The sequence below is a fragment of the Lentzea sp. NPDC059081 genome (genome assembly GCF_042738015.1).
Lineage (GTDB): Bacteria > Actinomycetota > Actinomycetes > Mycobacteriales > Pseudonocardiaceae > Lentzea.
Map to the genome: position 1 here is coordinate 109484 of NZ_JBHYGW010000002.1, position 55015 is coordinate 164498.

56 protein-coding genes, 1 pseudogene and 1 riboswitch (1 of these 58 only partly in view) are annotated in these 55015 nt (G+C 69.8%); of the genes and pseudogenes, 38 read left to right on the plus strand and 19 right to left on the minus strand.

Annotated features, from left to right (window positions below; genetic code table 11):
• Positions 1-1124: the 5' portion of a PLP-dependent aminotransferase family protein gene (locus tag ACFWV3_RS04980; protein WP_382408383.1), read on the minus strand. The gene continues 271 nt to the left of window position 1, outside the view; the window shows 1124 of its 1395 coding nt (coding positions 1-1124); it begins with the start codon at positions 1122-1124; the stop codon falls past the left edge of the window.
• Between ACFWV3_RS04980 and ACFWV3_RS04985 the strand changes: the two genes are divergently transcribed.
• From ACFWV3_RS04985 to ACFWV3_RS04995, 3 genes are read left to right on the plus strand one after another with little or no spacing between them, the layout of a single operon-like run.
• Positions 1123-2028 carry a DMT family transporter gene (locus tag ACFWV3_RS04985; protein ID WP_382408385.1) on the plus strand — a complete coding sequence of 302 codons (906 nt, stop codon included), beginning with the start codon at positions 1123-1125 and terminating at the stop codon, positions 2026-2028. The two genes, ACFWV3_RS04980 and ACFWV3_RS04985, sit on opposite strands and share 2 nt — an antisense overlap.
• A 39-nt stretch (positions 2029-2067) precedes the next feature.
• On the plus strand, positions 2068-2604 hold the full coding sequence (locus tag ACFWV3_RS04990; protein ID WP_382408387.1) for a DUF6939 family protein: 537 nt from the start codon (positions 2068-2070) through the stop codon (positions 2602-2604).
• Positions 2605-2643: 39 nt separating this feature from the next.
• A complete protein-coding gene (locus ACFWV3_RS04995) occupies positions 2644-2988 on the plus strand; it encodes an MmcQ/YjbR family DNA-binding protein (protein WP_382408389.1) in 345 nt (114 codons plus the stop codon).
• Between the two features lie 314 nt (positions 2989-3302).
• Here the strand turns inward: ACFWV3_RS04995 and ACFWV3_RS05000 are convergent, their stop codons facing one another.
• From ACFWV3_RS05000 to ACFWV3_RS05010, 3 genes are read right to left on the minus strand one after another with little or no spacing between them, the layout of a single operon-like run.
• Complete coding sequence (locus ACFWV3_RS05000) at positions 3303-4457, minus strand: hypothetical protein (RefSeq protein WP_382408391.1); 1155 nt, start codon at positions 4455-4457, stop codon at positions 3303-3305.
• Positions 4454-5926 (minus strand): WXG100 family type VII secretion target, encoded by a 1473-nt coding sequence (locus ACFWV3_RS05005; RefSeq protein WP_382408393.1) that lies wholly within the window; start codon positions 5924-5926, stop codon positions 4454-4456. Before ACFWV3_RS05005 ends, ACFWV3_RS05000 begins: the two co-directional genes overlap by 4 nt.
• Before the next feature lie 7 nt (positions 5927-5933).
• Positions 5934-6455, minus strand: coding sequence for a YbaB/EbfC family nucleoid-associated protein (locus ACFWV3_RS05010; protein ID WP_382408395.1), 522 nt, complete (start codon positions 6453-6455; stop codon positions 5934-5936).
• A gap of 87 nt (positions 6456-6542) precedes the next feature.
• Between ACFWV3_RS05010 and ACFWV3_RS05015 the strand changes: the two genes are divergently transcribed.
• Positions 6543-7211 carry an SDR family oxidoreductase gene (locus ACFWV3_RS05015; protein WP_382408397.1) on the plus strand — a complete coding sequence of 223 codons (669 nt, stop codon included), beginning with the start codon at positions 6543-6545 and terminating at the stop codon, positions 7209-7211.
• Here ACFWV3_RS05015 and ACFWV3_RS05020 read toward each other — a convergent pair.
• Positions 7208-8011 carry a tat pathway signal sequence gene (locus ACFWV3_RS05020; RefSeq protein WP_382408399.1) on the minus strand — a complete coding sequence of 268 codons (804 nt, stop codon included), beginning with the start codon at positions 8009-8011 and terminating at the stop codon, positions 7208-7210. The two genes, ACFWV3_RS05015 and ACFWV3_RS05020, sit on opposite strands and share 4 nt — an antisense overlap.
• Before the next feature lie 197 nt (positions 8012-8208).
• Here ACFWV3_RS05020 and ACFWV3_RS05025 point away from each other — a divergent pair, with 197 nt between their 5' ends.
• The 3 genes from ACFWV3_RS05025 to ACFWV3_RS05035 are packed head-to-tail and all read left to right on the plus strand — an operon-like array spanning position 8209 to position 9793.
• Positions 8209-8631 carry a hypothetical protein gene (locus ACFWV3_RS05025; RefSeq protein WP_382408401.1) on the plus strand — a complete coding sequence of 141 codons (423 nt, stop codon included), beginning with the start codon at positions 8209-8211 and terminating at the stop codon, positions 8629-8631.
• A 53-nt stretch (positions 8632-8684) separates the two neighbouring features.
• Positions 8685-8852, plus strand: a complete 168-nt coding sequence (locus ACFWV3_RS05030) for a helix-turn-helix transcriptional regulator (RefSeq protein WP_382409357.1) — start codon at positions 8685-8687, stop codon at positions 8850-8852.
• The gene (locus ACFWV3_RS05035; RefSeq protein ID WP_382408403.1) at positions 8849-9793 is read left to right on the plus strand and encodes an NAD(P)-dependent alcohol dehydrogenase; all 945 of its coding nucleotides are present in this window, start codon (positions 8849-8851) and stop codon (positions 9791-9793) included. Before ACFWV3_RS05030 ends, ACFWV3_RS05035 begins: the two co-directional genes overlap by 4 nt.
• Here the strand turns inward: ACFWV3_RS05035 and ACFWV3_RS05040 are convergent.
• Both ACFWV3_RS05040 and ribA read right to left on the minus strand, forming a co-directional pair.
• Entirely contained in the window at positions 9751-10932 is a 1182-nt protein-coding gene (locus ACFWV3_RS05040; RefSeq protein ID WP_382408405.1) for an amidohydrolase family protein, read from the minus strand. The genes ACFWV3_RS05035 and ACFWV3_RS05040 overlap by 43 nt on opposite strands.
• Positions 10933-10970: 38 nt before the next feature.
• Positions 10971-11603 carry a GTP cyclohydrolase II gene (gene ribA, locus ACFWV3_RS05045; protein WP_382408407.1) on the minus strand — a complete coding sequence of 211 codons (633 nt, stop codon included), beginning with the start codon at positions 11601-11603 and terminating at the stop codon, positions 10971-10973.
• 92 nt (positions 11604-11695) lie between these two features.
• Between ribA and ACFWV3_RS05050 the strand changes: the two genes are divergently transcribed.
• Genes ACFWV3_RS05050 through ACFWV3_RS05065 form a run of 4 tightly spaced genes read left to right on the plus strand, consistent with a single transcriptional unit; the run spans position 11696 to position 14793 of the window.
• A complete protein-coding gene (locus tag ACFWV3_RS05050) occupies positions 11696-12106 on the plus strand; it encodes a 6-pyruvoyl tetrahydropterin synthase family protein (protein WP_382409359.1) in 411 nt (136 codons plus the stop codon).
• Positions 12084-13055 (plus strand): glycosyltransferase family 4 protein, encoded by a 972-nt coding sequence (locus tag ACFWV3_RS05055; protein ID WP_382408409.1) that lies wholly within the window; start codon positions 12084-12086, stop codon positions 13053-13055. Before ACFWV3_RS05050 ends, ACFWV3_RS05055 begins: the two co-directional genes overlap by 23 nt.
• Positions 13052-13831 (plus strand): class I SAM-dependent methyltransferase, encoded by a 780-nt coding sequence (locus tag ACFWV3_RS05060; protein WP_382408411.1) that lies wholly within the window; start codon positions 13052-13054, stop codon positions 13829-13831. Before ACFWV3_RS05055 ends, ACFWV3_RS05060 begins: the two co-directional genes overlap by 4 nt.
• A complete protein-coding gene (locus ACFWV3_RS05065; RefSeq protein WP_382408413.1) occupies positions 13831-14793 on the plus strand; it encodes a YbhN family protein in 963 nt (320 codons plus the stop codon). Before ACFWV3_RS05060 ends, ACFWV3_RS05065 begins: the two co-directional genes overlap by 1 nt.
• Here the strand turns inward: ACFWV3_RS05065 and ACFWV3_RS05070 are convergent.
• Together ACFWV3_RS05070 and ACFWV3_RS05075 are read right to left on the minus strand one after the other, a co-directional pair.
• Positions 14707-15399, minus strand: a complete 693-nt coding sequence (locus tag ACFWV3_RS05070; protein ID WP_382408415.1) for a creatininase family protein — start codon at positions 15397-15399, stop codon at positions 14707-14709. The two genes, ACFWV3_RS05065 and ACFWV3_RS05070, sit on opposite strands and share 87 nt — an antisense overlap.
• A complete protein-coding gene (locus ACFWV3_RS05075) occupies positions 15386-16369 on the minus strand; it encodes a zinc-binding alcohol dehydrogenase (RefSeq protein ID WP_382408417.1) in 984 nt (327 codons plus the stop codon). The genes ACFWV3_RS05070 and ACFWV3_RS05075 overlap by 14 nt, the downstream gene beginning before the upstream one ends.
• A gap of 41 nt (positions 16370-16410) precedes the next feature.
• Between ACFWV3_RS05075 and ACFWV3_RS05080 the strand changes: the two genes are divergently transcribed.
• The gene (locus tag ACFWV3_RS05080; RefSeq protein ID WP_382408419.1) at positions 16411-17142 is read left to right on the plus strand and encodes a CDP-alcohol phosphatidyltransferase family protein; all 732 of its coding nucleotides are present in this window, start codon (positions 16411-16413) and stop codon (positions 17140-17142) included.
• Entirely contained in the window at positions 17135-17539 is a 405-nt protein-coding gene (locus ACFWV3_RS05085; protein WP_382408421.1) for a DoxX family protein, read from the plus strand. The genes ACFWV3_RS05080 and ACFWV3_RS05085 overlap by 8 nt, the downstream gene beginning before the upstream one ends.
• Here ACFWV3_RS05085 and ACFWV3_RS05090 read toward each other — a convergent pair.
• Positions 17517-18182 (minus strand): RibD family protein, encoded by a 666-nt coding sequence (locus ACFWV3_RS05090; RefSeq protein ID WP_382408423.1) that lies wholly within the window; start codon positions 18180-18182, stop codon positions 17517-17519. The two genes, ACFWV3_RS05085 and ACFWV3_RS05090, sit on opposite strands and share 23 nt — an antisense overlap.
• Before the next feature lie 77 nt (positions 18183-18259).
• Between ACFWV3_RS05090 and ACFWV3_RS05095 the strand changes: the two genes are divergently transcribed.
• The gene (locus tag ACFWV3_RS05095; protein WP_382408425.1) at positions 18260-19840 is read left to right on the plus strand and encodes a sulfatase; all 1581 of its coding nucleotides are present in this window, start codon (positions 18260-18262) and stop codon (positions 19838-19840) included.
• A 32-nt stretch (positions 19841-19872) separates the two neighbouring features.
• Here ACFWV3_RS05095 and ACFWV3_RS05100 read toward each other — a convergent pair whose 3' ends face one another.
• Together ACFWV3_RS05100 and ACFWV3_RS05105 are read right to left on the minus strand one after the other, a co-directional pair.
• On the minus strand, positions 19873-20391 hold the full coding sequence (locus ACFWV3_RS05100) for a DinB family protein (RefSeq protein ID WP_382408427.1): 519 nt from the start codon (positions 20389-20391) through the stop codon (positions 19873-19875).
• A 163-nt stretch (positions 20392-20554) separates the two neighbouring features.
• Positions 20555-20743, minus strand: a complete 189-nt coding sequence (locus ACFWV3_RS05105; RefSeq protein ID WP_382408429.1) for a hypothetical protein — start codon at positions 20741-20743, stop codon at positions 20555-20557.
• Between the two features lie 107 nt (positions 20744-20850).
• On the opposite strand from ACFWV3_RS05105, the gene ACFWV3_RS05110 reads away from it, so the two are divergent.
• The 5 genes from ACFWV3_RS05110 to ACFWV3_RS05130 all read left to right on the plus strand — a co-directional run bounded on the left by ACFWV3_RS05110 (position 20851) and on the right by ACFWV3_RS05130 (position 25050).
• Positions 20851-21564, plus strand: a complete 714-nt coding sequence (locus ACFWV3_RS05110; RefSeq protein WP_382408431.1) for a hypothetical protein — start codon at positions 20851-20853, stop codon at positions 21562-21564.
• A complete protein-coding gene (locus ACFWV3_RS05115) occupies positions 21561-22130 on the plus strand; it encodes a DinB family protein (RefSeq protein WP_382408433.1) in 570 nt (189 codons plus the stop codon). The genes ACFWV3_RS05110 and ACFWV3_RS05115 overlap by 4 nt, the downstream gene beginning before the upstream one ends.
• A 402-nt stretch (positions 22131-22532) precedes the next feature.
• Positions 22533-23018 carry a phosphatase PAP2 family protein gene (locus ACFWV3_RS05120; RefSeq protein WP_382408435.1) on the plus strand — a complete coding sequence of 162 codons (486 nt, stop codon included), beginning with the start codon at positions 22533-22535 and terminating at the stop codon, positions 23016-23018.
• Positions 23015-24406, plus strand: a complete 1392-nt coding sequence (locus ACFWV3_RS05125) for a sensor histidine kinase (RefSeq protein WP_382408437.1) — start codon at positions 23015-23017, stop codon at positions 24404-24406. Before ACFWV3_RS05120 ends, ACFWV3_RS05125 begins: the two co-directional genes overlap by 4 nt.
• Entirely contained in the window at positions 24403-25050 is a 648-nt protein-coding gene (locus tag ACFWV3_RS05130) for a response regulator (RefSeq protein ID WP_382408439.1), read from the plus strand. Before ACFWV3_RS05125 ends, ACFWV3_RS05130 begins: the two co-directional genes overlap by 4 nt.
• Before the next feature lie 400 nt (positions 25051-25450).
• Here the strand turns inward: ACFWV3_RS05130 and ACFWV3_RS05135 are convergent, their stop codons facing one another.
• Together ACFWV3_RS05135 and ACFWV3_RS05140 are read right to left on the minus strand one after the other, a co-directional pair.
• A complete protein-coding gene (locus ACFWV3_RS05135; protein WP_382408442.1) occupies positions 25451-27031 on the minus strand; it encodes a cation acetate symporter in 1581 nt (526 codons plus the stop codon).
• Between the two features lie 3 nt (positions 27032-27034).
• A complete protein-coding gene (locus ACFWV3_RS05140) occupies positions 27035-27451 on the minus strand; it encodes a DUF485 domain-containing protein (protein ID WP_382408444.1) in 417 nt (138 codons plus the stop codon).
• Positions 27452-27725: 274 nt separating this feature from the next.
• On the opposite strand from ACFWV3_RS05140, the pseudogene ACFWV3_RS05145 reads away from it, so the two are divergent.
• The 8 genes and pseudogenes from ACFWV3_RS05145 to ACFWV3_RS05180 form a co-directional block, all read left to right on the plus strand.
• Positions 27726-29063: pseudogene (locus ACFWV3_RS05145) on the plus strand (OFA family MFS transporter); the annotation flags it as partial.
• A 244-nt stretch (positions 29064-29307) separates the two neighbouring features.
• Positions 29308-31374: a nitrate- and nitrite sensing domain-containing protein gene (locus tag ACFWV3_RS05150; RefSeq protein WP_382408446.1), complete on the plus strand. Its 2067-nt coding sequence runs from the start codon at positions 29308-29310 to the stop codon at positions 31372-31374.
• Positions 31371-31769, plus strand: coding sequence for a roadblock/LC7 domain-containing protein (locus ACFWV3_RS05155; RefSeq protein WP_382408448.1), 399 nt, complete (start codon positions 31371-31373; stop codon positions 31767-31769). Before ACFWV3_RS05150 ends, ACFWV3_RS05155 begins: the two co-directional genes overlap by 4 nt.
• Positions 31766-32323 (plus strand): DUF742 domain-containing protein, encoded by a 558-nt coding sequence (locus tag ACFWV3_RS05160; protein ID WP_382408450.1) that lies wholly within the window; start codon positions 31766-31768, stop codon positions 32321-32323. The genes ACFWV3_RS05155 and ACFWV3_RS05160 overlap by 4 nt, the downstream gene beginning before the upstream one ends.
• A gap of 259 nt (positions 32324-32582) precedes the next feature.
• Positions 32583-33170 (plus strand): nitroreductase family protein, encoded by a 588-nt coding sequence (locus tag ACFWV3_RS05165; RefSeq protein WP_382408452.1) that lies wholly within the window; start codon positions 32583-32585, stop codon positions 33168-33170.
• Positions 33167-36118, plus strand: coding sequence for a BTAD domain-containing putative transcriptional regulator (locus ACFWV3_RS05170; RefSeq protein ID WP_382408454.1), 2952 nt, complete (start codon positions 33167-33169; stop codon positions 36116-36118). Before ACFWV3_RS05165 ends, ACFWV3_RS05170 begins: the two co-directional genes overlap by 4 nt.
• A 555-nt stretch (positions 36119-36673) precedes the next feature.
• The gene (locus ACFWV3_RS05175) at positions 36674-37222 is read left to right on the plus strand and encodes a Uma2 family endonuclease (RefSeq protein WP_382408456.1); all 549 of its coding nucleotides are present in this window, start codon (positions 36674-36676) and stop codon (positions 37220-37222) included.
• A gap of 139 nt (positions 37223-37361) precedes the next feature.
• Positions 37362-39473, plus strand: a complete 2112-nt coding sequence (locus ACFWV3_RS05180) for a germacradienol/geosmin synthase (RefSeq protein ID WP_382408458.1) — start codon at positions 37362-37364, stop codon at positions 39471-39473.
• Here ACFWV3_RS05180 and ACFWV3_RS05185 read toward each other — a convergent pair.
• Positions 39451-40437, minus strand: a complete 987-nt coding sequence (locus ACFWV3_RS05185) for an alpha/beta hydrolase (protein WP_382409361.1) — start codon at positions 40435-40437, stop codon at positions 39451-39453. The two genes, ACFWV3_RS05180 and ACFWV3_RS05185, sit on opposite strands and share 23 nt — an antisense overlap.
• Positions 40438-40653: 216 nt before the next feature.
• Here ACFWV3_RS05185 and ACFWV3_RS05190 point away from each other — a divergent pair, with 216 nt between their 5' ends.
• Both ACFWV3_RS05190 and ACFWV3_RS05195 read left to right on the plus strand, forming a co-directional pair.
• A complete protein-coding gene (locus ACFWV3_RS05190; protein ID WP_382408460.1) occupies positions 40654-41472 on the plus strand; it encodes an SAM-dependent methyltransferase in 819 nt (272 codons plus the stop codon).
• A gap of 72 nt (positions 41473-41544) precedes the next feature.
• Positions 41545-42633 carry an FAD-dependent monooxygenase gene (locus ACFWV3_RS05195; protein WP_382408462.1) on the plus strand — a complete coding sequence of 363 codons (1089 nt, stop codon included), beginning with the start codon at positions 41545-41547 and terminating at the stop codon, positions 42631-42633.
• Here the strand turns inward: ACFWV3_RS05195 and ACFWV3_RS05200 are convergent.
• Positions 42623-44185: a DUF6461 domain-containing protein gene (locus ACFWV3_RS05200; RefSeq protein WP_382408464.1), complete on the minus strand. Its 1563-nt coding sequence runs from the start codon at positions 44183-44185 to the stop codon at positions 42623-42625. The genes ACFWV3_RS05195 and ACFWV3_RS05200 overlap by 11 nt on opposite strands.
• A gap of 65 nt (positions 44186-44250) precedes the next feature.
• Positions 44251-44359, plus strand: a riboswitch (cobalamin riboswitch).
• Positions 44360-44392: 33 nt separating this feature from the next.
• Here ACFWV3_RS05200 and ACFWV3_RS05205 point away from each other — a divergent pair.
• The 9 genes from ACFWV3_RS05205 to surE all read left to right on the plus strand — a co-directional run bounded on the left by ACFWV3_RS05205 (position 44393) and on the right by surE (position 53627).
• Positions 44393-45589: an LPXTG cell wall anchor domain-containing protein gene (locus tag ACFWV3_RS05205; RefSeq protein ID WP_382408466.1), complete on the plus strand. Its 1197-nt coding sequence runs from the start codon at positions 44393-44395 to the stop codon at positions 45587-45589.
• On the plus strand, positions 45589-46002 hold the full coding sequence (locus tag ACFWV3_RS05210; RefSeq protein WP_382408469.1) for a hypothetical protein: 414 nt from the start codon (positions 45589-45591) through the stop codon (positions 46000-46002). Before ACFWV3_RS05205 ends, ACFWV3_RS05210 begins: the two co-directional genes overlap by 1 nt.
• Positions 45999-46751, plus strand: a complete 753-nt coding sequence (locus ACFWV3_RS05215; RefSeq protein WP_382408471.1) for a hypothetical protein — start codon at positions 45999-46001, stop codon at positions 46749-46751. Before ACFWV3_RS05210 ends, ACFWV3_RS05215 begins: the two co-directional genes overlap by 4 nt.
• Complete coding sequence (locus tag ACFWV3_RS05220; RefSeq protein WP_382408473.1) at positions 46748-47779, plus strand: CbiQ family ECF transporter T component; 1032 nt, start codon at positions 46748-46750, stop codon at positions 47777-47779. The genes ACFWV3_RS05215 and ACFWV3_RS05220 overlap by 4 nt, the downstream gene beginning before the upstream one ends.
• A complete protein-coding gene (locus ACFWV3_RS05225) occupies positions 47776-49332 on the plus strand; it encodes an ABC transporter ATP-binding protein (RefSeq protein ID WP_382408475.1) in 1557 nt (518 codons plus the stop codon). The genes ACFWV3_RS05220 and ACFWV3_RS05225 overlap by 4 nt, the downstream gene beginning before the upstream one ends.
• Complete coding sequence (locus ACFWV3_RS05230) at positions 49329-50108, plus strand: ECF transporter S component (RefSeq protein WP_382408477.1); 780 nt, start codon at positions 49329-49331, stop codon at positions 50106-50108. Before ACFWV3_RS05225 ends, ACFWV3_RS05230 begins: the two co-directional genes overlap by 4 nt.
• Before the next feature lie 8 nt (positions 50109-50116).
• Positions 50117-51895: a family 20 glycosylhydrolase gene (locus ACFWV3_RS05235; RefSeq protein ID WP_382408479.1), complete on the plus strand. Its 1779-nt coding sequence runs from the start codon at positions 50117-50119 to the stop codon at positions 51893-51895.
• Positions 51896-51960: 65 nt separating this feature from the next.
• A complete protein-coding gene (locus tag ACFWV3_RS05240; RefSeq protein ID WP_382408482.1) occupies positions 51961-52866 on the plus strand; it encodes a 1-phosphofructokinase family hexose kinase in 906 nt (301 codons plus the stop codon).
• Positions 52863-53627 carry a 5'/3'-nucleotidase SurE gene (gene surE / locus ACFWV3_RS05245; RefSeq protein ID WP_382408484.1) on the plus strand — a complete coding sequence of 255 codons (765 nt, stop codon included), beginning with the start codon at positions 52863-52865 and terminating at the stop codon, positions 53625-53627. Before ACFWV3_RS05240 ends, surE begins: the two co-directional genes overlap by 4 nt.
• Here the strand turns inward: surE and ACFWV3_RS05250 are convergent.
• The 3 genes from ACFWV3_RS05250 to ACFWV3_RS05260 are packed head-to-tail and all read right to left on the minus strand — an operon-like array spanning position 53578 to position 54769.
• Positions 53578-53910 (minus strand): hypothetical protein, encoded by a 333-nt coding sequence (locus ACFWV3_RS05250; protein WP_382408486.1) that lies wholly within the window; start codon positions 53908-53910, stop codon positions 53578-53580. The two genes, surE and ACFWV3_RS05250, sit on opposite strands and share 50 nt — an antisense overlap.
• Before the next feature lie 17 nt (positions 53911-53927).
• The gene (locus ACFWV3_RS05255; protein WP_382408488.1) at positions 53928-54323 is read right to left on the minus strand and encodes a DUF5313 family protein; all 396 of its coding nucleotides are present in this window, start codon (positions 54321-54323) and stop codon (positions 53928-53930) included.
• Entirely contained in the window at positions 54320-54769 is a 450-nt protein-coding gene (locus ACFWV3_RS05260; protein ID WP_382408491.1) for a MarR family winged helix-turn-helix transcriptional regulator, read from the minus strand. Before ACFWV3_RS05260 ends, ACFWV3_RS05255 begins: the two co-directional genes overlap by 4 nt.
• Positions 54770-55015: the final 246 nt, after the last annotated feature.

Genomic DNA, 55015 nt, shown 5'->3' on the forward strand with positions numbered 1-55015 from the left:
GCCAGAGCGTCGCGCCGCGACCTCAAGGACTGCTGGAGCGTGCGGAGGTGACGCCGCCAGACCGGGGACGTCACGAAGTCGATCGCCGCCTCCTGCAACGGCCCCGAGACGTACAGGTCCTGACGGGAACGGGTGTTCTTCAGCCGGGTGCCGGCCGGTCCACGCGCGCCGATCACGGCGACGCGCAGTCCCGGCGCGGCCACCTTGGTCAGCGAGCGGACGTAGACGACGTGGCCGTCGGTGTCCTGCGAGACGAGCGTCGGCGGTGCGGTGCCGTCGATCGTGAAGCCGCGCGCCCAGTCGTCCTCGACGAGGAACGCGCCGACGCTGCGGACGATACCCATGACCTCAATGCGGCGTTCGTCGGACAGCACGGCGCCGTGCGGGTTCGCGTGCAGCGGCTGGCAGTAGAAGAGCTTCGCGCCTGTGCGTTCGAACGCCGCCCGCAGCAAATCGGGCCGCACGCCGTCCTGGTCGGCGGGCACCGGGACGACCTTGAGCCCCGCGTCGCGCGCGGCGGCGATCGCGCCGAGGTAGGTGGGCGACTCGACGAGCACGGCGTCGCCGCGGTCACCGAGCCCGCGGAACACGGTCGCGAGCGCTTCCTGGGCGCCCGCGCAGACCGTCATGTCGCCGCCCCTGAGCTCGCCGCCCGCCTCCTTCGCGAACCAGGCGCGCAGCTCGTCCTTGCCCTCGACCGGCACGCGGCCCCACGACGCGGGCCGGCGCGCCGCCCTGGTGAGCGCGGCGCCGAGAGCCTCGGTCGGTTGCAGGTCGGGGTCGAGATAACCGCTGGTCAACGGAATGGTCTCGGGTTTCGGCACCGCGACCAGGTTCGCAACCAGGTCCTCGCCCGGCCGGCCTTCGCCGAGTGCGACGGCCTGCCACGACAGGTCGTGGGCGGTGGTCGTCGCGCGCGGGGCGACGAAGCTGCCTCGGCCGGGCCGCACCTCGACGAGCCCTTCGGCGGCGACGCGCTGGATCGCCTGCTGCACCGTCGCGGGCGAGGCGCGGTGCCGGGCCATCAGGTCGCGCACCGACGGCATGCGGTCGCCCGCCCGGCCCGAGCGTGCTGTCGCTCTCAGGTCCTCGATAACGCGGACGGCTGCGTTATCCTCATTCATGAGAGCAAAGAGTAACGTTATCGCGCCAGCGGGGGTAACACTTGGCGCGCTGGGTGTGCTGGGGTTCAGCTTCTCCCTCCCGGCAACTCGTTTGGCCGTAGCCGGACTCGACCCGTGGTTCGTCGCTTTCGGACGCGCGCTCGTCGCGGGAATCCTCGCGATCGGCTACTTGGCGTTATCGCGTGCGCCGCGCCCGTCGGCATCACAGGTGCGCCGCCTGGTCGTCGTCGCTCTGGGCATCGTGATCGGCTTCCCGCTCTTCACGTCCCTGGCTCTCACCACGCAGACCTCGGCCCACGGTGCCGTCGTGATCGCCGTGCTGCCGATGTCCACGGCGATCTGGGCGGTCCTGCGCGCTTCCGAACGTCCGCCGCTCGCGTTCTGGCTCTCCAGCGGTGCCGGCCTGCTCGCGGTGCTGGCGTTCGTCGCGACCGGCGGCGGTTTCTCCGGCTCGCTCGGCATCGCCGACGTCTACCTGCTGATCGCGGTCGTGTTGTGCGGCCTGGGATACGCCGAAGGCGGTGCGCTCTCACGTGAGCTCGGCGGCGCCAGGACCGTGTGCTGGGCGCTGGTCGTCTCGCTGCCCGTGACGCTCCCGATCTCCCTGTACACAGCGGACTTCTCCCGTGCCGACGGAATCGTATGGCTCAGTTTCGCTTACGTGGCACTGATTTCGATGTTCCTCGGCTTCTTCGCCTGGTACGCGGGCCTGGCCGCGGGCGGGGTGGCCAAGATCGGCCAGATCCAGCTGGCGCAACCGGTCCTGACCCTGATGTGGTCGGCACTCGTGCTGGGCGAACCGGTCGGCTGGCCCGCTCTCGCGACGGCGGCGGTCGTGCTCGTGTGCGTTGTCCTGACTCAACGCAACCGCACCACGGTGCCGACGGCCCAGCCGGTCCGCTGACCGTCGAAAATTGTCAGACCCTCCTGCCATCCTCGAACCATGCCGATCGAAGTGGCGAGCAAGCGCCGCAAGGTGCAGCGTCCTGGCGCGGTGGTCGTCGACGTGACGTCCCGCGGCCCCGAACCGTGGGTGCGGTTCAGCCCGTTCTACCCGCACGGCGAGATCCCGGTCCCGCTGTCGCCGGGCGTGACGAGCGCGTCCGTCGAGGGCGTCTGGCAGGCCCTGAAGGTCTTCGAGGGCGCCGACGTCGACCCGTCGAAGCTGCACGTGACGTCGATGAAGGGCCTCAAGCGCACCGTCCGGCGCTTCGGCCAGGTCCGCGGCCACCGCGCGGGCCTCACGGGCGAGCACCTGCTCGACTACCGCACAGCCCGGCAGGAGATCTACTTACCCACCTACCGCTGGGTCCTGGAGAACCGCCTCCAGGCCGAGGTCGCGCGCCTGCACGAGCTGGCGTCGTCGGCCGACGTGGTGCTGCTCGACTACACGACGAACGGCGACGCCGAAGACCTGAGCACACCGCTGTCCCACGCCGCGCTGATAGCCGAACACCTGAGGAGGCCGTCGAGGATTTGACCGATTTATACTGCGAGCCTTCGGTTGTGGGGGTCGGCAGTGGCGACGAACAAGCAGCTTTTCAAGATCGTGGACGCGCTCGCCGAGGCGAAGCGCTCCTCCGGCCAGCAGTACGACACGTTCCGCGTGCGGGGCAAGGTGTTCGGCTACTACTGGCCGCGCACGCAGACGGTTGGCCTGAAGCAGACGCTGTCCGAGCAGCTGGCACTGGTGGCGGAACGCCCCGACGTGTTCGAGGTGCAGTTCACGGCGGGCGGCTTCGGCTGGGTCGTCGTGCACCTGGAGGGCGTGCAGACCGACGAGCTGCGCGAGCTGGTGTTCGAGGCGTGGCGGCTGTCGGCGCCGGAGGACCTGGTGGCGCAGGTGCCGGACCTGGCGCGCTGACGCAGGGGCGAGCGAGGGGCCTGCGAGCGAACCGGGTGGGGGACGCGGCGCGCTGACGAGGGTGAGTGAGGGCTGCTGCTGCGAGTGAGCCGGGCGGGCTGGCCGTGGCTGTGAGCGGGCGGCAGCCGAACTCGGTCGGTCGCGAGTACCGGTCCAAGGCTGGCTGGCGGTGGCGCGCGGGTCGGTTTTCGGTGCGGTATCAGGCAGTCCGCGAGCCGGCTGAGCGCGCGCTTCCGGCCCGGTCGCGAGCACTGCCTGACGCTGGGACGGCTGTGGCGCGTGGGTGGGGCTGCTGAGCAGTGGCGGGGCCGAGGTCAGGGCCGGCGCAGCGTCAACGCCGACCCGTCCGCGAACGTCAGCCTGACCACCGGTCGTGCCGGCAGGCTGCACCCGGCGTACGTGTTCTCCACCGAGCGCACGGCGCCGCGCGGGATCTCCGCGAACGTCGTGAACACGCTGGAAGGCTTGGCCTCGAACAGGTGCGTCGGGTAGACGACGGCCACGCGCTGGTCGCTCACCGCGAGGCGGGCGTTGCCGAGGCTGAAGGCGAAGTGGTCGGCCAGCGAGACGGCGGCGCTCGACACCGAAGGCGCCTCCAGCCAGTAGCCGAGCGTCGGGTCGTCGATCCAGTCCGGCGGCGACGGCGGGGCGGGCAGGGGCCAGCGCGGCTTGTCCAGGTCCAGCGAGGGCATCGGCCCGGAGGCGGTCCAGGGCACGTGCAGTGCGCCGCCGACCACGCCGCCCACGTGGGCGACGATCGGGGGCAGGCCGAGCACCAGGTGTTCGCCGGGGCGCAGCCAGAACCTGGTCAGCTCGCGGACGACCACCTCGTCGGCGACGGGGGTGGGGGAGTCGAGCAGGAACTCGACTCCCGAGCCGTCGGTGAACGTCACGCGGCCCGGCTCGGCGTGCGCGATCTGGGCGCGCGGGAACTCGTGGACGACCTCGTAGGCGGGCGCGGTGACAGGCTCGCCCTCGACGTGGTCGCCGTACTTCCTGCGGTTGTCGGAGAGGATCTTGCCGACCTCCCTGCCGAACCCGATCGCCTTGCCCAGGAACGACTTCGCGGGCTCCTCGACCGGAGCAGCCGCCCGTTCGGCGACCACCAGCCGGTCCGAGGTCAACGCCCACAGGCGGTCGACGCGCGTCCCTGGCGAGAACCGCGACATCGCCGACGGCGCCAGCGAGCCGGACGAACGACCGAACACGAGGTGGTCGGCGGCGGGTGCGTTGTCGTCCGCCGTGTCACCGCCGCCGCCCAGCACGGTGAGCGCCAGGTCGCCGGCCCCTCTGCCCACCGCGGACAGGCCGCGGCCGAAGAGGGACCGGCCTGGTGCGCCGAGCTGGTCGAGGCCGTCGACGGCGTAGTGGAACGTCTGCCGGTACGTGGCCCACACCAACGACTCGCCCGCCCGGCAGAGCTGCTGCCGGGCGACGTGGCCGGGGCCCAGTGGCGCCGAGAAGATCACTCGTACTCGAATCCTCGGTTCATGGCGTCAGCGCGGTCCTCGTCCGACGACGGGTCCTGACCCTTGTTGTAGCCGTACTTGATGCCCTGCTCGACGGCGATGCCGGGAGCATTTTCCATGACGCCGTTGGTGATCGCGGTCGGCACGTGCGAGGTGCCGCTCAGGCCCGCCATGCGCAGACCGGCCTCGGTGAGGTTCGTGGTCAGCGAGTCGGAACCGGCGCCGTCGACGCCGAACCGGCCGGCGAAGCGGTTGCCCGTCTTGGACGCCATCGTCGCCGGGTCGGCCTTCGTGACGATCTTGGCCAGCGGGTTCGAGTCGAACTTGCGCATGAGCCACTTCTCGGCCATGTTGCCCTCGCGCAGGCCTTCGGCCTTCTCGACCAGCTTCTTCAACGGGCCCTTGCGCAGCGCCTGCAGCAGGTCCTCGAGCTTGTCGATCAACGGCTTGAGCTTGCCCAGCAGCATCTTGACCTTCATGCCCAGGCGCGCCATCGTGCCGCCGACCTGGGCGGTGGTGGTGACGCCCGCGGCGGCCATCGAGGCGCCCGCGGTGATCCACGAGGCGGCCAGCGCGGCCAGCCACTCGATGATCAGGCCCATGACCAGCTCTTGCAGGATGTCGATGCAGATCTCGACGAACGCGTCGAACAGGTCGGCGGCGAGCTCCAGCATCTGCTGCAGGCCGCGGATCTCGTTCGCGAACGCCTCGGCGCCCATGCCGAACTCGTCCATCTGCTTGCGGAACCGGTCGCCCGCCTCGCCGGTCCACGGCTGCGACGTCGCGCTCGCGCGGTTCTTCTCGTGCTCGCCTGCCTGCTGCACCCAGTCCGCGACCTTGCCCCAGCCGGTGCCGGTGCTGCGCATCTGCTCGGGGTCGCCGATCGCGGGTTCGAGCACGAGCTCCACGATCGGGCTGATGACGATGCCGATCAGGAAGCCGAGGCCGTTGTCGATGAACGACTGGCCAGGGCTCGTCAGGAACTGCAGCTGCTCCATGCGCGCGTTGACCGCCGCGATGGCGATGTCCGGCGGGCTGGAGGCCCGCGAGAGGTCGCCGCTCGCGCTCGCCCACGAGCTGCCGTACCCGGCGTTCTGCTCGAAGTCGCTCTTGCGGCCGGCGTCGCCCGCGCTGTTGAGGTCGCCGAACGAACCGGGACCGCCACCCGAGCTGAACTTCTGCAGTCCCTGGTGGATCGCGTCCTCGACGTCGCGGTAGGTCTGCGCCGTCTGCTCGGTCCGCTCCGCCACGCCCTCCAGGAAGCCCTTGGCCTTGGTGGCCATGTCCTGGCATTCCTTCAAGCCCTCGAAGTACTTGAACGCGAGCATCTCACCGAGCGGACCGAAGCAGTCGTCGCTCACCCGTGCCTGTTCGAGCAGGGTCGCGAGCTGTCCGAAGTGGCCTGCGGCCTCCGTCGAACCCGCGCCGTGCGCCGTGAGCGCACCGCCCTGCACCTGGAATCCCGTCATGCCCCCATCACCTCAGGATCGAGTTGCCACCGAAGTCGTCGTCGTCTGAGACCGGCGCGGGCCTCGGACGGTTCCCCGGTGCGGGCCTCGACACAGGAGGAGGCGGGGGAGGCATCGGCGGACGCACCTGCTGCGGTGGCATCGGCGCTGGTGGCGGGGCCTGCTGCGGCGGCGCGTCCGGCAGCACGACGCTCGAATGCGCGTTGAACGCGTCCTTGAAGCGCTCGGCCTGGTCGCCCAGTACCGGCGTCACGGTGTCCTGCAGCATCTGCGCGGCCTGCTGCGTCGCGGCGCGGATCGTCGCGAGGATCTCCTGCTGCAGCTGCGTGTGGCTGTACCTCATCGCGGTCGGGCTGAGCTGCAACCCCAGCACCGCGCCCGACGGCGCGACCGTGACGGTCACCGAGCCGTCGCCGCTGCGGGCCTGCCCGCGCAGCTCCGAGATCTTGTCCTTGAGCTGGCCTGCCTTCGCGGCCTGCTCCTGGAACGCGCGGATCTTCTCTTCCAGATGTGCCCTGCGGTCCGGCACGGCGACCCCTTCCCCAGTGTCAAGCAAGGTCGTCGACCACGCTAGCAACTTGACCTGCAGCTCGATGGAGGTTGCAGGATCTCGTGGATGAACGTGGTGATCACTGGTGGTGGCAGGGGTCTCGGACGCACGCTCGCGCGGCGGTTCGCCGCGCAAGGGGCGACGGTGGTGGTGACGGCACGCGATCTCGCCGCCGCACAACGCACCTGCGACCCGCTTGCCGACGCGCACGCGATGCGGTGCGACCTGACGGATCCGGCGTCGGTGCGCCGGTGCGCCGCCGAGGTCGAAGACCGGCTGGGACACGTGGACGTACTGGTCAACAACGGTGCGGCGTTCCTCGCGGCCGCGGAGGAGACGGACGACGCGATCGTGCGGACGGTTCTGTCCGGCACGGCGGGAACCGTGCTCATGACCGAGAGCTTCCTGCCGTTGCTGCGCCGGTCCGGACGGCCCGACATCGTGACGATCGTCTCGCTGGAGGCCGAGGCGCGCAGCGATCCCGCGCACATCGCGCACGCGGCGTTCCACGCGGCCAAGGCGGGTCAGGGGCGGTACGCGGAGATCATGTCGCAACGGCTGCGGCCCGAGGGGATCCGGATGATCGCGCTGTACCCGCCGGACTTCGACAACGACGACGATGCGGTGCGTGACGGCATGCTGACCGCGCAGTCCGTGGCCGACTGCGTGCTGTTCGCCGTGAACCAGCCGCGCGACTGCTTCATCCGCTCGTTCCGCTTCGAGCCCCCGGCCTAGCGGAAGAGGATGCGGGTGATCTCCGTGTCGGTCGCGCGCCCCTCGTCGTACCCGCCCTCGCCCTTGAGGTTGTTCATGATCGCGACCGTGTACCGCTCACCGGGACCGACGAACCCGACCGAGTTCATCACCCAGCCACCGTCCTCCTCGGACCAGCCGTTCTTCGTGCCGGAGTCGGGACCCCAGACGCCCCACTGCTGCTCGGGACCCACGTCGCGCATCTGGCCGACGATGTACGCGCGGTCCTCGGCCGGCACCTCGTCGAGGACGTAGTTGATCAGGTGGTCGAGGTCGTTCGCCGTGCACTTCTCGAAGCCCCAGTAGGGGAACGAGGACGAATATCCTCTTTGGGCGGTCAGCTCCGTCATGCCGTACTTGCCGAACGCCGCGTTGAACGTCGTGCCGTTGTAGCGCTTCCAGAGCGTGTCGGCCGCGTCGTCGTCGGAGCTGTGCAGCATCGCGGTCATCAGCCTGCGGTCGTCGGCCGTCAGCTTGATCTTGCCGGCGCGGTGGCGTTCGAGCAGGTTCACGACCATCGCGAGCTTGATCGTCGACGCGGTCCACGTCATGTCGGCCGCGTTGCCGTTGCGCCAGGTCGCGCCCGCCTTGCGGTCGCGCAGCACGATGCCGACGGTGCCCGGCCTGGTCTCCGCGTACGTCTGGGCCGCCTTGATGCGCTTCTGGAGGTCGCACTCGAACCCGCTGTCGGGCATCGGGCAGACCTCGGGCGTGGCGACGCGCGGTGCTGCGGCCGGGGTCGGCTGCTGCGTGCGGGCGTTGGCGGGTGGGTCCGCTGTCACGGCGTGACCGCACGCCGTGAGCGCAAGCGCGCACACAACAAGGATCGGACGGAGCATGCGCCGCACGCTAATGGGTGCGATCGGACGCCGTCGACCGCCATCCGGCCTCCACGCGATCATGTAAAAGATGTTTGACACGATGTCTGCTTCGTTTTACCTTGGTGATGTCAGGTTTCTTTGACATCAGGAGCAGGGCCATGGCGTTCGAAGAGAAGCAGGCGTGGGCGTTGGGCGTGATCGCCGTGGTCGGTTATGCCGTTTACGCGGTGTTGATCCTGAGTCGGACGGGCGGCAGACCCCTGGTCGAGGTGCCCTACGTCGGCGCGATGCTGTGGACGATGGGGCTCGGGATCGTCGCCGGCATCGTCGCGGGCATGTGGTTCGGCATCGCCGCGCGCCACGACGGGCTGCAGTCCGACGAACGGGACCGCGAGATCGGCCGGTTCGGCGACCACGTCGGCCAGTCGTTCGTCGTCATCGGCGGGGTGACCGCGATGGTGCTGGCGATGGTCGAGGCGCCGCACTTCTGGATCGCGAACGTGCTCTACCTGTGCTTCGTGCTGTCCGCCGTGCTCGGCTCGATGGCGAAGATCGCGGCCTACCGGCGGGGGATGCCGTGAAGCCCACGAAGGTCACGAACTCCATCCGCGCGCTGCGGTTCGCGCGCGGCGAGATGAAGCAGGCCGATCTCGCCGCCGCCATCGGCGTTACGCGCCAGACCCTGATCGCCATCGAACAGGGGAGGTACTCGCCGTCGCTCGAGGTGGCTTTCAAGATCGCCCGCGTGTTCCAGGTGTCGCTCGAAGAGGTGTTCCAGTACCCGGAGGAGGAAGTCGAGTGAAGGCTCTCGTGCAGCGAAGATACGGATCGGCGGTGTTCGGTGACCTGGACGTGCCTGTGCCAGGGCCGGGCGAGGTTCTGCTGGAGGTGCGGTCGGCGGGGGTCGACATGGGCACGTGGCACCTCCTCACCGGCAGGCCGTACCTGGTGCGGGTCCTCGGGTTCGGGTTCCGCGGACCCAAGTCCCCGGTCCCGGGACGCGACGTCGCGGGCGTCGTGAAGGAGACCGGTCCCGGCGTCACCGGGTTCTCGCCGGGCGACGAGGTGTTCGGCACGTGCGAGGGGTCGTTCGCCGAGTACGCCGTCGCTCCCGTCTCACGGCTGGCGCGCAAGCCGGCGAACGTGTCGTTCGCGGAGGCCGCCGCCGTGCCGATCTCGGGCGGAACAGCGCTTCAGGGGCTGCGTGGCGTGCGAGCGGGCCACCGGGTCCTGGTCATCGGCGCCGGCGGGGGAGTCGGCTCGTACGGGGTGCAGATCGCCAAGGCCCTCGGCGCGCACGTGACCGGTGTGTGCAGCACGAGCAAGGTTGAACTCGTGCGGTCGCTGGGCGCCGACGAGGTCGTCGACTACACGGTCGCGGACTTCACCGGCACGTACGACCTGATCCTGGACTGCGGCGGCAACCGGAAGCTGTCGAGGACGCGCAGGGCGTTGACCGAGCGCGGCACGCTGGTGCTGGTCGGTGCCGAGAACGGGGGCTCGCTGACGGGCGGGTTCGAACGGGCGCTGGGCGCGGGCCTGCTCAACCTGTTCGTGAAGCACACGCTCGTCCCGCTGATGTCCACCGAACGCTCCGACGTGTTCGAGGAGCTGCGCGTGCTGGTCGAGGCAGGAAAGGTGAAGCCGCCGGTGGACCGCGAGTTCCCGCTGTCCGAAGGCCTCGACGCGATCGACCACGTCTACTCCCGGCGGTCTCGCGGCAAGGTCGTCGTCACGATCTGACCGCCGATCACCACGGCGGTCACCTGCCGCAACGCCGTGATGTCCCGCATGGGATTTCCCGCCACGGCGATGACGTCGGCGTCCCAGCCGGGTCTCAGCATCCCCCTGGGGACACCCAGCGCCCGCGCCGCCTGACTGGTGGCGCTGGCGAGCACGACGGCGTTCGGGATGCCCGCGTCGACCATGTGACCGAGCGCGTCGACGGTGATCCCGTGCGGCTTGCCCGCCCCGATCCCGCCGTCGGTGCCCGAGATGGCACGTACTCCGCGGTCGTGCATGCGGCCGACGACACCGATCTTGGCGGCGATGCTCATGCCCGCCCGGTCGAACCGCTCCTGGATGAACGGCGGCGGGTCCTGCGTGTTGCCGAGCGTGTGGCACACGGCGATCCGTGCCTCCGCCAACGCGTCCATCAGCTCGACCGGCGCGTGCATGCCCCGGTCGGTGAGGCACGTGCAGTGCTCGATCCCGTTCACGCCCGCGGCCACCGCCCGTTGCACGGCGGCCAGGCTGTGCGCGTGGGCGGTCACCGGCAGACCGTGGGCGTGGGCCTCGTCCACGACCACGCGGAGATCCTGCTCGGTGAACTGGCAGTCGTCGACGGCGGTCCCCGGCGTCGCGAACCCGCCGCTGGCCATGATCTTCACGACGTCGGCCCCGCGTTCGGCCCGGTCCCGGACGGCCCGCCGCAGCGCGTCCTCCCCGCTCGCCTCCCCGCCCATCGACCAGCAGTGGCCGCGCGGGCAGGTGATGGGCGGTCCGGACGCGAGGATCCGCACGCGGTGCCGCGACCGCTGCTCCAGCACCGACCAGTCGCGGTCGCCCAGGTCGCGCACGGTGGTCACGCCCGCCCGCAGGTGGCGGCCGACGCCGTCCGCGATCACCGCGTCGAGGTGTTCGGGGGTGAACGAGGGCAGGCGGTCCAGTGCACCGTTCTCGCTGTCGGCGCCCAGGTGCACGTGCGTGTCGATCAGTCCGGGTAGGACGGTGGCGGTGCCGAGGTCGACGACCTCGGCACCCGGCACGTCGGGGTGGCCCTGCTCGACCGCCCTGATCGCGCCGTTCTCGGTGATGACCGTGACGGGTCCGGCGAGCGACCGCTCACCGTCGAATGCTCGCCCCGCCCGCAGCGCCAGCATCGAGCCAGTCTGAGCGCCACGTGCCGGGAAAGCAATGGTCAGCGTGCGTGCGGCAGGGTGAAGGAGTCGACCTGCGGCAGGTCGTGACCGAGCCGGTCGCGCTTCGCCGTGAGGTACGCGATGTTGTGCGTGTTGGGCGGCATCAGCAACGGCACGCGAGAGGCGACCGTGATGCCGTTGTCCTCCAGCGCCGCGATCTTGTCGGGGTTGTTGGACATCAGTCGCACGGACTGCACGCGCAGGTGCTTCAAAACCCGTGCCGCAGGCGTGTAGTCACGCACGTCCACGGGCAACCCGAGTGACGTGGCGGAGTCCAACGTGTCCATACCGGCGTCCTGCAACACGTGCGTGCGAACCTTTGCCACCAAACCGATTCCGCGTCCCTCGTGGCCGCGCAGGTAGATGAGGATCCCGTTGCCCTCGCGGACGATCGCGTTCAACGCCGCGTCGAGCTGCTCGCCGCACTCGCACCGCATCGCACCGAAGATGTCGCCGGTCATGCACTCGGAGTGGATGCGCACCAGCACGTTCTCGCGCAGCTTCGTCTTGCCGTACACGAGAGCCATGTGCTCGTGACCGTCCGCTCTGAACGCGACTGCGCGGAACGTGCCGCGACGGGTCACCAGGTCGGACTCCGCCACGTCTTCGTCGTTGAAGGTCTGTTCGAACATCACGGGTCCCCTCGTCACCAAGCGCCTTCCGAGCGTGCAGCTACGCTCGGACGGACTTCGCACCGTAACCCGACCGCACAGCGGAGGTCATCCTGTTCAGCATCACCGTCCGCGATCACGTGATGATCGCCCACAGTTTCCGCGGCGAGGTCTTCGGTCCGGCACAACGTCTGCATGGAGCAACGTTCCTGGTGGACGCAACGTTCAAACGTGCTGAGCTCGATTCGGACAACATCGTCGTCGACATCGGACTCGCGACGCAGGAGCTGAACGCGGTTCTCGCGGCGTTCAACTACCGCAACCTCGACGAGGAACCGCAGTTCGCGGGCATCAACACGTCCACGGAGTGGCTCGCGAAGCACATCGCCGACCAGCTCGCGGAGAAGATCTCCGAGGGCGCACTCGGCGAGGGCGCGCACGGCATCGATGGGATCACCGTCACACTCCACGAGTCCCACGTCGCGTGGGCGAGCTACGAACGTGCGCTTCGTCCTTCCGGCTGACGTCGCCGACCCGGCCGGTCCCAGCGGCGGCAACGTCTACGACCTGCGTGTGAGCGCGGGCATGGACCGGTTGCTCGTCGCTGGTGACTGGCCGCGTCCACACAACACCGCAGCGTTGGAGCAAACGCTTGCGGGCATCCCGGACGGCGAGGTCGTGCTGCTCGACGGCCTGGTCTGCTGCGGGGTGCCCGAGGTCGTCGTCCCGCACGCGCGCCGGCTGCGGCTCGCTGTGCTCGTGCACCTGCCGCTGGCCGACGAGACCGGGCTCGACCCGGCGACCGCCGCGTTCCTGGACGAGCGGGAACGCCAGGTCCTGCGGGCCGCGAGCGCCGTCATCGCGACCAGCCCCACGGCCGCGGCGGACCTCCGGGTCCGGCACGGTCTGGCGAACGTCCACGTCGTCGTCCCCGGCACCGACCCGGCGCCGGTGGCCACGGGCACCGACGGCGTGCACAACCTGCTGTGCGTCGCGTCCATCACACCCCGCAAAGGCCACGACGTGCTGGTCAGGGCGTTGCAGGGGATCGACGCCGACTGGCGGCTGACGTGCGTGGGCCCGCACGGGCCGTTCCTCGCGCAGCTTCCGCCGGACGACCGCGTGAGCTACCCCGGCCCGCTCGCCGGCGAGGCCCTGACCAGCGCATACGCCACCGCTGACCTGTTCGTGCTGGCCTCCCGCGCCGAGACCTGGGGCATGGTCGTCACCGAGGCGCTCGCCCACGGTCTGCCGGTCATCGCGAGCGCCGTTCCGGACGCTCTGGGCGACGGCGGGACGCTCGTTCCCATCGGCGACGAAAGTGCCTTCGCGGCCGCTTTGACGTGCTGGTTCCACGATCAGAAGTACCGGGACGGACTGAGGGTCAGAGCACGGGTCCGCAGGGCCGCTCTGTCCACTTGGGACGAATCCACAGAGGACCTGCGGAGGGTGCTGGCTACCCTGCGGCCATGACCTTCGCCCCGGAATGGCTGGCACTGCGGGAGATCGCCGACGCACAGGCGCGCTCGACCGAGCTCGTGGAGACCGTCCGCGAAACTCTGGTGAACCGAACCCCCCTGACGATCCGTGACCTCGGGTGTGGAACGGGATCGATGGGACGATGGCTCGCCGGGAGGCTCGGCGGCGTTCAGCACTGGGTGCTGCACGACCGCGACCCCCGGCTGCTCGAGCTCGCGGAGGCGAGCATGAGCACTCAGCCGAACGTCACCGCCGAGACGCGTGAGGGCGACCTCACGTCCCTGACCGCCGCCGACCTCGCGGGCGCCGACCTCGTCACGTGCTCCGCGTTGCTCGACCTGCTCACCGCCGAAGAGATGAACGCTCTGGCGGCCGCCTGCGTAGAAGCACATGTGCCCGCACTGTTCACGCTCTCGGTGGCAGGCCGGATCGAGATCGGCCCGGCCGAGCCGCTCGACGCCGCCTTCCAGGACGCGTTCAACGCTCACCAGCGCCGCGTCGTGGACGGGCGCCGTCTGCTCGGACCGGACGCGCCGGCCGCTGCCGAAGAGGCATTCGCGGCAGCGGGCGCTTCGGTTCGAACGGCGCGCAGCCCCTGGCACCTGGACGCCGACGCCCTGCTGGGCGAGTGGCTGAAGGGCTGGGTCGACGCCGCGGTGGAGCAGGAACCCGCACTCGCCGCAGAGGCTCCGGAGTACCTGCGCCGCAGGTCAACGGCATCCGCGGTGGTCCACCACGTCGACCTGCTGGCTATACCGGGAGCTGTGTGATGAAGAAGTTCTGGCCGTGGCTCCGCTTGCTGCTGGCGGTGGCGATCCTGGTGGGTCTGGGCGTGCGCCTGGGCACCGGGGCGTTCCTCGACGGACTGCGCGCGATCGACGCGTTCTCCGTCACCGCCGCGCTCGCGATCGGGCTCGCGACGACGGTTCTCAGCGCTGGTCGCTGGGTCGTCATCGCGCGCCGCCTCGGCCTGTCGCTGTCGCTCAGGACCGCGGTCAGCGACTACTACCGCGCCCAGCTCGTCAACGCCGTCCTGCCCGCGGGCGTGCTCGGCGACGTGCACCGCGCGGTCAACCACGGCCGCGAGTCGGGCGACGTCGGACGGGGCGTGCGCGCCGTGTTCTTCGAGCGCTTCGCCGGCCAGGTCGTGCTCGTCGGGATCGGTCTCGCGGTGCTGCTCACGCACCCCGCCGCCGGTCTCGACCTGGACCTCGACGCCACCACGGCGGGGCTGGTCCTCACCGGTCTGGCCCTGGCCGCGGTCGTCGGCTGGCAGATCAAGCCGGTGCGCCGGGTCCTCGTCGACACGCTCGCCGACGGCATCCGCCTGCTGTCGCTGAAGACCTGGCCCGCCGTCATCGGGCTGTCGGCGGGCGCGGTCGCCGGGTACGTGGCGATGTTCGTGGTCGCCGCCCGCGCCGCCGGGTCGCAGGCCACCATCGCCCAGCTCGCGCCGGTCGTGGTGCTGGCGCTGCTGATCATGGCGATCCCGGTCAACATCGGCGGTTTCGGCCCGCGCGAGGCGTTCCTCGCGGTCGCGTTCGGTGCCGCCGGGCTGGGCGCCCAGCAGGGCTTCACCACCGGAATCGTCTACGGCGTGCTGGCGCTGGTCGCCGCGCTGCCCGGCGCCGTCGTGCTCTTCCTGTCACGCCGTGCCAAGACCGAACAGGCCGAGGTAGTGGCCGAACGAGTCGGCGAGACCCGTGAGCAGGAGCTCGCCCTTGCGCGCTGACGCGAGCGAGGGACGCCCGATGACGCCGGAGGACGTGTACGGCGCCAGACCCAGGGTCAGCATGTGCCGCCGGTCCTCCGCCAGGTGGTCAGAGCTCTCGTAACCGGGACGGATGAGATCGGGGTGGGCGTGCAACAGGATCGAGGTCTCCAGCTCACCGGCGTGCATGTCGCTGTACGCGGAGGTCTCGATGCCGGCCTGCTCTCGCGCGAACGCCCAGTCGTCCCTGCCGGGGAAGAGCGCGAGCCCCTCACCTTCCTGCACGACGTTCTGCAGCACGTAGTTGCCGCCGTGCCCGTTCACCAGCACCAGTCCCGTGACACCGGTGCGCCGCAAGGACTTCGCGATGTCCGTGACCACTGAGGCCAGCGTGCGCGCGGAGATGCTGACGGTGCCCGGCCAGTCGGCGTGCTCCTGCGAGCACGAGAACTGGATCGGCGGCAGCTTCCGCACCGGGTACCGCGCCGCGATCTCCGACGCGATGGTCCACGCGATCACCGAGTCGGTGGCCAGCGGCAGGTGCGGGCCGTGCTGCTCGGTGCTGCCGACCGGGAGCACGGCCACTTTCGCGTCGCGTACGTCGATCGTCGTGTCAGTCGGGAACATGACCCTGACCGTAGTCAATCCGGTGGCACAGCGCCGGAATCGTGCCGTCGGCCAGCTTCGGCATCACGTCCGGCAGCTCCTCGAACGCGCTGTGCCCGGTGATCAGGGCGTCGAACCGGTCGTCGGCGAGCAGGTCCAGGGCGAGCGCCATGCGTTCGGCGTAGGAGCGGTCGGGACGGCCGACCACGCCGACCTGGCTGCTGCGGATCGTGAGCCGTTTGGAGTGGAAGAACTCGCCCAGCGGCACGGCGATCTTCCTGTCGCCGTACCAGCTCAGCTCGACGACCCGGCCCTCCGGCGCGAGCAGGTTCAGCGCCGTGGTGAGGCCGGGTTCCGTGGCACTGGCGTGGAAGACCAGATCGCAGCCGTCGAGAGCGTTGTCCGGCAAGGCGAAACCGACACCCAGCGCACGCGCGGTCTCCTCCCGCGCCGGGTCCGCGTCCACGAGCTCGACACGGGCACCGGGGAACGTCGCCAGCACCGCCGCGATGCTCGACCCGACCATGCCGCCGCCGACCACCGCGATCCGGTCGCCGATCAGCGGACGCGCGTCCCACACCGCGTTCACCGCGGTCTCGACGGTGCCCGCCAGCACCGCGCGAGCGGCCGGAACGGTGTCCGGCACCACCGTCACGGCGGTTTCCGGGACGACGTAACGGGTCTGGTGTGGATAGAGGCAGAACACCGTGCGGCCGCGCAGTCGTTCGGGTCCGTGTTCGACCACGCCGACGTTGAGGTACCCGTACTTCACCGGCCACGGGAAGCCGCCCTCCTGGAAGGGAGCCCGCATCACCGCGTACTGGTTCTCCGGCACACCACCGCGGTGCACGAGCGTCTCCGTGCCGCGGCTGACTCCCGAGTGGAGCGTGCGCACCACGACCTCGTCCGGACCCGGCTCCGCCGCCTCGACCTGACGAAGTTCTCCTTTTCCGGATTCATTGAGCCAAAAGGCACTCGCCGTACGTGTCACTCACAACACCTCCGCCGCACGAAGTTCGTTAGGGGCACCTGATGATCACACTTCAGCACACCGAGACGCCCGTCGTACGGGAGCCTGCCGTCTGGGCCGTCGCCCAGGTACTCCTGCTGGGTGTGGTGGGTGCCACGACCGGCCTCGGGCTGCTCGGCTGGGCCGCGGGTCTCGCCTACGGGTTCGCCACGTGGGCGTTCCTCGGCTACGGCATGCAACGGCATCGCACCAGGTCACTGGGCCCCGCTGACCGCGTCACGCTGGCGCGCGGCCTGATGGTCGGCGCCGTGACCGCGCTCGTCGCCGACCGCGCGGGCCAGGACGTTCCGGTGGCGCTGGTCGTGACGCTCGCCGCGGTCGCGTTATCGCTCGACTGGGTGGACGGTCAGGTCGCCCGCCGCACGGGCACCTCGACGGCGTTGGGCGCGCGGTTCGACATGGAGGTCGACGCGTTCCTGATCCTGGTGCTCAGCGCGTACGTCGCCATCCACCTCGGACCGTGGGTGCTCGCGATCGGCCTGATGCGGTACGTGTTCGTCGCCGCCTCGTGGCGCTTGCGCTGGATGACCGCGCCGCTGCCCGCCAGCTACGCGCGCAAGGTCGTGGCCGCGGTGCAGGGGATCTTCCTCGTCGTCGCCGCCTCGGGTCTGCTTCCGTTCGCCGGCGTCCTCGTCGGTCTCGCGCTGGCATCGCTGGTGTGGTCGTTCGGTCGCGATGTGCTGTGGCTGTGGACCAACTCCGCTGTCGCGGTGGGAGAATCCCGCCATGCCTGAGCAGACCTCCACCGCGGCCAAGGTCCTCGAGATCGTCGTCTGGATCCTGCAGATCGTGCTCGCCGTGCAGTTCTTCCTGAACGGCTACGCGCTGTTCACCGACCAGTTCGTCGCGAAGTTCGACGACATCGGTTTCGGCCAGTGGTTCCGGTACTTCACCGGCGTGCTGGAGATCGCCGCGGCGGTGGGCCTGCTCATCCCGCGCATCTGCGGCCTCGCGGCATTGGCGCTGGCCGGCATCATGGCCGGCGCGGCCGTCACCGAGATCTTCCTGGTGACCAACGGCGGCTTCAAGGGCGCCCAGCTGCCGCTGCTGTTCGTGGTGTGGGCGCTGGTGATCGCGGTCTACCGCCGCGAGCAGATCCTCGGCGCGCTCAGCCTCGTGAAGAAGAAGTGACTTTCGGGAAGTAGCGGAGCACCGCGACGTCCCCGACTTTCGTGACGTCCTCCAGGTGGAACCGGCGTGCCGGTCCACCGGGGAACTCGGCGGGATTCACGAAACGCGGGGCCGTCGCCTGTCCGATCAGCATCGGCGCGACCGCGATCCTGATCTCGTCCGCGAGGCCTGCTTCGAGGAACGCCGTGTGAATGCTCGTGCCGCCCTCGACCATGAGCTTTTCCACGCCGCGTGCGCCGAGATCGTCCAGAATCTCCGAGAATTCGCTGAACGTCCTCGTCTCGGCGAGGTGGTCGACCGTCGTGCCCGCGCTGCGCGTGTAGACGAGCCGGTCGCCGCCGCAGTGCCAGAACCGCAGGTCGGGGTCGAGGTCGCCACTCCTGGTGACGGTGACCCGCAGCGGGAACTCAGGTTTTCCGTCGGCTTTCCGCTGCGCGCGCCGCTCTTCGCTGTAGACGAGCAGACGCGCGTTGTCACGGCGCAACGTCTCGGCCCCCGCCAGAATCGCGTCCGACTCCGCGCGCATCCGGTCGACGTGGTCGAAGTCCTCGGCGTTGGAAAGCGGGAACCTCTCGGTGCCGCGGTCGTCGATGTGGCCGTCGAGACTGACGGCGACGCTGAGCAGCACGTGCGGGCGGGTCACGAACTCGATCGTAGAGCAGTTGAACCGGCCGCGTGCCGCGCCGCGTTTACCTCAGGGGACCAGGAAAGGGGAGCTCGGTGAGGACGTTGCTGCGGCGGACTGCCACGGTGCTGGCGGGGCTGTTCGTGTTGTTCGTGCTCATCGCGCCGAGCGACCTGGAGAAGTTCACACCCGAGGCGTTCCTGCGCGTGCCCCTCGAAGGGCTCGTCGGCGTGCTGGTGCTGGTGCTGCTGCCGGACCGGTTCCGCAAGCCGGCCGCCATCGCCGGTGGTGTCGCGCTCGGGTTGTTCACGGTCGTGAAGATCATGGACATCGGGTTCGACGTGGTGCTGTACCGGCCGTTCGACCTCGTGCTGGACTGGCCGTTGCTGGTGCCCGCCATCGACTTCGTGGACGTGACGTTCGGCCGGTTCGCCTCCGTGCTGGCCGTCGGGCTGGCGGTCGCGCTCGTCGTCGGGATCGTGTGGCTCGCTTCGCTCTCGGTGCTGCGGCTCGGTTCTGTCGCCGCCGCACGGCGTCCGGTCGCGATCCGAGCGGTGGCGTTGACCGCAGTGGCGTGTGTTTCCCTTGCCGTGCCTGGGATCCCGGTCTACTCCGACGCCGCCGCGACGGCGCTGGTCGACCACGCCCGGCGCGTCAAGGTCGGGCTGCACGACCAGGAGGCGTTCGCCGCGGAGGCGTCGGTCGACCTGTTCCGCGGTCACCAGGGGCTGCTGTCCTCGTTGCAGGGCAAGGACGTCGTCTTCACGTTCGTGGAGAGCTACGGCAAGTCGGCGCTGGACATGCCGGATGTCTCGGCCAAGCTCGCGGACGGCAACGCGCGCCTGAAGTCGGCCGGCTACACCGCGAAGTCCGCCTACCTGACCTCGCCGACCGCCGGTGGTGGCAGCTGGATGGCGCAGGCGACCCTGTTGTCCGGCCTGTGGATCGACAACCAGCAGCGCTACCGCAACCTCGTGGCGTCCGACCGGCTGACGTTGCCGCGCGCGTTCCGCGAGTCGTCGTGGCGCTCGGTCGGCGTGGTCCCCGGCATCACGCAAGCGTGGCCAGAAGGGGATTTCTTCCACTACAACGAGATCTACGACGCGGCCGACCTCGGCTACAAGGGCCCGCGCTTCGGCTACGCGACGACGCCGGACCAGTTCACGCTGGAGTCGTTCCAGCGCAACGAACGCGCGAAGCAGCACGGCCCGGTGATGGCGGCGATCCCGATGGTGTCCTCGCACGCGCCGTGGTCGCCGACGCCGGACTCCGTCGACTGGGAGAAGCTCGGCGACGGCTCGGTCTACTCGACCATGCCCGCCTCGAACGACCCGCCCGAGTCGATCTTCGGCCGTGACCCGGCCGCCGTGCGCGCCGACTACGCGCACTCGATCTCGTACTCGCTCGAGTCGGTGGTCTCCTGGGTCGAGCGGTACGGCGACGAGAACCTGGTCCTCGTGTTCCTGGGCGACCACCAGCCGGCCCAGATGGTGACCGGCGAGGGGGCGTCGCGGGACGTGCCGATCACCATCGTGGCCAAGGACCCGGCCGTGCTGGACCGCGTGGACGCCTGGAAGTGGGACGACGGGATCAGGCCCGGCGGAACGGCCCCGGTGTCGCGGATGAGCGACTTCCGGGACCAGTTCCTCTCGACGTTCTCGCCGCCGAAGGCCTGAGGGCTCGGCCCGCCGTCCTCAGCCCGCCGTCGTCAGCCCATCGTCTTCTGGCCGTCGATCGTCTCGCGGATGATGTCCGCGTGGCCCGCGTGCTGCGAGGTCTCGGCGATGATGTGCACGAACACGCGCCGCGCCGACCACGTCTTGCCCTCGGGGAACCACGGGGCGGACGGCAGCGGGTGCGAGAGGTCCAGGTCGACGGTCTCGACCAGTTTGTCGGTGTGGGCCGCGACCTCGTTGTACCGGGCGATGACGCTCTCCAGCGTCTCGCCGTCGGCCAGGCGGAAGTTCGCCTCGTGGTTCTCGTAGGCCTCCGACCCGGGGTCGGCCTCCATCGCCGAGGTGCCGTGCTCGATGAACTTGACCCAGTTCTCCTCGACCGCGGCGACGTGCTTGATCAGACCGCCGATGCTCAGCGCGCTCACGGTCGGGCTCGACGCCGCCTGTTCGTCGGTCAGACCCTGCGCGGTGAACGTCAGGAACCAGCGGTGCTGCCGGAGCGTCTCGAGCAGGTCCGCACGCTCGCCGGTGAGGATCTCGGTGGTGGTCATCGCTGTAAGTCCTTCGCTCGTTTGTCCCGACACAAAGGACTCTAGGACCACTTGAGGTCAGCTAGTGTCCTAGACGAACGGTGGCTCAAGCGGGACTCAAGCGCCGTTCCAGCGATACGGCGTTGACCTGGTTGTCACGCTCGGTGACTCATTCGACAGTGATTCACCGATCGAGATAGCCGTCGTCCGGACGGTCCACGCGGCCGCCGCCTTCCTCGGTCTCCTCGATGTGCATCGCGGTCTCCTCCGGCGCGGTGACGTGCTCGCCGGCCTCCTCGACCGCGACCGCGTCCGGCTCGTCGTCGACGGGCTCGCCGCCGCCCAGAGGGGTCGTGAACTGGTGCTCAGTCATGTCCTCGTGGTTTCCGGCGAACCGGGCGCGCAAACGTCACCACGGGGTGAGGCAGCCACCTTCCGGTTTTGGACCGCACGACCGGTGCGCTTTGCAAGACTCCTCGCATGCTTCGCGCCCTGTCCCTGCTCCTCGTCCTGACCGCCTGCTCGTCGGCACCGGCGGACCCCGTGGCGCTGCTGAAGGAGTGGCAGCAGACCATCCACGAGCAGAAGTCGGTCCGGTTCGACGTGCGGATCGAGGTCGAGGGCAAGGACCCGCGCCGCGAGACCTACGCCGGCGTGCAGCACGTCGGCCCCGGCGGTGCCACGACGCAGGAGGACGTGACCGCGCACTTCGAGAGCCGGAACCGCTCCGGCGACTACCGGTCGGTGAGCCTGGACCACGACGCGTACCTGCAGCACAGCGACCTGACCCTGCCGCCGGGCAAGACGTTCTCCGGCATGGGCCTCAACGACGCGCCGTGGGTGGGGCCGTACTCGGTGGAGCTGTCGCTGGCCACGAAGGACTACCACCCCGGCAACCTGTTCGGCGACATCGACCGCAAGACCGTCCGGCTCGTCGAGCAGGAGGGCAACCGGTACGTGTTCGCGGCGGGCGGTGTGCCGCACTCCGGGGGCTACGAGAACGGCGACGTGCGGCTGGTGGTCGAGACGGACGACGAGAACCGGGTGGTGCGCGTCGAGCAGACCACGCCGTCGGCCGACGAGCAGGAACGACACCTCGTCGCTGTCTACAGTCAGTGGGGCACGGCGCCCGACGTCCTGCGCCCGCCGCGGGAAACCGTTGCCGCGCCCGAGGAAGTGAAGGTCAGGAAATGATCGCGGAAGAACTCCGGCGGTACCTGCAGGACTCGCGCGACTCGGTGCTGTCCTCTTTGGACGGACTGGGGGAGTACGACGTGCGCCGCCCGCTCGTGCCCAGCGGCACGAACCTGCTCGGCCTGGTCAAGCACCTGGCCGGCATCGAGCTCGGCTACCTCGGCGAGAGCTCCGGCCGTCCCTCGCCGGTGGCGCTGCCGTGGCTCGACGACGGGGCGGTGTGGGAGAACGGCGACATGTGGGCCAAGCCGACCGAGAGCCGCGAGTACGTCGTCGACCTCTACCGCCGGGCCTGGCAGCACTCCGACGAGTCGATCGCACAGCTGCCGTTGGACGCCCCGGCCTCGGTGTCGTGGTGGCCGGAAGAGCGCCGCGTGACCACGTTCGGGCACCTGCTGGTGCGCGTCGTGGCCGAGACCGCGCAGCACGCGGGGCACTGCGACATCGTGCGCGAGCTGATCGACGGGCGGTCCGGCGCCGACAACCCCGACGGCTACTACGACCTGGTCCTGAGCATGGCGAGCGCGCCGGCCACCGGTCCCGGCACGAGCAGCAGGAACGCGTAGCGCCAGGTCACGACCTCGGCGAGCAGGGGCACCAGCTGGATGCCGACCACCGTGGCCGAACCCGACGGCGGTCAGCGCCGTGCCGACGTGGCGCTGGTCGGCGACCCCGCTCAGCGACGCGGAGAACACTCCGGAGCCGGCGATCACCGACGCGCTCCAGACCGCGCAGAACGCGACCAGCAGCGGCGTTCCCCAGGCCGCCCCGGATCCGGTCGGCGAGGTTGGGCACCGTGGCCCCGACCGCGCCCGTGACGAACCCGAGCTGCACGGACGCGGTGCGCCAGACCGCCGCGCCCGCGCGCTGGACGAGCATGACGGCATTGTGAACCTTGTCGAAAGTAAGGGCAGGGCGGTTCCGATCGGCAGAGGTGCGCCGGCCGCGGTCTTCGTAGGTTCGGCTGGGTGACCTGGCTTGTGATCGGCACCGACGCGGTGCTCGGCGTGTTCGCTCTGATGTTCGCGGTGCTGTGGTTCCGCCACCGGCTGAGGGCGTTCCTCGCCGGTGCCGGTGTGGTGGTGGCCTACGCGGTCAGCGAGGTCGTGAAGATCGTCGTGCAGGAGGAGAGGCCCTGCCGCACAGCGCCTTCGCTGGCGCCGTGCCCGGATCCGGGCGACTGGTCGTTCCCCAGCAACCACTCGGTGATCGCCGGGGCGTCCGCGATGGCGATCTGGTTCCTGCACCGCACTTACGGCTGGGTGGCGATGGTGTGCGCTCTGGCCGCGGCGTCGTCGCGCGTGATCGTGGGTGTCCACTATGTACACGACGTGCTGGCCGGGCTCGCGCTCGGAGCGTTGGTGTCGTGGGGAATCGCGGTGGTGCTGAAGAAACGCGAACGTCCTGTGCGCCAGGACGAGGCGCCGACAGTGGTGCTGCAGCGACTGCGATGATGGACGCCGTGTGGGAGGTCGCGCTCTACCTGGTGCTGTTCGTCACGGCGTTCGTGATCGTGCGCAAACGGCCCGCGGTCGCCCTCGGCGCCGCGTTGTGCGCCTGGCTCGTCTGCTACCTGATCAGCGTCGAGTTCGACCTCGAGGTGGTGGCGCTGGCTCCCGCACTGGCACTGCTCAGCTTCCTCGCGGGCCGGCACGCGGCGGACCCGAGGCCGACGGCGATCGCGCTGACGATCGCCGAGGTGGTCGGCGTCGTCGTGGCCCTGACCGAGCGCGGTGGTTCGGACACCGCGCTCGCCGTCACGTCCGGCATCGGCGTGCTGGGCGTCATCCCGTGGGCGTTCGGCCGGTTCCGCCGCCGGTACGCCGAGCTGCAGGAGGTCGGCTGGGAGCACGCCTCCCTGCTGGAGCGCGACGCCGAGAACGCCCGCGGCGCGGAACGGGCCCGGCTCGCGGGCGAGATGCACGACCTGGTCGGCCACGAGTTGGCGCGCGCCGCCCTGCTGGTCGGCGCTCTGGAGCTCGAACCGACCCTCACCGCACAACAGCGCGACGCCGCCAAGACCGCCCGCGCCAGCGTCACCGCGGCCGCCGAACGCCTGGCCGACGTCATGCAGGTGCTGCGGGCCGACGAGGACGAACCGGTGGCCGCGATCGAGGAGGTCGTGGCCCGCAGCGGACTCCGGGTCCGGCTCGTCAACAACCGCAAGACCGCCATCGACGGCATCATCGCCCGCACGGTCCACCGCGTGGCGGCAGAGGCGCTGACGAACGTGATCAAGCACGCACCCGGCGCCGAGGTCACCGTCACCCTCGCCGCGAACCTCGAGCTGCGCATCACCAACGGCCCCGCACCCCGCACGCACGCGGTGGGCAGCGGCAAGGGCCTGCTGGGCCTGGCCGAACGCGTGGCGCTCGTCGGCGGCTGGTTCGAGGCCGCGCCGACCGACGACGGCGGCTTCGAGGTGAGGGCCAAACTCCCCGAACGCCCGCTACCACGCACCACTCCGACGCACGTCCGTCGCGAAAGGACGGAGGAGGAGATCCGCAAGAGCGCACGCAGGACCGTGCTGATCACGTCCGTCGTGTGCGCGGGCATCGCCATCGGCGTGCCGGGCTACATGGTGTTCGACGCGGTGACTTCAGTGCTCACGCATGAGCAGTTCGAACGGGCAGAAATCGGGCAGGACGAGGACGACCTGGACCTGCCGCTGCGCACCAGGGTCGACAACCCGCTCGGCGTCACCGCCCCGAAGGGCACCGAGTGCCACTACTACAGCACGCACGCCAACCCGTTCGACGCCCACCGCCACGACCTGCACCAGCTGTGCTTCCGGGATGATCGTCTGGTCTCGAAGACCTGGCTCGTCAGGAGGAGCGGTTGATCAGGGTCGTGCTGGCCGACGACGAACCGGTGGTCAGGTTCGGCGTGAAGGCCGTCCTCGCCACCGCCGGCGACATCGAGGTGGTCGCGGAGGGGGAGAACGGCAGCGCGGCGGTCGACCTGGTGGCCCGGCACCGGCCGGACGTCGCCGTGCTCGACATCCGCATGCCGGTGCTCGACGGGCTGGACGCCGCGCGGATCGTCCGGGAGTGTCATCCGGCTACCTCGACGCTGGTGCTGACCACCTTTGCCGACGACTCGTACATCAGCCGGGCCTTGGGGGAGGGGGCTGCCGGGTTCGTGCTGAAGACCGGGGATCCGCAGGAGATCATCGCCGGGGTGCGGGCGGTGGCCTCCGGGGGTGCTTATCTGTCGCCGCTCGTGGCTCGGCGGGTTGTGGACCAGTTGTCCCGGGCTCGGCCTCGGCCTGCTGCTCAGCAGCGGATTGCCGGGTTGACTGGGCGGGAGCGGGAGGTGCTTGGGCTGGTGGGGGCTGGGTTGTCCAACGCTGAGATCGCTTCGCGGATCCACGTGGTGGAGGGGACTGTGAAGGTTTACGTGAGCACGATCTTGCGGCAGCTCGGGGTGCGGAACCGGGTTCAGGCGGCGATCATCGCTCACGAGTCGGGGATCATCCCTGGGTGAGCCTGCTGTTCTGGCGTGGTTCGGACTGTGCGAGTTCCAGCGTGGTCACCTCGGTCGAGACAGGTCCTGTTCCAGCGTGGTCGTGCACCTCGGACGAAGCATCGGGGTACATCGCCGCTGCGCGACGATCCGCGATTGGGGCTTGACTTCGGGGCCCTTGCGAGGCGCTTGGTCGGCCGGAAAAGGCCGGATGCTTCGCAACCGGCCGATCCCGATAGGGGTAGCACCTCGCACCCAAAGTCAAGCCCCAATCGCCTAACCACGAGTGGGTGCACCGCTACCCATCGGCGTTCGGGAAGACGGCTCGCCTTCGGCATCGCTTGGGGCCTCGGCTTCGCCGTTGGCGGTGCGGGGGTCTGGTCGGCTTGCCTTCGGCGTCGCTAGCGCGGTGTCGGCCGCGTCAGGCCTTCGCGCCGATGCCCGAGATCGCCCGCACTTCCATCTCCGCTGCCAAAGCCGCCTTGTCGCCGTCCGGCTTCGTGAAGATCGTCGCCAGGAACCCGCACAGGAACGAGAACGGGATCGACACGATGCCCGGGTTGCCCAGCGGGAACCAGGCGAAGTCGACGTCCGGGAAGATCGACGTCTTCGCGCCCGACATGACTGGCGAGAAGATGATGAGCAGCAGGCAGGAGCCCAGGCCTCCGTAGATGCTCCACAGGGTGCCGGTGGTGTTGAAGCGGCGCCAGAACAGCGTGTAGAGGATCGTCGACAGGTTTGCCGAGGCCGCCAGTGCCAGGGCCAGGGAGACGAGGAACGCCACGTTCTGGCCGTTGGCCGCGATGCCGCCGATGATCGACAGGGCGCCGACCACCACGGCCGTCAGGCGGGCGACCCTGATCTCGCGGCGGGGTTCGGCGTTGCCGCGTTTGATCACGTTGGCGTAGACGTCGTGGGCGAACGAGGCCGAGGCGGCCAGGGTCAGGCCCGCGACCACGGCGAGGATCGTGGCGAACGCCACGGCGGAGACGATGCCCAGCAGGACGGCGCCGCCGATGCGGAAGGCCAGCAGCGGGGCGGCCGAGTTCTCGCCGCCTGGTGCCGCCGCGATCGTGTCGCTGCCGACCAGGGCCATCGCGCCGAAGCCGATCACCAGGGTGCACAGGTAGAAGATGACCATCGTCCAGGTCGCCCACACGACCGAGCGGCGGGCTTCCGAGGCGTTCGGCACGGTGTAGAAGCGCATCAGGACGTGGGGCAGGGAGGCGATGCCCAGCACCAGGGACAGGGCCAGCGAGACGAAGTCCAGTTTGGACATCGCGCTGAAGCCGTACTTCGCGCCGGGGTCGAGGACGGCCTCGCCGAGGTCGTTGTTCTCGCTGGCCTGCTGCATGATCGCGGACAGGCTGAAGCCGAACTTGCCGAGCAGGAACACCGTCATCAGCGTCACGCAGAGCAGCAGCAGGACGGCCTTGATGATCTGCACCCAGGTCGTGCCCTTCATGCCGCCGACCAGCACGTAGAGCACCATGACCATGCCGACCAGCGCGATCAGGATCGCCTGGCCCCACTTCGAGGTCACGTTGAGCAGCAACGCGATCAGGCCGCCGGCGCCCGCCATCTGCGCGATCATGTAGAAGAACGAGATCACCAGCGTCGCGTTCGCGGCGGCGGCGCGGACCGGGCGTTGCCTCATCCGGAACGCCAGCACGTCGCCCACGGTGAAGCGGCCGGTGTTGCGCAGGCCCTCGGCGATCAGCAGCAGGCCGACGAGCCACGCCACGACCCAGCCCACCGAGTACAGGAAGCCGTCGTAGCCGTGCGCCGCGATGCCGCCGGAGATGCCGAGGAACGACGCCGCCGACAGGAAGTCGCCGGACAGCGCCACGCCGTTCTGGGCGCCGGTGAACGAGCTGCCCGCCGCGTAGTAGTCCGACGCCGTCACGTTCCGGCTGCTCGCGCGGTAGACGATGTACAGGGTGATCAGGACGAACACCGCGAAGACGCTGAGGTTCAGCACCGGGTTGCCGGTGGTGGGCATGCCTTACTCCTCGACGCCCGTCATCTCGGCGAGCAATTTCCGCTGCGGGTCCAGCCGTCGCTTTGCGTAACGGGCATAACCGAGCGTGATGATGATCGAAGTCACAAACTGGCTCAAGCCCAGCAGGATGCCGAGGTTGACCACACCGAACACCTTGGTGCTGACGAAGTCTTTCGCGTACGCGGACAGCAGCACGAAGGTCAGGTAGGACGCGAGGAATAGAGCGGTCATCGGGAAGATGAACGTGGTGAGACGTCGCCGGAGGTTCCGGAATTCGTCGGTCTGCCGAATCGCCTCGAAGTTCGGTTTGCCGTTCGAATCGACGTACGACAAAGTCTCGGGGTCGTCGAACGACGCGAAACCCCGGATTTCCCGGTACTCCTGCAGCGTTTCGCCAGGCGACCGGATCGCCTTGGTCATGTGGCCCTGCCCCTCGTGTGCGGCGCCCACTGTAGCGCCCGCACGTGTGCAGTCAACGTGCGCGCGCGTACGTAAACGGTCCAAACCGGACCAAACCCGGACTGAAGTCGGGCAATGCATTCGTCTCAAATGGTATGTCGCGGCCGTTGTACTGCGATGATCATCTCATGTTGCGTCGTGTGCAACGGCGATCGGCCGGTCCAGACCGTTGTCGCACGTGTGCACCTGGCCTAGGATCGTTCGGTCCGCGTTTTTGGTGACGGTTGGGGATAAAGTGGGGTTCTTAGCGCGCGAACGCCAAGTCGCGCCTCCAGGATGGAACCGGTGGCTAGTTCCGCCGGCAGCGCTGGCGATTCATCTCTCCATTGGTCAGGCATATGCCTGGAGCGTCTTCAAGACGCCCCTCGAGAAATCTCTCGGCATCACCGGAACGCAGTCCGCGCTGCCGTTCCAGCTCGGCATCGTGATGCTCGGCCTCTCCGCCGCGGTGCTCGGCACGACCGTGGAGCGCAGGGGCCCCCGCTGGGCCATGCTGATGTCCCTGATCGCCTTCTGCTCCGGCCTGCTGATCTCGGCCGTGGGCGTGTGGGCCGGTCAGTACTGGGTCGTCGTCGCGGGCTACGGCCTCGTCGGCGGCATCGGTCTCGGCATCGGCTACATCTCGCCGGTCTCGACGCTGATCAAGTGGTTCCCCGACCGTCCCGGCATGGCGACCGGCATCGCGATCATGGGCTTCGGCGGCGGCGCGCTGATCGCCTCGCCGTGGTCGACCTCGATGCTGACGGCGTTCGGCGCCACGTCGACGTCGGGCATCGGCAAGGCCTTCCTCGTGCACGGCCTCGCCTACGCGGTCTTCATGAGCCTCGGCGTGCTGCTGATCCGCCTGCCCTCCCCGGAGTTCACCGCGGAGAAGGAGGCACTGCTCAAGGACAAGCCGAAGGCGACCGTCGCGTTCAACGTCTCCGCCAACAACGCCATCAAGACCCCGCAGTTCTGGCTGCTGTGGGTCGTGCTGTGCTTCAACGTCACCGCGGGCATCGGCATCCTGGAGAAGGCCGCGCCGATGCTGGTCGACTTCTTCAAGGAGTCGTCGACGCCGGTCGCGACGGCGGCGGCCACCGGTTTCGTGGCGCTGCTCTCGGCGGCGAACATGGCGGGCCGCATCGTCTGGTCGTCCACCTCGGACCTGGTGGGGCGCAAGAACATCTACCGCCTCTACCTCGGCGTCGGCGCGCTGCTCTACCTGCTGCTGCTGACGATCGGCTCGTCCAGCGTCCCGCTGTTCGTGGTCGCGGCCATGGTGATCCTGTCGTTCTACGGCGCGGGCTTCGCCACCGTCCCCGCGTACCTGCGCGACCTCTTCGGCACCTACCAGGTGGGCGCGATCCACGGCCGGCTGCTGACCGCGTGGTCCGTCGCCGGCGTGCTCGGGCCGCTGATCGTCAACGCCATCGCGGACGCGGGCAAGAAGGCCGGGCACACCGGACCCGACTTGTACACCACGTCGTTCTACATCATGATCTCGCTGCTGGTCGTCGGTTTCGTCGCGAACGAGTTGATCCGTCCGGTCAACCCGAAGTTCCACGAGCCGAAGGCCGCGGTGGAGGCCGCCGAGGGAACCGGCGCGCTGCCGGCGGAGTCCGAGGCAGGGAACGGCGACGCCGCGGTCACCACCAAGTGGAACGAGGCCGAGGCGGCGGACGCCGCGGAGACGGCCGAGAAGCAGGACTCGGAAGGCGTGGTGAAGAAGTGAGCTCCCAGCGCTTGTTGCTGATCGGTGCGTGGCTGTGGGTGGGCATCCCGCTCGCCTACGGCCTGTACCGGCTCTTCCTGAACGCGGCCAAGCTCTTCGTCTGATGCTCAAGTCGCTCTCCAACTGGCGCAACTGGCGCCTGCCGGTGAAGCTCGCCGCGGTGTTGATCGTTCCGGTCACCATCGCGGTGGGCGCCGGCGTCGTGCAGATCCAGTCGCACATCGAACGCGCCGAGTCGTACGCGGCGCTCGAGCGGCAGGTCAAGGTCCGCTCCGCGCTCATCCCCGTCATCGGCGGCGTGCAGGCAGAACGGCGCATCGTCGCCGAGGGAGCCGACCGGCAGAACCTCCTCGAGCAGGGCCGCCGCACCGACGAGGCCCGCAAGGCGTTGCGGGAGCAGGTCGGCAGGACCTCGCTCAGCGACGTCGTGCACGCCCGCATGGGCGACGTCCAGGGCAGGATCGGGGACCTCACCGCGTTGCGGGAGCGGACCGACGACGCCCCGGCCACCGTCAAGACCTACACCGAGCTCATCGAGTCGTTGCTCGACGTCGACGAGGTGCTCGCCAGCGAGTTCGGCGACGCCGCGCTCCTGCGCACCGCGATGGGCCTGCACCACGTCCTGCACGTGCAGGAGCAGGTCCTCTTCCAGCAGGCGGTCGTGCTGACGGGCCTGGCCCGCGGCCAGCTCGTCCAGGCCGAGGTGCGGTCGCTGGTGGAGTCGAACGTCAAGCTCAGCTACATCGCCGGCGAGTTCGCCGCGCTCGCGACCCCGGACCAGCTCAAGGACTACGGGACGAAGTTCAACGGCCCGGACATCGAGGCCCAGCGCAAGATGCTCGCCACCGCGCTGCTGAACCCGGTCGCGGACGCCCCCGGCGGGGGCAAGCCGACCAAGCTGCCGATCTCGGCCGCGGACTGGAGCAAGGCCTCCGGCGCCGTCGTGACGTCGTTGAACAGCGTGGTCGACGGCATGCAGACCGACCTGCGCGACACCGCGAACCGCCTGCGCGACGAGACCAGCGACGCGGCGGGTGCCGCGGCCGCGCTCTTGTTCGCCAGCCTGATCCTGGCCGCCACCGTCGGGTTCGTCGTCGGCCGCTACCTGCTGCGCTCGCTGAACGCGCTGCGCAGCTCCGCGCTCGACGTCGCGTGGCACACGCTGCCCGAGATGGTCGCGACCGGTCGCGGCAGCACCGAGATCGAGCCCGTGCCGGTGAGCACCACCGAGGAGTTCGGTCAGGTGGCGCGCGCGTTCGACGAGGTGCACCAGCAGGCCGTGAAGTCGGTGCTGGAGCAGGCGGAGATGCGCGCCAACATGCGCAACATCTTCGTGAACCTCTCACGGCGCAGCCAAAGTCTCGTCGAACGCCAGCTCAAGCTGATGGAGGAGCTGGAGAAGTACGAGGAAGACCCCGACCAGCTCGCGAACCTCTTCAAGCTCGACCACCTCGCCACCCGCATGCGCCGCAACAACGAGAACCTCATGGTGCTCTCCGGCGGCGAGGTCGCCAGGCGGTTCCACAAGCCGATCCCGCTCACCGACGTGCTGCGCGCGGCGGCCGCGGAGATCGAGCAGTACCAGCGGGTCGTGGTGCACACCGCGCCGAGCGCCGAGGTGGTCGGGTACGTCGCGAGCGACCTCGTCCGCCTGCTCGCCGAGCTGCTCGACAACTCGACGGCGTTCTCGCCGCCGCACACCCAGGTCGAGATCAGCGCGTCGATCGAGGCCGGCAACATCGTGCAGATCGACGTGGTCGACCAGGGCATCGGCATCGACCCCGAGGCACTCGCCGTCGTGAACGAGCGGCTGGAGGCCGCCGGCGAGGGCGCGGACGTCCAGGTGTTCCGTGAAATGGGACTCTTCGTCGTCGGCAGGCTCGCCGCACGCCACCAGATCGTGGTACGTCTCGACGCGCAACAGGGCAAGGGGACTCGCGCGATCGTGTTGGTTCCGGCGGAACTGGCACCACGACGCGAGGAGTCCTGGGAGTCTTTCCGCGGGGAGGCGATCGAGCAACGTCAGGCATCCTGGTTCCAGGCACCCAACGCGGCACCGAAGCCTCCTCCCGCACCCGCACGGCAGACGCCGGAGTCCGCCAGAGGATTCCTCAACGCCTTCCAGAGCGGGGTGCAGCGAGGCCTTCCCGATCACCAGGAGAGTCGATGAGCACGCAGGTGGACCAGTTCGGCTGGCTGGTCACCAACTTCGCCGAACGCACGCCCGGCATCGAGCACGCCGTGGTGATCTCGGCCGACGGCTTGGTGCTGATCTCGTCGTCGAAGCTGGCGCCTCAGATAGCCCCGCAGTTCGCGGCCATCGTGGCCGGCGTGGTCTCGCTGGCCGAGTCGGCGTCGCAGTGCTTCGCCGGTGAGGCCGTGGTGCGCACCGTCGTGCAGATGGACCGCGGCGTGATGCTGATGTCGTCGATCAGCGACGGCTCGGTCCTCGCGGTGCTGGCCGCGTCGTCCTCGGACGTCGCCCAGGTCGCCTACGAGATGACCGTGGTCGTGCGCCAGGTGGGCCAGCTGCTCACGCCGGAACTGCGGGCCGAGCTGGCATGAGCGGAGAACCCGACGAGCAGGTCAACTTCGGCGATCTGATCAGTGGTTTCAGCTTCGACAGCGAACGGATCCGCAAACGCGGCAAGAAGAAGGACTCCCGCGCGCCGGAACCCGCGCCGCAGCGGCAGGACCCGTACGCGACCCTGTCGTTCAAGCCGGTCGCGCCCCTGACCCCGGTCGAACCGGTGCCGCCGCTGCCGCCGGTCGAGTCGGTCGACGCTTCTTCGTCGATCGTGCGGGCGTATGCGTGGACCGGTGGGCGCACGGTTTCCGAGGTGCACCTCGAGATCGAGTCGCTGGTTTCGGTGAACGAGCGGTCTTCCACGGCTGTTCGGCCTGAGCACCAGGATGTTCTGGCGCTGTGCCACTCGCCTCGGTCGGTGGCGGAGATCGCTGCGTTGCGCGGGTTGCCGTTGGGGGTCACCAAGGTGCTGCTGGGGGACATGGCGGCGCATGGGTTGATCGATGTGCATCGGACTGCGTCTTCGTTTGGTGGGGATCGGCCGGATGATGCGCTGTTGGAGCGGGTGTTGGCCGGGTTGAGGCGGCTTTAGAGTCCTGGGTGGGCCGTTTTGGCCGTGCGAGTTCCAGCGTGGTCGCCATTGCGGTTGGGTGCCTGTTCCGGCGTGGGCGTGCACCTCGGACGAAGCGGCGGGGTGCATCGCCGCTCCGCCACACCACGAGTGGGTTCACCGCTACCCATCTGTGCAAGGTCTGACTGCTCGTCTTCGGCATCGCTTGGGGCCTCGGCTTCGCCGTGGCGGTGTGGTGTGCCTGTCGCTGCTACGGTCGAGGCGGTCTGGGGAGGTGTGCGTGGAGTTTCAGGACGTCGTTCGTCGTCGGCGCATGGTGCGGAAGTTCACCGACGAGCCGGTCAGTGACGAGAGCATTCAGCGGATCATGCGGAACGCCGTGCGCGGGCCGTCTGCCGGGTTCTCGCAGGGACAGGGTTTTCTGGTCCTGCAGGGGGAGGCGTTGGAGCGGCTCACCGCCAAGTTCGAGTGGTGGGGTGGTGAGGACGCCAAGAAGGCGCCGGTGGTCGTGATCCCCTTCTCGGCCAAGGACGTGTACCTCGATCGGTACGCGCAGGCGGACAAGGGGTGGACCGACCGCAGTGAGGACCACTGGCCGGTGCCCTACTGGGACATCGACACCGGGATGGCCTCGCTGTTGATCCTGCAGACGGTGGTGGACGAAGGGCTGGGCGCGGTGTTCTTCGGGACGAACCGGGAGCAGTGGCCCGCGTTGCGCGAGGAGTTCGGGGTGCCGGAGATCTACTCGCCCATCGGGGTCATCGCGATCGGCCATCCCGATGAGACTGGAGTGTCGGAAGGGGCTTCGCCTCGTACTCGCAAGCGGGTGCCGTTCGAGGAGATCGTGCACTGGGGTCAGTGGGCGTGAGGTCGTTCGGCCTGCTCGGGCCGTTGGACGTGGTGCTCGACGGGCGCCGCGTCCACGTTCCGCCCGGTAAGCGGCGGGTGGTGCTCGCCGCGTTGGCGTTGCGGGCCGGGCAGGTCGTCGGGGTCGACGAGCTCGTCGAGCTGGTGGGTGGGTCGCGCAACGCGTTGCAGACCACCGTCGGGCGGTTGCGGGAGGATCTGGGCGCGCCGGATCTCGTGGTGACCAAGCCTGGCGGGTATCTGCTGGACGTGTCGGCCGACGAGGTGGACGTGCACCGGTTCGACCGGGTGCCGCCGCGTGAGGCGTTGGCGTTGTGGCGGGGGCGGCCCTTTGCGGACATCGGAAGTGATGCGCTCGAACGTGATCACGTACCCGCGTTGACGGAGAAGTACCTCGCGGCGCTGGAAGCGCGCATCGAGCTCGATCTCGATGCCGGCCGGCACGAGCAGGTGGTGCCCGAGCTGCGGGCGCTCACCGGGCAGCACCCCACCAGGGAACGGATGTGGGCGCAGCTCGTCGTGGCGCTGCACCGGTGTGACCGGCAGACCGAGGCGCTGCGGGCCTACGAGGTGGTCAGGGCGACGCTGGCCGACGAGCTCGGCCTCGACCCCGGCAAGGACCTGCAGAAGGCCCACCGGCAGGTGCTCACGGCCGACAACAGGCCTCGGGCGCGCAACGACCTGCCGGGGGACATCGCCGACTTCGCCGGGCGCGTCGACGACCTGGACGAGATCCTCGCCGCCGTGCCGTCCGGGTGCGTCGCGATCACCGCCATCGACGGCATGGCGGGCATCGGCAAGACGACCCTCGCCGTCCGGGCCGCGCACCGGCTCGCCGGGCGGTTCCCCGACGCGCAGCTCTTCGTCGACCTGCACTCCTACACCGCCGGCGTCGAGCCGCGGACGCCGTCGGACGCACTGCTGGCGTTGCTGACGGCACTCGGCGTGCCGGCCCAGGAGATCCCGGACGGCCTGGACGCCCGCGCCGCGCGGTGGCGGGCGGAAATGGCGCACCGCAAGGCACTCGTGGTCCTCGACAACGCGGGCAGCGCCGCCCAGGTCCGGCCGCTGCTGCCGGGCACCGGTCTGGTGCTCGTCACGTCGAGGCGCAGGCTCGTCGACCTGGACGCGGCGCACACCGTGTCGCTCGACGTGCTGTCCGAAGAGGACTCGCTGAAGCTGCTCACGAGCATCGTCGGGCAGCGGGGGCTCGACGCGGACCCCGCGGCGGTCCGCGAGATCGTCCGGCTCTGCGGGCACCTGCCGCTCGCCGTGCGGATCGTCGGTGCCCGCTGGCGCACCAGGCCGGCGTGGTCCGCGCAGGACGTCACCCGGCGCCTCACCGAGCACCGGCTGACCGAGCTGGTCGCGGGCGAACGCAGTGTCGCCGGCGCGTTCGCGTTGTCCTACCAGCAGCTCACGGCCGAGCAGCAGCGGTTGTTCCGGCGCCTCGGCCTGCACACCGGTGAGGACTGGGACGCCCACCTCGCGGCGGCGGTGATCGGCTCGACGCGGGTGGTCGCCGAACGGTTGCTGGACGAGCTGCTCGACGTGCACCTGGTGCAGCAGAAGGAGAACGGCCGCTACCGCTTCCACGACCTGCTGGCCGAGCACGCCAAGGCCGGGGTCGAGCCTGAGGAGCGCGAGGAGACGGTGCTGCGCATCCTCGACTTCTACCTGCACGTGGCGAGCACCGCGGAGTTCCGGATGGCGCCGGGCGGGCCCCGGCTCGTCTCCGCCGTGCGGTTCCCACCGTTCGACCCGCCGCCGCTCACGAACTCACGGGAGGCGCTGGCATGGATGGACGTGGAACGCCTCAACCTCAAGGCAGCGGTCTACCTCGCCGCCTACAACCGCCACTACCAGCACGCCTGGCAGCTGCCGCACAGCATGTCGCACTTCCTGCGGCAGCGCGGTCACGGCCGCGACCGGATCGAGCTGCAAAGCGTCGCCCTCGCCGCCACGCACCAGCTCGGCGACCTGAAGGCGCGTGCGGAAGCGTTGAAGGGGCTGGGATCGGCCTACATGTTCCGCTCCGACGCGACGCCGACCAAGCACCTGCACGAGGCGCTGGACCTGATGCGGCAGATCCGCGACGTGCGCGGTGAGGCATCGGTGCTCGGGTTGCTCGGCATCATCGCACGCAAGCGCAACGAGATGGACAAGGCGGAGACCTACTTCAAGCGCGGCCTGACGCTGATGCGCAGCGTGGGGGCGGCCACGGGCGAGGCGGACGCCCTGCACCAGGTGGGCGTCATGCACGCGTTGCGAGGCAAGAACGACGAGGCCATGACGCACATAGAAGAAGCTCTTTCCCTTTACGAGACCCACAACGATGTCGCACGCGCGGCGGCAGCACTGCAGGACATCAGTTTCGTGCACTACAACCTGTTCAACGACGACGAGTGCCTCGCCGACCTCGAACGGTCGATCCACACCTATCACGAGTCGGGCGACTGGCGCGGGGAGTCGTTCGCACGAACGGACCTCGCGCACACCGCGCTCGAGCTCGGCCTGCCGGACAAGGCCTGGGAGATGGCACGCACGGCGGTCGAGCTGTACCGCGCCGGTGCGGGAATCACCGACGACGACGAGATCCTCCAGACCATGAAGGCCATCGAGGACGAGTACGGCGAGCAGGGCTTCTCATCCGCGCTGACCATCCGTGCCGAGCTCGAGGGCGACCTGGTGCAGGCCGCCCGGTACGGCGAGTGGTGCCTCGACTCGGTCACCCGCTGGCAGCGCCGGTGGGCGGGCGACCGCGTGCTCGGCATGCTGAGCCGCCTGCACCTGGCCCTCGGCGACCGCGACACCGCCGTCCGCTACGGCGAGGAGGCGGTCACGGCCGCCGAACGCCTGCGTCAGCCCAGGGCGGTGGCCGTGGCGAGGCTGATCCTGGCCAAGGCCGCCGGCGCTACAACGACAGGGCCAGTGCCACCAGCGCCGTGACGGCCGCCGCGACCAACGCGAACGCCACGTACTGGGCGAGTCTCTCCCCGGTCCTGCGCATCCCCTGCTCCCCTCGGTGGTGGTGCCACCGAGGGTGTGGGAAGCCACCCACACATCGTCCCCACCGCGATCACACGGATTAATCCCGAATTCGCCGCGCGACCACTTCCGGCTGTTCTGATCTTCTCTCCGTGAGGTCGGCGTGAGCTATTGCTCCAACCGAGTGCTTGGCTGGCCCGTAAGATTCCGTTAGGGTCGCATTCGCGAGCAATTGGCAGGGGCGGCGGCGTTATCGAAAATCGCCCGAAAATTGATCGAAAATTAGCCACTTGTTCGTTTGAAACCATCTCTGTGCTCCGTCCGGGTGGTGGCCTCCACTACCGGACCAGCCGGTGCTCACCCTGCGGGACGGTGCGGGCCAGGGCGTGTGCGTGCAGTGGTGCGGGGTCGGCCAAAAGGGGCTTGCGAGTCGTGCGAATCGGACCAGTCTTGTCTAATGGCATCGCCGGTACCGCTCCGGCGGACAGTGGCCTCGACCAGGGGGTGGAACGCACCATGGGTGGTGTCCCGACGTTTCCCCACGGCAGACCGCTGACGTGGGCGGACCTGGAGGCGATGCCTGATGACGGGCACCGTTTCGAACTCGTCGACGGGGTGCTGGTCATGAGCCCCTCACCCCGACCCGTCCACCAGCGCGTCGTCGCCCGCCTGCTGGTGGCGCTGACGGCTGTCTGCCCGCCGGAGCTGGAGGTCCTCCCCGCTCCGGTCGACGTGGTGCTCGCCGACGACACGGTCTTCATCCCCGACCTGGTGGTGGGCCGGCGCGAGCAGTTCACGAGGCAGGCGCTCATGGGACCGCCGGTGCTGGCGGTCGAGGTCCTGTCGCCCCGCACGCGGCACGTGGACCTGGAGCTCAAACGGGCCAAGTTCCAGGAAGTCGGCTGCGAGAACTACTGGATGATCGACTACGACAGCCCGTGGCTGCGCTGCCTGCACCTCGAGAACGGGGTGTACGTCGAGCAGGCCCGGTCCGACGGCGAGGAGATCGTGGAGCTGCAGTTCCCGTTCCCGGTGAAGCTCAGCGCCCAGTCACTGGTGCGGTGAGTGCACGCCGCGACCACGCGGTTGCTCTGATCGGGCGACCCGCCACCACCCTCGTGTGGATCACGGCTCCACCCTCTGGTGCTCCCGAGCGCCGGGCTGGTTGCGTTCACCGCGTCCCGCCCCACGCTCGGAGGTTCCATTGCAGCCGTTCCAGCTGCCGGAGTTCTACACGCCCCATCCGGCGAGGCTGAACCCGAATCTCGAACGCGCACGCGGCCACACGCGGGCGTGGGCGCGTGAGATGGACATGGTGGACGTGCCGCAGCACGGCACCATGATCTGGACCGCCGACGACCTCGAGGCGCACGACTACGCGCTGCTCTGCGCCTACACCCACCCCGACTGCGACGGCGAGACGCTCGACCTGGTCACCGACTGGTATGTCTGGGTCTTCTACTTCGACGACCACTTCGTCGAGCTCTACAAGCGCAGCCCGGACATCGGGAGCGCGCAGGCGCACCTCGACCGGCTGCCGCTGTTCATGCCCGTCAGCGGGGTCGTCACCGAGGAACCGGCCAACCCCGTCGAGAAGGGCCTCGCCGACCTCTGGCGCCGCACGGTCCCCGCCCACTCCCGCGACTGGCGCGAACGGTTCGCCGCCAACACCCGCCACCTGCTGGACGAGTCGATGTGGGAGCTGCTCAACATCAGCGCGAGACGGCTCGCCAACCCGATCGAGTACGTCGAGATGCGGCGCAAGGTCGGCGGCGCCCCGTGGAGCGCGAACCTGGTCGAGCACGCCGTGGGCCTCGAAATGCCGGCGCACATCGCCGGGACACGGCCGATCCAGGTGCTCAGGGACACCTTCAGCGACGCCGTCCACCTGCGCAACGACCTGTTCTCCTACGAGCGCGAGGTCCTCGACGAAGGCGAGCTCTCCAACGGTGTGCTGGTGTTCGAGAAGTTCCTCGGCGTGCCCACCCAGCGGGCCGCCGACACCGTCAACGACCTGCTGACGTCCCGCCTGCACCAGTTCGAGCACACGGCCCTCACCGAGGTCCCGATCCTGCTCGAAGAGCACGCCGTCGACCCCCTGGGCCGCGCGGCCGTCCTCGGGTACGTGAAGGGCCTGCAGGACTGGCAGGCGGGCGGCCACGAGTGGCACCTGCGGTCGTCGCGGTACATGAACAGGGGCGTACCGCTCGGCATGTCCGCGGCGAGCATCCTCGGCTCGTACGTCAGGACCATGCCGCAGCGGCTCGGCCAGTTCACCAGCACGCCCAAGGTCGTCGAGCCGTACGTGCTGCCGTCGTTCGACGTTCCGTTCCCGCTGGCACTGAGTCCGCACCTGGACCGGGCACGGGACGAGGTCGCGCACTGGGGCGTCGAGCAGGGCTTCACGAGCGAGGGCGTCTGGGACGAGGACGAGCTGCGCGGCTTCGACTTCCCGCTGTGCTCGGCCGGCATCGACCCGGACGCGACGGCGCAGGAGCTGTTCCTGTCCGGCTGCTGGCTCACCTGGGGCACGTACGCCGACGACGTCTATCCGCTCTGGTACGGCAGGACGCGTGACCTGGCTGGCGTGAAGACCCAGACCGCGCGGCTCAAGGCCTGCATGCCGCTCGACCTCGTGCAGACCGTCGTGCCCGCCAACGCCACCGAGCGCTCGCTGGCCGACCTCTGGCAGCGGACCGCGGCACCGATGACGCCCTCGTTCCGCTCCACGTTCCGGGACACCGTCGACGCGATGCTCGACAGCTGGGTGTGGGAGGTGGTCAACATGCACCACAACCGCATTCCCGACCCGATCGACTACGTGGAGATGCGGCGCAGCACGTTCGGTTCGGAGCTCACGACCTCCCTCAGCCGTTTCTCGCATTCCGCGACCGTGCCACCGCAACTGTGGGGAACGCGGGCCGTGCAGACGCTGGAACGATCCGCCATGGATTACTGCACGATGCTCAACGACGTCTTCTCGTACACGAAGGAGACGCAGTACGAAGGCGAAGTGCACAACATCGTGCGCGTCATCGAGAACTTCCTCGGCGTCTCGCAGTCCCGCGCTTTCGAGATCACCTACGCGTTGATGGACGCCCGGCTGGGCCAGTTCCTCAGGGCCGTCGACGAGCTGCCGGAGAACGCCGCGCTCGCCCGGTACGCCGACGAGCTGAAGGACTGGATCGCCGGGATCATCCACTGGCACGAGCAGACCAGTCGCTACGACGAGACAGGCGGCCTGCCGTTCTTGCGGAAGGGTCCCTCCGGCCTCGGCACGTCGGGCTGCCGGCTCACATCCCGAGCTTCGAACTGAGCCATGACCGGGTCGCGTCGCGGTAGTCCTCGGCGTTGCGGTGCAGAGCCAGGGAATGTCCCGCGCCCGGAAGCACGAATGTCCGCAGCTGCGCTTCCGGCCGGTAATAAGGGGCCTCCTGGGCGCGCAGGCTCTCAGCGCCCGAACAGTCGCGCAACGCCAGCAGCCCGCAGAACAACACGTCGGCGGAACCCACGGCCTGGAACACCGGCACGTCGATGCCGTACGTCGTGGGCAGCACGATGCCGAACACCGCCACGGTGCCCATGCCCGGCACGGAGACCTGGTCCTTGGTCAGCTCGTCGGCGTTCACCACGAGCTGCTCGGCGTCGTCCGCGGCGTAGAACAACCCGGCCCGCGCACCCGGCCGCGTCGTGAAGTACAGCGGGTCGCTGCCGAGCTGCGCGAGGACGTCGTCGAGGAACACCGGCTGAAGTCCCAGCGCCGCACCGAGAGCGAGCACCGGGACGGCCGGCAGGTGCGTCATGCCGGACAGCACCACGCCGTCGACGTCGTGGTACGTCGCGGCCTCGGCGGCCACGATGCCCGAGCCGACCGAGTGCCCGACGATGACGACCTTCTCGTACGCGGTGCCGCCGACCCGTCCGGCACGCAGGTGCTGCACGACCTCGTGCATCGACCGCGCCTCGACGGAGATCAGCAGCGGCAGGCTCGCCGGGTGCGTCGAGGCGCCCGCCCCGAGCCGGTCGACGGCGAACGTGGCACGGCCCTCGCGAGCCATGTTCCGCTGGTAGGAGTAGGACTCCGGCACGCCGGGCAGGTCCCAGTACGCGCGGTTGTAGGTGCCGCCGTGCACCAGCAGCTGGATCGATCGCGGGGTCGCACCGGCCGGTCTGCACAGCTGACCGGACACCGTCGCGGCGCCACCGGGACCGGACACCGGCAGCGTCGTCGTGGAGCAGTCGGCTCCGGCGGCGTGGGCGGCGGGCGTCAGCGAGCTCATCGCCAGCACCGCGGCGAGAACGGGGAACAATGTCACGCTGAGGGCTTTCTGCTCCGGGGAACCAGGCCGGCGCCACCGCCGTGACGCCCGATATGACACCACCTCTCGTACGACCCCGGACAACCTAGGGGCGGTGCACCGGCGATGGCGAGCAGTTGAACACGATCGGATGCTCATCCGTTCGGCCGATCTGGTGCACGTGGATACGCTCGGCCGGTGAGCAGCGACCTCGGTTGGGTTCCTCCCGGTGTGGACACGACCGTGCCGTCACCGGCTCGCGTGTACGACTACTGGCTCGGTGGTGGTCACAACTTCGCCCCGGACCGCGCGCTCGGCGAGCAGATCCTGCAGATCATGCCCGGCGTCCGCGACGCCGCGCGGCTGAACAGGTCGTTCCTGCGCAGGGCCGCGCTGCACGTGGCGCAGCGGGGCGTCCGGCAGTTCCTCGACATCGGGTCCGGCATCCCCACGGTCGGCAACCTGCACGAGGTCGTGCGGACGGCGGCGCCCGGCTGCCGGGTCGTCTACGTCGACAGGGACCAGGTCGCGGTCGCGCACAGCGAGCTCATCCTCGCGGGCAACCCCGACACCGCCGTGGTGCAGGCGGACCTGCGCGACCTGGACGCGATCTTCAACGCCCCGGCGACGAGGCGGCTCCTCGACTTCGACCAGCCGGTCGGCCTCTTCATGTTGCTGGTGCTGCACTTCGTCCCGGACGAGTGGGACCCGGCGTCGATCGTCGGGCAGTACCGCGACCGCCTGGCACCCGGCAGCTTCCTCGCGCTGTCGCACGCGTCGGCCGAGGCCAAGCCCGCCGGCATGGACGAGGCCGTGCACACCTACAACGTCAGGAGCACGGCCAACCAGGCGTTCCCGCGCACGCACGACGAGGTGACGGCGTTCTTCGGCGGGTTCGAGCTGGAGGAACCGGGCCTGGTCGGCTGCCCGTCGTGGCGCCCGGACGGCGAGGGCGACTTCGCGGCCACCCCGGAGATCAACGAGGTCCCGTTCGCCGGGGTCGCTGTCAAGCGCTGACCGCCGATGGTCAGCCGCCGGTCAGCGCCGGCGGGCACCTTGTGGGCAACACCGACCCACAGGGGGAACACCATGACGAACGTCCTGATCTCCGGCGCCAGCATCGGCGGCCCCGCGCTCGCGTACTGGCTGCGCCACCACGGCTTCGACGTGACGGTGGTGGAGCGGGCCAGGGGCCTGCGCCCCGGCGGCCAGGCCATCGACGTGCGCGGTCCGGCCCTGGAGGTCGTCGAGCGCATGGGCCTCGGCGTCCGGTTGCGGGCGGCGAGCACGAACATGCGCGGCATGAACGTCGTCGACGCCGACGGCAACGAGCTGTTCAGCTCCACCACGCACACTCTGAGCGGCGGTGACCTGTCGAGTCCCGACGTCGAGCTGTTGCGTGACGACCTGGCCCGCATGCTCTTCGACGCGGCCGAGGGCGTGGAGTACCTGTTCGACGACACCATCACCGCGATCGACGGCACCCGCGTCACCTTCGAGAAGGCCGACCCGCGCGACTTCGACGTGATCGTGGGCGCCGACGGCCTGCACTCCACCGTCCGCCGCCTGGCCTTCGGGCCCGAGGAGCAGTTCATCAGCCACCTCGGCACGAACCTGGCCGTCTTCACCGCCCCGAACTTCCTCGGCCTCGACCACTGGCAGACCTTCCAGCAGGGCGACGTCGTCGGCGGCGGCATCATGAGCGCCCGCGCGAACGCGGAATGCCGCGTGTACATGGGTTTCAACGGCGTCACCTCGTTCGACCACCGCGACGTCGAAGCCCAACGCCGCCTGCTGGCCGAGAAGTTCGAGGGCGCCGGCTGGGTCTGGCCGACCGCGCTCAAGCACATGTGGGAGGCGCCGGACTTCCACTTCGACTCGATGAGCCAGATCCGCATGGACAGCTGGTCGCGCGGCAACGTCGTGCTGCTCGGCGACGCCGGCTACTGCGGCTCCCCGCTGTCCGGCCAGGGCACCAGCATGGCGCTCGTCGGCGCCTACGTCCTCGCCGGTGAGCTGGCGAAGGACCCCACGACCGCGTTCGAGCGCTACGAGGAGGTCCTGCGGCCGTACGTGACGGCCAACCAGGACATGGCGCTGCGCAACCAGGAGAGCGGCGGCGCGCCGATCCCCGAGTTCGCCGAGATCGTGAACAGCCTCGAGCTGCCTACGTACTGAACAGGGTGTCGATGGCGGCGGTCAGGTCGTCCTGCGGGAGGTCGGCACCGGTGAAGCGGACGACCGCGGTGAGTCCCTTCGCGTCAGCGTGCCGCCAGTCGCCGAAGTCGAGCCCGTCGAGTGCGGCGGCGACCTCCTGGTCGTCGCCGAAGTCGGCTTCCTCCCACGGTTCCTCGGAGGCGAGCACCCTGCCGTCCCTGGCGAACGACAGCCGCCGGACGGCGTTGACGTTCCAGAAGTGGCTCGCCGCCCTTCCGTTGCGGGACAGCAGTTCCAGCCTCTCCCGCTCGGTGCCGGCGTAGTTGTTCATCTCCAGGACGACCACTCCACCGTCGATCTCGACCACGATGGAGTCCTCGTGGAACTCGTCCACCACGTCGTCGACGTCGAGGCCGATGGCGACCGTGACGGTCGCCGCCACCCCGAGCACGTCCGGCAGCCACCGCAGCCCGGCCTCCGGCGCGATCCTGACCTCGGGTACCGGCTCGCCGCGCACCCGGTGACCCACGGCGTCGGTCTTCTTGTGCACCAGTGGTTCGGCGTGCGGGGCGGGCCAGATCAGCAGTTCGTAGCTCTCGTCGTCATCGCCGTCCCGGCCGCGGGCGTGCACGCGGACGCGGAACTCACCCGGCCACGGCGGCATGCCACCGTGGCCGAGCCGCGCGTCGCCCTCGACCGCGGTGAAGCTCACCTCGGCCACCTCGTCCCAGCCCGTGATGTCGGGTTCGCCGGGCTGGTCGAGCACCACCCGCACCGACACGGGGACGTTGCCCTCCGCGATTCCCGTGCGCACGGCGAAACCCGTGTCGACCGCGGCGACGAGCCCCGTGGCCGTCAGATCGGCTCCGGACGGGCTCGGTTCCTCCACGAACACGAACTCGTGGCCGAACACCGGCGCACTCGTCTGCCAGGAAGAACCCTTGTAGTCGGCGCGGCGCTTCTCCAGCAACGCCCCGGCGTACGCGGGCGGCTTGTCGATCGACGGCAGCAGCAACGCCGTCACCCCGATGGCGATCCCGATGATCGCTCGCGGGTCGGTGGAGCTCGGGGTGTCGAGAGCACGCAGGACCGCCGTCGACACGGCCACCGCCAGTGCCAGGTGCGCCGCGCCGTGCTTCGCGGCGATGGCCGCCTCGTCCCCGCTCACCCCGCTCAGGTCGAGCAGACCCGTCCGCGACCGCACGAGGTCGGTGATCAGCTCCATCGCGCCGGTGTGCACGGCCGACACCATGGTCATCGGCGTCTTGAGCGCGCTCTGGCCGTCGCTCGACAGGACCTGGAAGTAGATCGGCCGGTCCAGCGGCCGCAGCACGGCCACGACCTCGGCGGGTGCCCGGAGAGTCAACTTCGCCACGCCCAGCTCCAGGGCGCCGAGCAGGCGCTCCGCCGTAAAGCCCGGAAAGCGTTCGAGTGCCCGTTGCACTTGCGTTCCGTGCGACAGGCCAGGCCACTCGCGTCCCTCGTACCGGCCGAGCTCCGCCGCCGGCTCCGGCGGGATCAGCGCCTCGATCGACGCGAGCGAGGCCGTGATCGACTCCTCGAATTCCCCCACACCCGCGATCATCCCAGCCGATGGCCCAGCTCACAGCCATTTGACTCCGATAGGTCGAACCCGCACGATCCAGAGGACAACAGCATCCGCACGCCGCGGGGGAAGCCGGTGGAACTCCGGCACTGACCCGCAACGGTGATAGTCCGACTGCCCGTGGCGCGCGGCAGCTCCACCGACCCGTCGAGGACAGCGGGACAGGGAGGCGCAGTGATCAGGAAATCCGCGCTGGTCGCGGTCATCGCGGCCGCGCTGGTGGCGACACCGCAGGCGCACGCGGCCGAGCTTTCGTCCGGCACGTGGCTGGCCGGCCAGTTCGCCGAGGGCGACCGGCTCTTGAGGTTCCCGAACGACCCGGCGTCCGGTGATCCCGGGCTCACCGCGGACGGCATCTACGCGCTGGCGGCGGCCAAGGCGGGGAAGACGACCGCCACGAAGGCCGCCGCGTGGCTGGCCGCGTCGCCGCAGCTGGAGACGTTCGTCGGGGACGGCGAGGCCGAGTCGTACGTCGGCGGTCTCACCAAGCTCGCGCTGGTTGCGCAGACGCTGGGCACGGACCCGGCGAAGTTCGGCGGGGTCGACCTGCTGGGGCGGCTCGGCGAGCTGCAGGAGGCCGACGGGCGGTTCCGCGACCGGACCGACCCGTCGTTCGACCAGACCAACGCGTTCACGCAGGCGCTGGCGATCATCGTGTTGCAGCGCGCCGGGCAGGACGTGGCCAAGCCGGTGGCGTTCCAGGCCGCGGCGCAGTGCCCGGACGGCGGGTTCCCGATCGTCTTCGGCGAAGCGGTCTGCAAGTCCGATGTGGACGGAACGGCGCAGGTGCTGCAGGCGTTATTGGCGGCGGGGGAGAAGACCGCGTCCGCCAAGGCGCTCGACTGGCTCGTGTCGCAGCAGCAGGCCGACGGTGGTTTCCAGGCGATGACGCCGCCGACGAACGCGAACACGACCGGCCTTGCGGTCGGTGCGCTGGTCGCGGGTGGCCGCACGGCTGCCGCTGACAAGGCGGTGGCGTTCCTGAGGACGTTGCAGGTCGGCTGTACCGCACCGGAAGCCCAGCGGGGCGCGATCGCGTTCGACAGCAAGGGTTTCGACGCCGGGACGGTCGTGCGTTCGACCGTGCAGGGCATGCTCGGGCTCGCACGGGTGAGCCTCGCCGAGGTGTCGGCGTCGTCCGCCACGGCCGGTGTGCCCGCGATCGACTGCACCACCACGCCGCCGTCGTCCGTCACTCCCGAACCGACGACGACCGCGCCCGCTCCGGCAGGACCCGAGGCGCCGGCAGACCCGCCGCTCGCCGCCACCGGTCCCGACCAGGCCGTACCGCTGACGTTGTTCGGTTCCTTCGCGGTGCTCACGGGCGCCGTGCTCCTCGTCGTGTCCCGTCGTCGGAAGGTTGGTGCGTGATGCGCCGCGTCCTCGCTGTCCTCGCCCTGCTGGCGAGCACGTTCGTCGTCGCCTCTCCCGCGTCGGCCGATTCCTGTTCGGGCGTCAAGGTCGTCGTGGACCTCTCCGCGTTCGGCGGCGGTGTCCAGACCGGTTGTGCCGCAGGCGATCCGTCGTCCGGCTTGACCGCACTGACCGGTGCGGGCTTCACGTACTCGTTCGTGCCGCGCCAGCCCGGGTTCGTGTGCCGGATCAACGCGCTGCCGAACCCGTGCACCGCGCCGACCACCAGCGCGTACTGGTCGTACTGGCACGCCACGCCCGGCGCGTCCTGGACCTACAGCACCTCGGGCGCGGGCAGCTACGACCCGGCGCCGGGCACGGTCGAGGGCTGGGCGTTCGGCGCCGGCACCGCTCCGGGCGCCACTCCGTGAGGAAGCTCTTCGTCGCGCTGGCACTGGTGATCGCGTGCGCACCGGTGCCGGCGCACGCCGCGGGATGTGACGGCGTGACCGTCGTCGTCGACTTCCGCAGCCTCGGGGGAGGCGTGCAGCAGGGTTGCGCGCCGGGCAGTCCGGCGTCCGGTGTCGCGGCGCTGACCGCCGCCGGGTTCGGCTACACCTACGCGTCCCGCCAGCCGGGATTCGTCTGCCGCATCAACGCGAAACCGGGCACGGATGCGGACAAGTGCGTCAACGCGTCACCCGCCACGGCCTACTGGTCGTACTGGCACGCGCCCGCCGGTGGGGCGTGGTCGTACAGCAACCAGGGAGCGGCGACGTTCGCACCTGCCCGCGGCACGGTCGAGGGCTGGGCGTTCGGGGCGGGGGAGCAGCCGGGCATCGCACCACCAGCGGCTCCGGCCCCGCAACCGCAGCTGCCGGCACCACCGCCCCCTCCTGCCACCAAGCCACCCGTTCAGCAACCGCCCGCGACAACGACCACCACCGCGCCACCGGTGTCGTCCGAGGTCCCCACGTCGTCGTCCGCTGAGTCGGCTCCACCCACGACCACGGCTTCTTCGTCGGTTGCCGCGCCGTCCTCCACCGCCGTGGCGGAGAAGGCACAGCGGACAGAGGAGAAGTCCACCTGGCCGTGGACGGTGCTCGGCGCGTTGGTGATCATCGCGCTCGCCGTGGCGGGACTGCTCGTCGCACGGCGTCGGCGCAGCGTGGACGAGTGAGGCTGCACTCCGGCGCGTGGTGGCTCTGGGCCCTCGGCCTGGCCACCGCCGCCAGCCGCACGACGAACCCGTTGGTGCTGGGGCTGATCCTCGCCGTCGCGGGTGTGGTCGTGGTGACGTGCCGCGCGCCCACGCCGTGGGCAGGGACCTACGGCGTGTTCCTCAAGTTCGGCCTGCTGGTCATCGGCCTGCGGGTGGTGCTGCACGTGTTCCTCGGCGGGGTCGCGGGCCCGACGATCCTGGTCACACTGCCGCAGGTCCCGCTCCCTGACTGGGCGCAGGGCATCCGCATCGGCGGCCCGGTCAGCGCGGAGGGCCTGGTCTTCGCGCTGTACCAGGGGTTGTTGCTCGCGACGATCCTCAGCTGCGTCGGCGCCGCCAACGCCCTCGCCAACCCCAAGCGCCTGCTCCGCTCGCTCCCGGCCGCGTTGTACGAGGTGAGCGTCGCCGTCGTGGTAGCGCTGACCGTCGCGCCGCAACTGGTCGCGTCCGCCCGCTCGGTCCGGCGGGCGCGGCAGCTGCGCGGGGACACGGCCCGCGGCGCGCGGGCGATCCGCACGATGCTGGTGCCGGTGCTGGAAGACGCGCTCGACCGGTCCCTGGTCCTCGCTGCGTCGATGGACTCACGCGGGTACGGCCGCACAGCGGGCCTCTCCCGGCGCGATCGGGCGCTGACCGGAACGTTGGTGCTGGCCGGGCTGTTCGGGTTCTGCATCGGCACGTACGGGCTGCTCGCCGACGCCTACTCCGGCTGGCCGCTGCTCGCGATCGGTGGTGTGCTGGCCACCGCGGGCCTGCGGGTCGGTGCGCGCCGGGTGCCACGCACGCGGTACCGGCCGGACCGCTGGACGCCGCGGGCGATCGCGGTGGCGCTGAGCGGTGTGGCGGGAGCTGTGGTGCTGGTGTTCTCGGCGGATCCGGCGTTGTCGCCGTCGACGGTGCCGCTGGCCGCGCCGGAACTGCCGTTGGTACCGGCACTGGGAGTGGTGGTGGCCTTGCTGCCACTCGCGATCGTGAGGGAAGCATGATCAGGTTCGAGGACGTCACGATCACCTACGCCGAGCAGCCGGTGCTCGCCGGACTCTCGGTGGAGATCCCCGAAGGCGAGCTGTGCCTGGTCGTGGGCCGCACCGGCTCCGGCAAGTCGACGTTCCTGCGCGCGATCAACGGTCTCGTCCCGCACTTCAGCGGCGGCACCCTCGCCGGACGCGTGCTGGTTGACGGCCGTGACACCGCGAGATTCCCGCCGCGGGAGCTCGCGGACGTGGTCGGGTTCGTCGGCCAGGACCCGGTCGCGGGCTTCGTCGCGGACAACGTCGAGGACGAGCTCGCCTACTCGATGGAGTCGCTGGGCCTGCCGAACGACGTGATGCGCAAACGCGTCGAGGAGACCCTCGACCTGCTCGGACTCGCTTCCCTCCGCGACCGTCCACTCGCGACACTCTCCGGCGGTCAGCAGCAACGAGTCGCGATCGGCGCGGCCCTCACCGCGCACCCGAAGGTTCTCGTCCTCGACGAACCCACGTCCGCCCTCGACCCCGGTGCCGCCGAGGACGTTCTCGCTGCCGTGCAACGACTTGTGCACGACCTCGGCATGACCGTCGTGATCGCCGAGCACCGTCTGGAACGGGTCGCGCAGTACGCCGACCGCGCCCTCCTGCTGCCGGAAGGCGCGATCGGCGACGTCGGCGAGGTGCTCGCCGCGGCACCGGTCGCACCGCCCGTCGTGCGGCTCGCACAACTGGCCGGCTGGTCACCGGTGCCGGTCTCGGTCCGCGACGCACGCCGGGTGGCAGCGCCGTTGCGGGCGGAACTCGCCCAACCCGCCACCGAACTCCCGCCGTCGACCGAACCGGTGCTCCGAGCCCACGACGTGGTGGTGAAGTACGGCGATGTCCAGGCCGTGCGCGGAGTTTCGCTCACGGTCGGCGCCGGCGAACGGGTCGCGGTGATGGGACGCAACGGTTCCGGCAAGTCGTCGCTGCTCTGGGCCGTCCAAGGCAGCGGCAAGCGGACGTCCGGCACGGTCGACGTCAGCGGCACCGACCCCAAGGCGCTGAAGCCGGCCGAGCGCCGCAAGACCGTCGCGCTGGTGCCGCAGCAGCCGTCCGACCTGCTCTACCTGGAGACCGTCGCCGAGGAGTGCGCCCAGGCCGACCACGAGACCGGACAAGAGCCGGGAACGTGCCGGACGCTCCTCGACGGCCTGGCGAACGTCCCGCAGGACACCCACCCGCGGGACCTGTCCGAGGGCCAACGGCTCGCGCTGGTGCTCGCGGTGATGCTGACCGGCGCCCCGGACGTGCTGCTGCTCGACGAACCCACGCGTGGCCTCGACTACCCGGCGAAGGAAGCGCTCGCCGCGACCCTGAAGAACCTCGGCGGCGCGATCGTGCTCGCCACGCACGACGTCGAGTTCGTTGCCGAATACGCGACCCGTGTGATCGTGATGGCGGAAGGCGAGATCGTCGCGGACGGACCGGCGCGCGAGGTCGTGACGTCGTCCCCGATCTTCGCGCCGCAGGTCAGCAAGGTCCTCGGCCCGTGGCTGACGGTCGCCGACGTCGAGGCGGCGCTGTGATCGCGATCCGCCGCAGGTCGGCGCTCGCCCTCGCGGTGTCCGGGGTGATCGGGCTGGCGGCGTTCACGTGGCCGTTGTTCGTGGCGCCGTCCAGCGACATCGCGCATGGCGGCGACGCGCCGTGGACGTTCGCGTTGCTCCTCCCGCTCGTGCTGGCCGTGGTGCTGGCAGAGTTGAGCGACCACGGCATGGACTCCAAGGCGATCGCGATGCTCGGCGTGCTGTCCGCGCTCGGCGCCGCGATCCGGCCGCTCGGCGCGGGCACCGCCGGGATCGAGACGATCTTCTTCCTGATGGTGCTCGGCGGCAGGGTGTTCGGGCCGGGCTTCGGGTTCGTGCTGGGCAACACCACGTTGTTCGCCTCCGCCCTGCTCACCGGCGGAGTTGGCCCGTGGCTGCCCTATCAGATGCTCGGTGCGGCCTGGGTCGCGCTCGGCGCCGGGTTGCTGCCGCAGTGGCGAGGCAAGGCCGAGATCGCGCTGCTCGCGGCGTACGGCGTGGTGAGCTCGCTGGTCTACGGGTTCCTGCTCAACCTGTCGTTCTGGCCGTTCGCGGTCGGCGAGGGCACGTCCGTGAGCTTCGACCCGGACGCCTCGGCGGGCGCGAACCTCGTGAAGCTGGCGGCGTTCACGCTCGCCACCTCGCTCGGATGGGATCTCGGAAGGGCCGTCACGACCGCGGTGCTCGTCGCGGTGACCGGACCCGTGTTGCTCAGGACGTTGCGCCGCGCCGCGCGGAAAGCCTCCTTCACATTGGCTCAGACCATTGACGGCTGAGAGGAGGAATGGCCAGGCTGGGCAGTGGGTCGCCGCCCCCGACTCGTGAAGGAGGAGTCGTGAGAACTCGGGTTCTCGCCGTGGTCGTCGCCGTGACCGCCGCGCTCTCCGTGAGCGCGCAGTCGCAGGCAGCGGAACCGCTGCAAGGTCTGGTCCCGGCACCGGTCTCGGTCCAGGCCAGGTCTGGCGTCACGCACACCCTGACGACCGGCACCAAGATCTACACAGCCCCGGCCGCGCGCGACGTCGGGAACTTCCTGGCGGGCGTGCTGCGACCGTCGACGGGGTTCGCGCTGCCCGTCTCGGACACGACCGGCACACCCTCCGACGGCATCTCGCTGCTGCTCTCGGGCGCACCGGGCACCGTCGGCCAGCAGGGGTACCAGCTCGACGTCGCGGCCGGCTCCATCGTGTTGCGCGCCAACACCTCCGAGGGCCTGTTCGCGGGCGTGCAGACGTTGCGGCAGCTGCTGCCCGCGGCCGTCGAGAGCACGACCGCGCAGTCCGGCCCGTGGACCGTGCCGGGGGCGTTGATCGTCGACTACCCGCGGTTCTCCTACCGCGCGTCGATGCTCGACGTGTCCCGCCACTTCCACCCGGTCGCGTCGGTCAAGCGGTACCTCGACCAGCTCGCGCTCTACAAGATCAACTACTTCCACCTGCACCTGAGTGACGACCAGGGCTGGCGGATCCAGGTCGACAGCTGGCCGCGCCTCACGACCTACGGCGGCAGCACGCAGGTCGGCGGCGGTGCCGGCGGGTATTTCACCAAGGCGCAGTACAGCGAGATCGTGCAGTACGCGGCCGCGCGCAAGATCACGGTGATCCCCGAGATCGACATGCCCGGCCACACCAACGCGGCCCTCGCGTCGTACGCGGAGCTGAACTGCAACGGCCAGGCCCCGGCGCTGCGCACGGACACCGAGGTCGGCTACTCCTCCCTGTGCGTGAACAAGGAGATCACCTACCAGTTCGTCGACGACGTGGTGCGCGAGATCGCGGCGCTCACGCCCGGCCCGTACTTCCACCTCGGTGGCGACGAGGCGCACTCGACGTCGGAGGCCGACTACCAGACGTTCATGAGCCGGGTGCTGCCGATCGTGAAGAAGTACGGCAAGACCGCGGTCGGCTGGCACGAGTTCGTGAAGACCACGACCGACACCACCGTGATCCCGCAGTACTGGGGCACCACGACGTCCAACGCGGTGGTGCAGGCAGCGGCGGCGCGCGGCAACAAGGTCATCATGTCGCCCGCGAACAAGGCGTACATCGACCAGAAGTACAACGCCGGCACGCCGCTGGGCCTGTCGTGGGCCGGTCTCATCGAGGTCCAGGACGCCTACAACTGGAACCCCGGCACGCACCTCAGCGGCGTCTCGGAGTCGTCGGTGTTCGGCGTCGAAGCTCCACTGTGGACGGAAACGCTGGTGACCTCGCGCGACATCGAGTTCATGGCGTTCCCGCGGCTCGCCGGCCACGCGGAGCTCGGCTGGTCGCCGTGGTCGACGCACAACTGGGACCAGTTCAAGGTGCGGCTGGGCAACCAGGCCCCGCGCTGGACGACCATGGGCATCAACTTCTACCGGTCGCCGCAGGTCCCGTGGGACACCGGCGGCCCGCCGCCCGGCCAGTGCGCGCAGCCGGCGTGGGAGCGCTCCAAGGTCTACACCGGCGGCAACCTGGTCTCGCACAACGGCCACAAGTGGACCGCGAAGTGGTGGACGCAGGGCGAGGAGCCCGGCACCACTGGCCAGTGGGGCGTCTGGCGCGACGACGGCGCCTGCTGACCCGACCTGATGATCCCCGAGGGGGCGGACGACTAACGTCCGCCCCCTCGGGGTATCTGGGTGTCGTGAATGCCCGAGTTGCCGTATTTGCCCCGTCCCCTCAGCTGACCGTCACCGTCGAGGACCTCGACGGTGAGCCCGACGTGCACCTGCACGCCGGAGGCCAGGGTTTCTGGCAGTCCCGGATGATCGCCGCGCTGGACGTCGAGGCGGTCGTGTGCGCGACCTTCGGCGGCGAGACCGGCCGTGTGCTCAAGACACTGCTCGAAGGCGAACATGTCGACCTGCGCGCACGGGACGTCGCCGCACGCAACGGCGCCTACGTGCACGATCGCCGCGACGGCAGCCGTGACGAGATGGTCGAGATGCTGCCCGACGCGTTGTCGCGGCACGAGCTCGACGACGTGTACGAGTCGGCGTTGCTGGAAGGCATCCGCGCGGGGACTGCGCTGCTCAGCGGCCCGTCCGACGACCGGGTGCTGCCCCACGAGACGTACTTCCGCCTCACCTCGGACCTGACGAACAACGGCTGCCGCGTGATCGTCGACCTCGCCGGTGAGCGGCTGGCGGAGGCCGTGCGCGGTGGCCCGCACGTCGTGAAGGTCTCGCACGAGGAACTGGGTGAGGAGGACCTGACCAAGCTCATCGCGAAGGCCCGTGAGATCGCTGCTTCGTGCGTGCACGGCGTGGTGGTGTCACGTGCCGACGAACCCGCGTTGGCGCTGCTGGAAGACAAGCTCTACCTCGTGCAGATGCCTCGCCTTGAGCCCGTGGACACGCGTGGCGCCGGCGACTCCATGACGGCGGGGATTTCGGCGGGCCTCGCGCTGGGTATGTCGTTGGAGGACGCGGTGAAGCTCGGTGCGGCGGCGGGCGCGGTGAACGTGACCCGGCACGGCCTCGGCAGCGGCGGGGGAGAAGCCGTGCGCGAGCTGAGCAAGCGCGTGGAACTGGAGCCGATCGAGGAATGAGCGGGATGCGGGCGCTGATCACGAACGACGACGGAATCGACTCTCCCGGCCTGCTGACCCTGGCGTCGGCCGCCGTGTCGTGCGGGCTCGACGTGGTGGTCGCGGCACCGTCGGTCCAGGCCAGCGGCACGAGCGCGTCGGTCGCGGCGGTCGGCGACACCGGCCGTGTGGTGAGCGAACGCCGCACGGTGCCCGGTCTGGACGCCGAGGCCTACGCCGTCGCGGCGCATCCGGGCCTGATCTCGCTGATCGCCTGCCGCGGAGGCTTCGGCGGCAGGCCGGACGTGGTGCTGTCCGGCGTGAACCTGGGCGCGAACGTCGGCCGCGCGATCCTGCACTCCGGCACCGTCGGCGCGGCACTGACCGGCCACCTGAACGACGTCACGTCGATGGCGGTCTCGCTCGACGTGGGATTGGACGGGCCCGAACCGTTGTGGGACAAGGCAGGCGAGGCCGTGCGCGCCGTCCTGCCGATGCTGCTCGAACAGCCGGTCGCGACCGTGTTCTCGCTGAACGTCCCGAACATCGTTGACGTGCAAGGACTCCGCTGGGCCGAGCTGGCGCGCTTCGGCACCGTGCAGAGCCGCGTGGACGACGTGGGCGAGAACGAGGTGGAACTGGTCCACGTGTACGCGGAGGACAAGCCCGCCCCCGGCAGCGACGCGGCGTTGCTGGCCGAGGGCTACGCGACGCTGACCTCGCTGGTCTCCGTCACCTCGGCCCCTGCTTCGCACCTGCCCTTGCCGGCCTGGCCAGCGTGATCAGCAGACCGATCAACGCCGTGCGGATCTCCAGGAACCCCTCGGCGGTGACGTCGTCGACCGAGAAGGCCAGCATCCCGAACCCCAGCAACAGCACCAGCCCGTACATCCGCGCCGTGTCGAGCCGCCAGGCCGTGACGACGCCCATCACCCCGACACCGATCTGGATGACGTGGTAGTTCGGGTCCAATCCGAACAGGTCCAGGTATCCGAAAGCGAGCTGCAGCAGCCCCGCCGTGAGGGTCAGCGCCTGCGGCCTCGTGAACTCGAACTGATCGCTCAACAAGGCCATGGGAGTGCCTACCCTTCGGATCGCCGCCAGACCGCGTCGTACTTCGCTTGTCGCTCGCGGTCCCGCACGGCGTTTCGTTCCCGGCGGCCTTCAGTCGCCGAACCCCGTGGATACCCGTACTTCGTCAGGCGGTAGTCCACACTTTCAGGTGCGTAGGACAGCGCGAAGTACAGTCCTACAACGAAACCGAGCGCACCGCACGCAATTGCGAGAGGCCACGGCGACCCTAGTCCGAACACGAGCGCCAGCGTGATGGCCGTCGTCAGGGGCGTGACCTGCACAAGGCTGCGCACCGTGAACCGCAGCAACCACTTCGGACCGGTCACGTCGTCGAAGACGAACTCCCGATATTTCTGCGGAAGCCGCCCACCCGCGTAGTACCAGACCTTCAGCGCGGGGTTCACCGCGTGGCCTTCGCGATCACCTTGTGCAGCACCTGGTTCAGCTGCGCGAGCTCTTCGAACGTCATGTCCAGCTGCTCCACGACCTTGAAGGGGATCTTCAGCGCCTCCCGCCTGAGCTCCTGCCCCTGTTCGGTCAGGGTCAGCGCCAGCGCCCGCTCGTCGCTCTTGTCCCGCTGGCGCTCGACGTACCCGATCGCCTCCAGCCGCTTGAGCAGCGGGCTGAGGGTGCCGGGGTCGAGCTGCAGGACGGAGCTCAGGTCCTTCACCGTGCGCGGCGACCGCTCCCACAGGGCCAGCATCACCAGGTACTGCGGGTGGGTGAGGTTGAGCGGCTCCAGGATGGGGCGGTAGACCGCGATGACCGTGCGGGAGGCCACGGCCAGGGCGAAGCAGACCTGTCGCTCGAGTTCGAGCGGGTTCTCGGGGATGCTTGGTGTACTAATCATTGGTGTACACATTAACGCGCCTGGATGGCGGGGACCAAGGGATGTGGCGCAGTGCTCAGGTTCGGTGGCGTTGGCTCGGGTCCCGTGCCCGCCGAGTTTCGGCTGTCTGTGCCCGGTTGGGTTGTCTGGGGATCTGAGCCTGTCGGGTGGGCGACGCTGTGTGCGTCGGCCGGGTTGCCGGGATCTTGAGTTGGCCGGGTTGCCGCCGGGATCCCGTGTTGGCCGGGTTGCTGCCGGGATTTTGTG

Coding starts and splice junctions, on each gene's coding strand:
- surE (WP_382408484.1), top strand. CDS start 52,863: ATGAGCGGGATGCGGGCGCTGATCACGAACGACGACGGAATCGACTCT.
- ACFWV3_RS05175 (WP_382408456.1), top strand. CDS start 36,674: ATGGGTGGTGTCCCGACGTTTCCCCACGGCAGACCGCTGACGTGGGCG.
- ACFWV3_RS05105 (WP_382408429.1), bottom strand. CDS start 20,743: ATGACTGAGCACCAGTTCACGACCCCTCTGGGCGGCGGCGAGCCCGTC.
- ACFWV3_RS05115 (WP_382408433.1), top strand. CDS start 21,561: ATGATCGCGGAAGAACTCCGGCGGTACCTGCAGGACTCGCGCGACTCG.
- ACFWV3_RS05080 (WP_382408419.1), top strand. CDS start 16,411: ATGATCACACTTCAGCACACCGAGACGCCCGTCGTACGGGAGCCTGCC.
- ACFWV3_RS05060 (WP_382408411.1), top strand. CDS start 13,052: ATGACCTTCGCCCCGGAATGGCTGGCACTGCGGGAGATCGCCGACGCA.
- ACFWV3_RS05150 (WP_382408446.1), top strand. CDS start 29,308: ATGCTCAAGTCGCTCTCCAACTGGCGCAACTGGCGCCTGCCGGTGAAG.
- ACFWV3_RS05185 (WP_382409361.1), bottom strand. CDS start 40,437: ATGAGCTCGCTGACGCCCGCCGCCCACGCCGCCGGAGCCGACTGCTCC.
- ACFWV3_RS05005 (WP_382408393.1), bottom strand. CDS start 5,926: ATGACGGGATTCCAGGTGCAGGGCGGTGCGCTCACGGCGCACGGCGCG.
- ACFWV3_RS05040 (WP_382408405.1), bottom strand. CDS start 10,932: ATGCTGGCGCTGCGGGCGGGGCGAGCATTCGACGGTGAGCGGTCGCTC.
- ACFWV3_RS05260 (WP_382408491.1), bottom strand. CDS start 54,769: ATGATTAGTACACCAAGCATCCCCGAGAACCCGCTCGAACTCGAGCGA.
- ACFWV3_RS05025 (WP_382408401.1), top strand. CDS start 8,209: ATGGCGTTCGAAGAGAAGCAGGCGTGGGCGTTGGGCGTGATCGCCGTG.
- ACFWV3_RS05195 (WP_382408462.1), top strand. CDS start 41,545: ATGACGAACGTCCTGATCTCCGGCGCCAGCATCGGCGGCCCCGCGCTC.
- ACFWV3_RS05030 (WP_382409357.1), top strand. CDS start 8,685: ATGAAGCAGGCCGATCTCGCCGCCGCCATCGGCGTTACGCGCCAGACC.
- ACFWV3_RS05085 (WP_382408421.1), top strand. CDS start 17,135: ATGCCTGAGCAGACCTCCACCGCGGCCAAGGTCCTCGAGATCGTCGTC.
- ACFWV3_RS05135 (WP_382408442.1), bottom strand. CDS start 27,031: ATGCCCACCACCGGCAACCCGGTGCTGAACCTCAGCGTCTTCGCGGTG.
- ACFWV3_RS05140 (WP_382408444.1), bottom strand. CDS start 27,451: ATGACCAAGGCGATCCGGTCGCCTGGCGAAACGCTGCAGGAGTACCGG.
- ACFWV3_RS05110 (WP_382408431.1), top strand. CDS start 20,851: ATGCTTCGCGCCCTGTCCCTGCTCCTCGTCCTGACCGCCTGCTCGTCG.
- ACFWV3_RS05235 (WP_382408479.1), top strand. CDS start 50,117: ATGGCCAGGCTGGGCAGTGGGTCGCCGCCCCCGACTCGTGAAGGAGGA.
- ACFWV3_RS05160 (WP_382408450.1), top strand. CDS start 31,766: ATGAGCGGAGAACCCGACGAGCAGGTCAACTTCGGCGATCTGATCAGT.
- ACFWV3_RS05125 (WP_382408437.1), top strand. CDS start 23,015: ATGATGGACGCCGTGTGGGAGGTCGCGCTCTACCTGGTGCTGTTCGTC.
- ACFWV3_RS05015 (WP_382408397.1), top strand. CDS start 6,543: ATGAACGTGGTGATCACTGGTGGTGGCAGGGGTCTCGGACGCACGCTC.
- ribA (WP_382408407.1), bottom strand. CDS start 11,603: ATGTTCGAACAGACCTTCAACGACGAAGACGTGGCGGAGTCCGACCTG.
- ACFWV3_RS05210 (WP_382408469.1), top strand. CDS start 45,589: ATGCGCCGCGTCCTCGCTGTCCTCGCCCTGCTGGCGAGCACGTTCGTC.
- ACFWV3_RS05155 (WP_382408448.1), top strand. CDS start 31,371: ATGAGCACGCAGGTGGACCAGTTCGGCTGGCTGGTCACCAACTTCGCC.
- ACFWV3_RS04985 (WP_382408385.1), top strand. CDS start 1,123: ATGAGAGCAAAGAGTAACGTTATCGCGCCAGCGGGGGTAACACTTGGC.
- ACFWV3_RS05100 (WP_382408427.1), bottom strand. CDS start 20,391: ATGACCACCACCGAGATCCTCACCGGCGAGCGTGCGGACCTGCTCGAG.
- ACFWV3_RS04990 (WP_382408387.1), top strand. CDS start 2,068: ATGCCGATCGAAGTGGCGAGCAAGCGCCGCAAGGTGCAGCGTCCTGGC.
- ACFWV3_RS05070 (WP_382408415.1), bottom strand. CDS start 15,399: ATGTTCCCGACTGACACGACGATCGACGTACGCGACGCGAAAGTGGCC.
- ACFWV3_RS05225 (WP_382408475.1), top strand. CDS start 47,776: ATGATCAGGTTCGAGGACGTCACGATCACCTACGCCGAGCAGCCGGTG.
- ACFWV3_RS05065 (WP_382408413.1), top strand. CDS start 13,831: ATGAAGAAGTTCTGGCCGTGGCTCCGCTTGCTGCTGGCGGTGGCGATC.